We start from the raw sequence: 55001 nt of genomic DNA, 5'->3' as shown, positions 1-55001 counted from the left end.
TTCTTCCACCCGGAGAGTTTCGTGCTGCACCGGGCGGGCCGGGACCCCGAGGAGTTCACGGCCGGTCGGGGCGGGGGCGCTCTGCACGGTATGCAGTACGAGGCAGCCGAGGTCATGCGCTGTCTGCGGGCCGGCGAGACCGAGTCCCCGCTGGTACCTCTCGACGGCACTCTCGCGGTGATGCGGACGCTCGACGCGGTACGGGAGCGTATCGGCGTGCGCTACCCGGTGGACGTCTCGCCGGCCTGAGGCTGCCGTAACCTGCGGGCCCATGAACACACATCTCAGGACAGCGGTGGTCACGGGCGCGGGTTCGGGGATCGGCCGAAGCGTCGCCCTCACCCTCGCGGAGGCGGGCTGGTCGGTGGCGCTGGCCGGCCGGCGGGCGGAGAAACTGGAGGAGACGGCGTCGCTGGCGCAGGGCCGCACCTTCTGTGTCAGGACCGATGTCACGTCCCCCGACGAGGTGACGGCGCTCTTCGAGGCGGTCCGGGACCGGTGGGGCCGGCTCGACCTGCTCTTCAACAACGCGGGCATCTCGGGTCCCGGCGGGATTCCGGTGGAGGACCTCTCCCACTCCGCCTGGAGCAAGGTCGTCGACACCAACCTGACCGGATCGTTCCTCTGTGCGCAGGGGGCGTTCCGGCTGATGAAGGGCCAGGATCCGCAGGGCGGCCGGATCATCAACAACGGCTCCATCTCCGCGCACGCACCGCGCCCGGACTCGATCGCCTACACCGCGACGAAACACGCGCTGACGGGTCTGACGAAGTCGCTCTCCCTGGACGGCCGCCCGTACCGGATCGCCTGCGGGCAGATCGACATCGGCAACGCGGCGACCGAGATGACCGAGCGGATGCAGCGCGGTGTTCCGCAGGCGAACGGCGAGCTGGTGGCGGAGCCGGTGATGGCGGCGGCGGACGTGGCGAGGACGGTGCTGCACATGGCGGAACTGCCCCTGGAGGCGAACGTGCAGTTCGCGACGGTACTGGCGACCACGATGCCGTACGTGGGACGCGGGTAGCCGGGCGGGCCAGGTGCGCCTCGTCGCGGCATGACACGCTCCTGCCATGGACGATCCACCTGGACCACCATCGGCCGGCTGCACACCTGGCTCGGCGAAGCCACCGCATGCCCGCCCGGTGAAGCAACGCTGTTCCGCATCCTCAAACTCTCCGAGGAGGTCGGCGAGGTCGCCCAGGCGGTCATCGGCGCCACCGGGCAGAACCCCCGCAAGGGTGTCACCCACACCTGGCAGGAGGTAGAGGGGGAACTCTGCGACGTGATCGTGTCCGCGATGGTCGCGCTGCGCACGCTCACCCCGGACGCGTCCGATGTCTTCGCCGCCCACCTGCGGCGGGTCGAGGAGCGCTCCCTCCAGGTGTCCGCGAAGGCGGCGGGGCAGCCGTACGAAGCGGTGAAGGAACCCCGGGAATGACCGCGGGGGCACGCCGGTTGTCGATCGTCATGACGCCGAAACCCCGCCCCGAGATCCTTCGCTACACCGCCTTCACCACCGACCCCGCCGGGGGCAACCCCGCCGGGGTCGTCCTGGACGCGGCCGGGCTCGACGACCCTGCGCAGCTGGCGATCGCCGCCGAACTCGGATACAGCGAGACCGCGTTCCTCAGCGCGCCGCCCGCGGGCCTCGGCGGGGCCGCGGGACGGGCGTTCACCGTCCGATACTTCAGTCCACTGGCCGAGGTGTTGTTCTGCGGGCACGCCACCGTCGCCACGGCCATCGCGTTCGCCGAACGGCACGGCCCCGGTGAACTGCTGCTCGCCACGCGGGCCGGTACGGTGCCGGTGACCGTTGCCGAGGAGAACGGAGTGCTGCGGGCCACACTCACCAGTGTCGAGCCCGCTGTCCTCGACGTCACGGAGCGGGATGTGACCCGGGCGCTGGACATCCTCGGCTGGTCCGCCGCCGATCTCGACCCGGCGTTCCCCGCCCGCATCGGGTACGCGGGTGCCCGCCATCTGATCCTGGCGGCCGCGACACGGGCCCGGCTGGCCGACCTCAGCTACGACTTCGACGCACTCGCCGCCTTCATGCGGGACCTGGACCTCACCACGCTGCAGTTGGTGTGGCGGGAGTCGGAGCAGGTGTTCCATGTCCGCGATCCGTTCCCGGTCGGCGGTGTCGTCGAGGACCCGGCGACGGGGGCCGCGGCTGCGGCGCTGGGTGCGTACACCCGTGAACTCGGCCTGGTTCCACCGGATGCCGTCCTCACCCTGCACCAGGGCGCGGACATGGGCCGCCCGGGAGAGCTGACGGTCGAACTGCGCGCGGGCGACCCCCGGGTGCGGGTGAGCGGCACCGGGACGCGTATCGCGCAGACCGTGGCAGGCAGGTGAACCGGCCGCCGGGAGCCCGCGCCGTGCGGCGCGGGCTCCCGGCGCGGGGGTCCGTACGGTCAGTGCTTACGGACGCGGCGCGGACGGCGGTTGCGCAGGGCCACCGTGCCCCCGGCGAGCAGCGCAGCCAGGCCACCGCCGGCACTCAGCAGCGGCCAGGAGCTGCTGCTCGCGGCACCGTCCGACTCGGCGGTTCCGCCCCTGACCGGCTTGGCCGCAGCGGAGCCCTTCGGCCCGCCGCCCTCGCTGAGGGGCTCGACGAGCGTGCCGACGGGCCCGACCTTGCCGACCGCGCCGAAGCCCCAGTCGAGGAGCGCGGCGGTCTCCGTGTAGATCTTGTCGTAGCCGATCGCCGGATGCATCACCGTCACCAGCAGGGTGCGGCCGTTACGGGTGGCCGCGCCCGTGAAGGTGTTGCCGGCGTGCGTGGTGTAGCCGTTCTTGACCCCGATCATGCCCTGGTACGTGCCGAGCAGCCGGTCCGTGTTCTGGATCTGGAAGGACTTGCCGCCCCTGGCCGGGAATTCGGCGATCCGGGTGCCGCAATAGGCCCGGAAGCCGGGGTTCTTCAGCCCGTGGCGGGCGAACAGCGTCAGGTCGTACGCCGATGACGTCTGTCCGGCGTGGTCGTATCCGTCCGGACTGATGACATGGGTGTCCAGGGCCTGGAGGTCGACGGCCTTCGCCGCCATCTCCCGCACCGTCCGCGGCACCCCGCCGTTCATCGAACTCAGCACATGTACCGCGTCGTTCCCCGACCGCAGAAAGACCCCCTGCCACAACTGGTCCACGGTGTACGTCGTTCCGGCCTCCACGCCGACCAGGCTGCTGCCCTCCGGGATCCCGGCCAGGTCGGCCACGGTCACCCGGTGCTGCCGGGTCCTGTCGAACTTCGGCAGCACGGTGTCGGCGAACAGCATCTTCAGAGTGGAGGCGGGCGCGAGCCTGCGATGCGCACGGTAGGCGGCCAGCACCTGGCCGGTGTCGTGGTCCGCGACGAGCCAGGACTGCGCCTCGGCCTGCGGCAGCTCCGGCGCACCGCCCAGGCGTCTCACCTGAACCCCGTCCTGACCGAGCCGGACACCTCCCACGGCGGTGGCGGCCGAGGCCGGGGCGGCCCCGGAGGCTAGGAGCGCGGCGGGCACGGCAGCTGCGGCAAGGCCGAGCACTGCGCGCCGGGAGGGCGAAGCGTCGCTGGTCACCCGGCCGATCGTACGGAAACGGGCACGGGTACGGAAACGCCGGGGACCGCTGCCGAGTGAACGCCCTTTACTGGCAGAGGAGTTGACCTCTCGGACGAGCCAGGCGGCGGGGTGCGCGCAGTGGACCCGGCGAAGGGCTTGACGCATCTGCGCCCGAGCGGTCTGATACGTGCGACACACCGGACCTTGTTCGATACTTCGAACCTGAAGGGCGGTCCGCACCTTGCCGTACGAGCGGGAACATCGCCGCCAGGACCCCTGCGCACGCCTGCCCTCCAGCGGGCGACGCGACGAAAGCCCGACACGGCATCCGTGCCGAACCGAGCCGCGGCCGGCTCCCGAGTGCCGGTCCCCGACACCCGGGCCCCAATCGGGTGTTTGGCACCGAACCCCCACAACACCATGGAAAGAGGCCCCATGATCGCCCGAACACCGTTACGGCACATCCGCAGAGCGCTGCTGTCCGCGGGTGCGACCGTCGCTCTCGTCATCGGCATCCTGGCCGGCAGCCCGAGTGTGTCGCAGGCCGCCGGAACACTCCCCTGCGACATCTATGCTTCCGCCGGTACACCCTGTGTCGCCGCCCACAGCACCACACGCGCGCTGTACACGTCGTACAACGGCCCGCTCTACCAGGTGAAGCGCGCCTCGGACGGTGCTCTCAGGGACGTGGGAGTGCTCTCTGCCGGCGGCTACGCCGACGCCGCTGCTCAGGACACCTTCTGCGCGGGCACGACCTGCACCATCAACGTCATCTACGACCAGTCGCCCCGCCACAACGACTTGCCCATCGAGCCGGCCGGCACGGCGGGTCCTGCCAACTCCGGGGTACCGGCGGACGCGCTGCCCGTGACCGCCGGGGGCCGCACGGTCTACGGCGCCTCGTTCTCGGGCCGTATGGGGTACCGGCACACGGCGGCAAGCGGAGTCGCGGTCAACGGCCAGGCCGAGGGCATGTACATGGTGACGTCCGGCACTCATGTGAACGACCGGTGCTGCTTCGACTACGGCAATGCCGAGGTACGGGTCGCCGACACCGGCAACGGTCACATGGACGCCATCAACTTCGGCACGGAGTGCTGGTTCGCGCCGTGTCACGGATCCGGACCGTGGGTGCAGGCAGACCTGGAGAAGGGCCTGTTCCAGTCGAGCACGGGCCCCGGCACCAGCTCCTCGTACACGGGCAGCGCCGCACCCTTCGTGACGGCCCTGCTGAAGAACAACGGCCAGAACTACTTCGCGACGAAGGACGGCGACGCCCGGTCGGGGAGTCTCACCACGCGATACGCCGGACCGGAACCCACGGCCGGGGGGTACTCACCGATGCGGCAGGAAGGGTCCATCGTCCTGGGAACCGGTGGCGACAACAGCAACGGATCCATCGGCTCCTTCTTCGAAGGTGTCATGACCAGTGGCCTTCCGACCGACGCTGCGGACAACGCGGTGCAGTCCGACATCGTCTCGGTCGGCTACGGTGCGGCCGGCCGGACAGCGGGCGGAACGCTGAGCGACGGCTCGGCGATCTCACTGCGGGCGACGACCGCAGGCTCCGCCACCCGCTACATCCGCCACCAGCAGGGCAATGCCGTCACATCGGTCGTCTCCGGGAGCAGTCCGGCCCTGGACAAGAACGACGCCTCCTGGATCGTCCGGCGCGGCCTTGCCAACTCCTCATGCGTGTCGTTCGAGTCGCGGAACTACCCCGGCGACTTTCTCCGGCACGACAACTACCGGTTGCTCCGCCGGCCGATGGACGGAACGGCCGCCTTCCGGTCCGACGCGACGTTCTGTCCGCAGCCCGGCAAGAACGGCCAGGGCACCTCGTTCGCCTCGTACAACTACCCGGACCGGTTCATCCGCCACTACAACAACACCGTCTACATAGCGAGCAACGGCGGCTCGAACGCGTGGGACAGCTCCGCCCTGTGGGCTGACGACGTGAGCTGGGCCGTGAGCACTCCCTGGGCACCGTAGGTGCCTGCCCGGCACACTCCGTCGCGGGGGGGCCGTCACCGGCCGACGCCGGGGACGGCCCCCGCGCCGGCTCATCCGGCCCGGACCCGCACCGGGCGGACCGGACAGCAAAGAACGGTGTACGGGCGGGTGCGTCGCAGAGGTCCTGCGCTCACCCGCCCGTACACCGTCCGGGATTCTTCGGTTCGATTGCCTCAGAGGCGGCCGTGCGTGAGCCGGGACAGCGGCCCGGCCTGTGGCTTCGCCGTATGGCGGCCCAGGGCGAACGCCGCGCCGAAAACACCGGCGACGCCCGCCGCGGCGCCCGTGGCGATGGCCTTGCGGTTCTTGATGACACCCCAGGTCGCGATGGCCGCGGTGGAGGCCTTGGCCGCCGAGGCGACAACTGCCTTCTGACCCGTCTCCAGTCCCTGCGCCGCTGCCTTGCCGGCACGGGTGGTCGCCTCGCCGGCGGACCGGACACTTGCCTCCGCGGATTTCCCGGCTTCCTGTGTGGACGACTTCGTCCTCGAAGCGGCGGCGGACGAACTCTGCTTGGCCCGGTTACCGGCTTCCTGCGTCCGCTTCCTGGCCGCGCTGGTCGTGTGGTTGGCGGAATTCTCGCTCTCTTGAGTCATGTCGTACGTGTTACCTGCCAACCGGTCCTGAAACGCCTTCGATCGGCTCAGGAATCGCCGCGCGGAAGCAATGACCCCAGCGGTCCGAGATCCAGATTGAGATCGTCCATGGTGAGCCCGTACCTGTCGCACAGTTCGGTCATACGGTCCTGAAGAATCATCAGAGTGAGTCCGATCCGCTCTTCCTGATCATCACTCAGATCACCCTGGTCCACGCGGTGAAGTGCGGTGCGTTCCATGAGCTGGCGGAGCAGCTCCACAATGGTGAGCACCAATTTGATGAGATCTCGCTCCACCGTCTCCGGATCCGTTGTGAGCCGCTGTGCCGTGTCACCGGCCGGGCGGCTCTCCTCCGGTCCCGCCGGGAGAACCCCGAAAGCCCGTACCGCGGCCTGTGCCACTTCGCCGAACGCCGCCCCGTCCGAGGGCGGCCGGTCATTCTCGGCCGTCATTGTGCCCTCCTCACCAAGGAGCCGGTTCATCGGAAGTGATGGAGCGGATAACCGCCCGGAGATTGATGTGCACCAGATCCACATCGGCGACGGAAAGCACCAGATCTCCGGTGAGAACGGCACCGCCGTTGAGCAGCCGGTCCAGCAGGTCGATCAGGGCGACCTGCCGGCCCGCCAGGGACTCGGTTCCGGACCCGATGGACGTGACGTCACCGCTCACTGCGTCCGCCCCCCGCCTCCGCGGGCGGGGTGGCGAAGGAGTACGGCGCCCAGGGACCGGTGATCTCGATCCGTACGCCGGGGACATCCTCGGCCAGGCCGTCCAGCGCGGCACGGAATTCCCCGGCTCGGGCCGCCGGGACCAGATAGGCGTCATTGGCGATGTTCTCGCCCTCGGCAGTGGCCAGTTCACCCTGCTGCGGCCGGTGAGCGACCCTGTCACGGGCCAGTGCGGCCACCCGGCCCGGCACCTCGGCCGCCAGGGCGCCCGCGGCCCGGTACACGTCCTGCGTGCTGCGCCGCTGCGCCCTGCGCTTCTGCAGATAGGCACGCCCGGGGCTGACCGGCGCGGGGGTGCTCACCGCGTCCGCCGTCTCTGCTTCCGCCGGCTGCCGCAGGTCCGCGTACACCTTGACGCCGAGTTCGACATGGTCCTCCAGCCGCGCGAGCAACCCGCAGAAGTCCGCCCCGCGTTGGTGCAGCATCTCCGTCACCCTGGTGTCGTCCAGGTAGACCGTCGCCAGGCGCATGGGGAGGACGGTGGAGCAGGCATACGCCGCTTCCACCACCAGGTGATGTGTACGGGCGATCTCCTCCAGCCGCTTCAGATCCTCCATCTGCGCCTTCATGCCCTCGGTGCTGAAGGTCCGAGCCGACACGGACGACACCAGCGCGTCGAGGCCGGCGGCACGCACCGTTCGCAGGACGCCTCCGTCCAGGCCGGGCACCGGGCCGGACATCGTGTCCAGCCCGGTGCCGGCGCGACCGACGGCATAGACGTAGGAGATGCCGGCTGCGGCTGCCGGGGCCTCGGTGCTCACTGCTTCTTCTCCCCGCTGCCGGTGTCGTCGGCCGTCTCCGCTGTCTCCCGGGCGGCGGGAAGGCCCGCCGCCGCGCGCAGTTCGGCCAGTTCCGCCTTGAGACGGGCGTTCTCCTGCGCCAGCGGATCAGCGTCCGCGGTGTCCCGGCCGGTGGTGACCTGCTGGGGTGAACGGGCGCGGGAGGAGAGGGAGGGGTCGTGCTCCCACCAGTCGATGCCCATCTCCTTGGCCTTGTCCACGGAAGCGACCAGAAGCCTGAGCTTGATCGTCAGCAGCTCGATGTCCAGCAGGTTGATCTGGATGTCACCCGCTATGACGATGCCCTTGTCCAGGACCCGCTCAAGGATGTCGGCGAGGTTGGCGGAGGACCCTTGCTGGCCGTACGGGGACGCCCCGGAGGAGGTCCCCATACGGCCGGCCAGTGAATCGGACACGTCTTCAGCCTTGTCTGTGCTGTCGGCTCACGTCAGCGACGGGCCGAGGCGGTACGGCGCCGGGAACGGCGAACCGGCTGGTCTTCTTCCTCTTCCTCTTCACCCTCGTCCTCTTCGGTGCCCCGGGGCTCGTCCCCGGCCTCGGCGTCCTCGTCCTGCGGGTCGCCCTCGGCCTCGTCCTCAGCGGGGATGTCCTCCTCGTCGCGGTACTCGGCGTCCTGCTCGTCGCTGAGTTCGTCGTCCTCCGGCTCGTCCTCTTCGGGCTCGTCCTCGGGCTCGTCCTCCTCGGGGATCTGCTCCTCGTCCTCGTACTCCTCGTCGAGTTCGCCGTCCGCATCGGAGAACCCCTCGTCAGGCTCCTCTTCGTCCCCTGCGTCCTCGGCCTCCCCGGAGGCGTCGGCGCCTTCCCGCTCCTCCTCCTCGGCGCGGGCCTCTTCTTCTTCCACGGCTTCGTCGTGCTCCACGACGACCTCGCCGTCCCGGATCTCGCCGCGCCAGCCGTCGGTGGCCTCGCCGCGCATCATGATGAACTTCCGGTAGAGCTTGAGGTCCAGCCGGGCGCGGCGGCCCTGGGCCCGCCAGATGTTGCCGGTCTTCTCGAAAAGGCCCTTGGGGAAGTACTCGAGAACGAGCAGGACCCGCGTCAGGTTGTCGGTGATGCGGTGGAAGGTCACCACACCCTTGACGGTGCCCTTCGCGCCTTCGGTGGTCCAGGTGATCCGCTCGTCCGGCACCTGCTCGGTGACGTTCGCCTTCCAGCTGCGGGTGGACTTGGCGACCTTCACCTTCCAGTTGGTGCTGGTGTCGTCCGCCTTGTCGACACTCACGACGCCCTTGGCGAAGGTGCTGAACTCCTGGAACTGCGTCCACTGGTCGTACGCCTCACGCACGGGGACACCCACATCGATGTCCTCGACGATCGTCACGCTCTTGGACTTGCCCCCGCCGCCCTTTCGGCCCTTGCCGAACATGCCCTTGACCTTTTCCTTGAGGGTGTCCTTGAGGTGGGCGCCGCCTGCGGACAGGGCGGCCTGCGCCGGGGACTTGCCCTCACTGAGCGCCTTGCCGCCCTTGGCCAGGCTGCCCGCGAGTCCGCCCACACCCGCTCCCGGGTCGGCAAGCTTGCTGACGCTCTCGCCGAGCTTGTGTCCGAGCGTGGTGACGGCGTGCTCGGCCCGGGCCCGCGCATAGTTCTGCAGTTCGTCCTTGAGCCGGTCGGTGGCGGGGTTCTGCGCCACCTCGCTCTTCAGCCTGCTGAAAGCGGAGTCACTCACTTCGCACCACCGCTCTTGGCGGTGCGCGTCCGCGAGGCGGACTTGCCGGCGCCCGACGCGCTCTGACGTGCGCTCGAGGCCGCCTTACGGCTACCGCCCGATGCGGCGCGGCGCGCCCCGGACGACGCCTTGCCCGAAGCCGACTTGGCAGCCGAACCGGCAGCCCGCTTACGGGGCGCCGGCTTCTTCTCCGGCTCCTGGTCGTCCTCGGCGGCGTGTTCCGTGTCCCGGTCGTCCTCGGGCTCCTCTTCGCGGTCCTCCTGGCCGGCGGCTCCGCCAAGACCCAGGGTCCGTTCGTGGAGCGAGTCGGCCAGACCGCTCGCCCGCTTGGTGAGGGCCGATGTCGCCGCCGACTTGGTGGCCTCGACCAGTTCCGTGCGGACCTGGTTGTTGAGGCTGCCGAGTACCGGCGAGTTGGCCACGAGCTTGCCCAGCTGGGCCGGGTCGAGACTGAGTTTCTTGCCGGCCAGGAACATGCCCAGGCCGATGGCCATCTTGGCCTTCTTGGTGCGTCCCAGCAGATAGCCACCCACCAGGGCCACGCCTATCTTGACGTTGCCTGTCATCTCTCGTACACCTCGTTCTCCCCGTTGTCAGGAATTGGTCCGCAGGCGCCGCTGGTTGGCTTCGAGCCATTCCAGCCTGTCCAGCAACTCGTCCTCACGGCGGTCGAACTCGTCCTCTCCGATGCGGCCGCTCAGCAGGTCCTTCTCGAGCGCCGCCAGTTCACCGCGTACGGGTTCCGGGTCGTAGTACTCCCGCTCCGCGGTCACCAGCACCTGGTCGATGACCCAGGCGGTGCCGCGCAACGGAGCCAGCGGCAAGGTCAGGATGTTCGTGATGAGTCCCATCGCGGTCCTCCGCTCAGCGGTTGCGGTCGTTCACGGGATCGGTCGGGAATTCGGTTCGGGACCGGCCGGTTCGTGGGGCTGGTTCGCCTGCTCGGTTCGCCGCGCTCCGCTCGCCGGCTCAGACGAAGCTGTAGGGCGGCAGTGGTCCGTTCAGTGAGAGCGTCCACGCGTCGCCCCGCGACTCCGCCTCTTCGTGGACGGCCTGGGAGAAAGCGGCCCCCTCGTCACGCTTGATGAGGAAGGACACGTTCAGGAAGTGCGTCCTGGTCGGCTCACCGACCGCGACACTCACCGAAGCGGGCGTCAGCCGCGCCACGATCTCCTCGGAGGCCCGTTCCTGACGGACCTGGACTTCGTGCGAGATCAACTCGCCCAGGGCCACCATCTCGTCGCGGGCCCCCGGGTTGTTGCGGGTGCGCTCGCTCAGCTCACGCACCTCGTCACGCTCGTTGGCGATCTCCAGCAGCAGGTCCTGCTCGTCGCGGGCGACCTTCAGGTTGTACTCGAGGCACCCGTCGACCTCCTTCAGCCGGCCCAGGTAGGCGTCACGCTGCTGCTCCAGGACGGCGATCACCTGATCGTCGTCGGGTCCCACCAGACCGAAGCGCATCGGCAGCGCGGGGCCGTCGGTCAGCAACCCGTCCAGCACGGTCTGGTGCGCCACGAGATCACGCCGCTTGGCGCGCAGATCCGGGGGTGCGTCGCTCACGACCGCGCTGAGATCCTTCGTCCGCACGACGCGCAGCGCCGACGGCGGTTCTCCGATGCCTGCGATGTCACTGAGACGCAACGGGTGATCGGCCGTGGTGACGGCGTATATGTAGGTGGACACAGAACTACTCCTCTCGGCGGCTCGAGCTGCGGCGGCTGCTCGAAGTGGTCTTGCGCGCGGGGCGCTCCTCCTTCTCCTCGGAGTCGTCCCGGCCCTTCTGCAGGGACTCGCTGAACGCCTCGACAGCGCCGGTCAGCGCGCCCTTGGACTTGCCCTTCGCGCCGTTCTCGGTCATGTCGCCGACGAGATCGGTGAGCTGGCTCGGCGCCTTGCGCCCGGACTCCAGGTCGAGCCGGTTGCACGCCTCGGCGAACCGCAGGTAGGTGTCGACACTGGCGACCACCACACGGACGTCGATCTTGAGTATCTCGATACCGACGAGAGAGACCCGGACGAAGGCATCGATGACGAGACCTCGGTCGAGAATGAGCTCCAGGACATCGTAGAGATTTCCCGAGCCCCCACCTGTGTTGTTCGACGAGTTCGACTGCTGGACAATACTCATGGTTCAACTCCCTTCCTGCTTAACGGGGAAGCGCTGGTTCCGGCGCGATAACAGCCGGTTCCCGATCCGACCTCAGCGGTCGATCTGCCCCTTCGCGTAACGGCGAATTCGCTCGTATCCCACGAGTTGGCCTTCCAGATCGAGGGAAACCCGATAGGTGGCCATTACGCTTGCGGTGTCGGGGACCTTCTCGAGCTCCACGACTTCGACGTCGGCCGACCAGCCGTCGTCCGTCGCTTTCAGCGCAGAGACGGAACTGGGCTCACATTGCAGCATTTGCGCAAGCTGGCCGGCAGCGCGCCGCATGGCCGTGGGAACATCAAGGCGCTCGCGGCTGCTCTTGCCGTCTTTACTGTCGGTCGTTGCCATCATCCCGCCTCGCGCCTTTAAGACTTCGTGCCTCTGTGAAGAGGCCGACGTGCCGCTCTTGCGGCTGTGAAACGCGTGCCCTTGGGATTCGAACCTATGCATCTCGTTCACATCCGCTGCCTTTGTGCAGGTCACACCGTGATCACATCCACCACAGGTCCCGGACGGCGCGGATCACTGTTCGCCGGATGTCCCGGAAAGGGGCGCTGTCCTTCCGCCGCACCTGTGCCAGGGACCGAACAGGCCGGGTGCCCTCAGTGAGCGGACGTCACGTTGTGTCGGGGCCGACTGGCGCACGGACCCCAACGAGCGGAGCCTTGACCGTGAAGACATGACCCGCGATTCAGACGGTGCGGGCGTTCTGGAGGTGCCTCATGTCAACGACCGTGCCGATGCTGACCGGTCCCCCGCGCATCAGAACCCTGCCCGGCGTCTACATCCCGCAGCACGACACACATCTGCTGCTCGGCGCTCTCCGCCGGGAGGAGAGCGTCTTCGGTACCGATCTGCTCGACATCGGCACGGGCAGCGGCGTGCTGGCGGTGCAGGCGGCGCGCATGGGGGCCCGTGTGACGGCCGTGGACGTGGCCCTGCGGGCCGTGCTGACCACCCGCCTCAACGCCGCGCTCGCCCGGCAGCGCATAGCCGTCCACCGGAGCGATCTGACTGCTTCGGCCCCGGACCGGTCCTACGACGTGGTGGTCAGCAACCCGCCGTACGTACCCGCACCCCACACCCGGCCGCACGGACAGGGCGCGGCACGCGCCTGGGACGCCGGGCCCGACGGCCGGGCGGTTGTGGACCGCATCTGCGACGCGGCGCCCGCGCTGCTGCGGTCCGGCGGTGTGCTGCTCATGGTTCATTCCGGTCTGTGCGGCGCAGGAGCGACGGTGCGCCGCCTGGAAGAGGCCGGCCTGCGGGCGAACGTGAGCGACCGGGCACTCGTTCCCTTCGGACCGGTGCTGCTCTCACGGCTGCCGTGGCTGCGCCGGCAGTCACTTCTGGAGGACGGCGCCGACAAGGAGGAGTTGGTGGTCATCCGTGCCGAACAGCCCTGACCGCGCCCGCCGCGTCACGATCGACGGCAGCGGCCCGCTTCTGGTGGAGGGCCCGGTGGAGGTGGTCGGCGATGACGGGTCCGTCTCCGTCTCGACCCGCTTCGTCGTCGCCATCTGCGTCTGCCGCAGGAGCCGTACCTACCCGTGGTGCGACACCAGCCACCGCCGGCGCGTACCACGCGGATCGCAGAAAGCGCCGGACATCGCTCCCCGCGGAAGGAACGAGGAGACGACGAACGAGGAGAAGGGGACCGGCTGATGGCCCCCTGCCACGATTCACGGTGCACCGCGGCGCGGCTTCCGGACCCGCGGGGCGAGCTGTCGGCCGCCGTCGTCTCGGCGCTGCGCTCCGGGGGCCCGCACCGGTTGCCGGATCCGGCAACCGCTCCCGAGGACCCCTTCGGCGACGACCTCCAGCTCGCCCTGTATGTCCTGTACGAGCTGCACTATCAGGGCTTCGAAGGTGTGGACGGCGAATGCGAGTGGGACCCCGGACTGCTGGGACTGCGAGGCGTTCTGGAGGAACGGTTCCTGAGTGCTCTGCGCACCGGGGTCCCCGGCGCGCCCACCGTGGACGAAGCCATGTCGGGCCTGCTGGTCGAGCCCGCCGGGGACGACGGAACGAGTGTCAGCCACTACCTGGCGAGCGAGGGGACCCTCCGGCAGCTGAGGGAGTACGCGGCGCTGCGCTCCCTCTACCACCTCAAGGAGGCCGACCCGCACGCCTGGGTCATTCCCCGTCTGCACGGCCGGGCGAAGGCCGCCATGGTGGCTGTCGAGTTCGATGAATTCGGTGCCGGAAGGGCGGAATCGGTCCACGCCCGGCTCTTCGGCGAGCTCATGGACGACCTGGAACTGGACACGTCCTACGGGCACTATCTCGACGCCTCGCCCGCCGAACTGCTCGCCACGGTCAATCTGATGTCGCTGTTCGGTCTGCACCGGGCGCTCCGGGGGGCGCTCGTCGGTCACTTCGCGGCCGTCGAGGTGACCTCGTCACCGGGCTCCCGCCGGCTTGCCTCCGCTCTTCGCCGTACCGGCGCGGGGCCTGCCGCCGCGAGGTTCTACGACGAACACGTCGAAGCCGACGCGGTGCACGAGCAGGTGGTCCGCCGCGACGTCATCGGCGGCCTGCTCAGCTGCGAGCCGCACCTGGAACCCGACGTCGCGTTCGGTGTCGAAGCCACCGGACTGCTGGAGGACCGGCTCGCCGGGAAGTTGCTGCCCGCCTGGCGGACGAACGGCAGCGCCCTGCGCGGACCGCCGGCCACCGGCTGAGACCGGTCAAGGCGCGGGGACCGGCGCTCCGGGGCGGGCCAACCGGCGGCAGGCCGTGGTCGGTTGATCTCCCGGGTGTCCGGAGAGCCGGACACCCACCGTCCCGGCGGCCCGGTGCGCGGTGCCACGGCTCCCGGTGGGCTAGCGTCGCATTCCGGGGTGTGCCGACACCGGGTGGAGGCTGCGGTGGAGATCATTACAGGACGGCTCATCCGTCTGCGTCCCGCCGTGCGGGCGGACCTCCGGCGCTTCCGGGAGATCCTGGCGGCTCCCGAGGTCGCCCGCTGGTGGGGCGACCCGGACGAGCAGGCCGAGGAGGCCTGCGCGCCGCCCGACGACATCCGCAGCTACGCCATCGAGTACGCGGGGGTCTGCGTCGGCATCATCCAGTCCTGCGAGGAGAACACACCCGGATACCGGCACGCCGGGATCGACATCGCCGTCCACCCAGGCCGGCAGCGGCAGGGCATCGGCGCCGACGCCGTTCACACCCTGGCCCGCCATCTGCTGGACGTGCGGGGCCACCACCGCCTCACCATCGACCCGGCGACCGACAACGAGGCCGCGATCAGCCTCTACCGGAGTCTCGGTTTCCGTCCGGTCGGCGTCATGCGCCAGTACGAGCGGCGCCGGGACGGCAGCTTCCACGACGGGCTGCTGATGGACCTGCTGCGCGACGAACTCCGGTCCCCCGAGCCACGCTGACCGTACGACGGCCGCCCCGCTTCGAGGCGGGTGAGGGCCCCGAGGACTCACCGGGCCATGGATCTCCCCGGATTTTCCCCGTATCCGGTTCGAACGCGAAAACCCCCGACCCTTTGCAGGTCAGGGGCTTACGGGCGGACGAGCCGGCCTGTACGCCGGGTTCTGTCGCCCGGTCGCCTCGCGGCGGCCGGGGAGACGGCCATCCATCTACGACCGGCATTGCTGCCGGCCTCCTGCGGTCTACCCGCGAACTCGGGCGGGCAGCCCTCGAACGTCCGCGCAGGGCCGTCTCGCGACGGCCCATCCTGACCTTGCTCCAGGTGGGGTTTACCTAGCCGCCTGAGTCACCTCAGGCGCTGGTGGTCTCTTACACCACCGTTTCACCCTTACCGGGAGCCGAAGCCCCCGGCGGTCTGTTTTCTGTGGCACTGTCCCGCGGGTCACCCCGGGTGGCCGTTAGCCACCACCTTGCCCTGTGGAGCCCGGACGTTCCTCGGGGAGATCCCGGAGGATCTCCACGCGGCCGTCCGGCCGACTCGTCCGCCGTGCCGCCCATGGTACCCGGCGCGACAGGACGCCCGGACGACGGCCGCCGGGCGCCCCAGAGGCTGCGCAGGGGGCGAACCGCGCCTTCGCGGCCGCCGGTCCCGGTGCGGAAGCCGGCGTGGCACGGGCCGCGCCGTCGGCGGGTGGGGCGGGGCAGCACCGCCGGGGGGACCGGCCATACGCTGGCGGTTGCTGTTGTACGTACGAAGGAGACCCGCCGTGCTCGTGCTCTTGCCGCCGTCCGAGGGAAAGGCCGCGAGCGGCTCAGGTGCCCCGCTGAAGCCGGAGTCGCTGTCCCTGCCGGGGCTGGCCGCCGCACGGGCCGCGGTGCTCGACGAGCTGATCGAACTGTGCGCGGCGGACGGGGAGAAGGCCCGGATCGTCCTGGGACTGAGCGAGGGCCTGCGCGGCGAGGTCGCCAAGAACACCGGGCTGCGCACGGCCGGCGCCCGTCCTGCCGGGCAGATCTACACCGGTGTGCTGTACGACGCGCTGGATCTCCCCTCGCTGGACCCGGCCGCGCGGCGCAGGGCAGGGAAGGCGCTGCTGGTCTTCTCCGGGCTGTGGGGCGCGGTGCGGATCGGTGACCGTATCCCCTCCTACCGCTGCTCGATGGGGGTCAAGCTGCCGGGTCTCGGTGCGCTGGGGGCACACTGGCGCGGCCCGATGGCCACCGTGCTCCCGGAGGCGGCGGGCTCCGGCCTGGTCCTCGATCTGCGGTCGTCGGCGTATGCGGCGGCCTGGAAGCCCCGGGGTGAAGTAGCGGACCGTACGGCGTCGGTGCGGGTTCTGCATGCGCCGACCCGGAAGGTGGTCAGCCACTTCAACAAGGCGACCAAGGGACGGATGGTCCGGGACCTGCTGCTGGCGGGCGCCGCTCCGGCCGGTCCGGCCGAGCTCGTCGTGGCGTTGCGGGACCTCGGCTACCAGGTGGAGGCATCCGCCCCGGGCAAGGCCGGGAAACCGTGGGAGCTGGATGTGCTGGTGACGGAGATCCACTGACCACCACCCCGCGTTGCACCCTGCGCAACGCGCGTTGCGCAGGGCGTGTGCACCAGGGCAGGATGACGCCATGACTTCCGTGCTTGACCTCGCCCCCGTCGTTCCTGTTGTCGTCATCGACGATGCCGCCGATGCCGTACCGCTGGCGCGGGCGCTGGTCTCGGGCGGGCTGCCGGCGATCGAGGTGACGCTGCGGACCCCCGCGGCGCTCGACGCGATCCGGGCGATCTCGGCCGAGGTGCCGGACGCGGTGGTCGGCGCGGGCACGGTACTCACGCCCGACGCGGTGACCGGCTCCGTCGCCGCGGGGTCACGGTTCCTGGTCAGCCCCGGATGGTCGGAGCGACTGATCGGCTCGATGCGGGACTCCGGAGTGCCGTTCCTGCCGGGCGTCTCCACCACATCGGAGGTCGTGACGCTCCTGGAGCGCGGGATCACCGAGCTGAAGTTCTTCCCCGCCGAGGCGGCGGGCGGCACGGCCTATCTGAAGTCCCTCGGCGGACCGCTGCCGCAGGCCCGGTTCTGCCCCACGGGCGGAATCTCCGCGGCATCGGCGCCGTCGTATCTCGCGCTGCCGAACGTCGGGTGCGTCGGCGGTAGCTGGATGCTGCCGCCCGACGCCATCGCCGCCCGCGACTGGGACCGGGTCGAGGAGCTCGCACGGGTCGCCGCCGGGCTCCGGGCCGTGTGAGGCACCCTCAGCGCAGATGCGATGTGTCGTTCAGCAGCCGTACCGACGCGTTGCCGTCCGCGAAGTAGGCAACCGTCGAGACGGACGCGGCCGACAGCTCCATCCGGAAGAGCGATTCGGGCGGCGCCCCGAGCGCCAGCCGGACCAGCGTCTTGATCGGCGTGACATGGGTGACCAGCAGAACCGTCCGCCCCGCGTACCTGGCGGTCAGCCGGTCGCGGGCGCCGGCGACCCGGCGGGCGACCGTGGTGAAGCTCTCGCCGCCACCCGTCGGCGCGGTCCGCGGGGAGGCCAGCCAGGCGTTCAGGTCGTCGGTGTACCGCTCGCGGACCTCACCGAACGTCAGCCCCTCCCAGGCGCCGAAATCCGTCTCGCGGAGCCCGTCCTCGATCCGGACGTCCAGACCCAGGCGGGCGGCTACCGCGCCGGCCGTCTCACGGCAGCGGCGCAGCGGCGACGAGACCACCGCCTGGATGGTGCCGCGTTCGGCGAAAGCCGCGGCGGCCCGCTCGGCCTGCTCCAGGCCCGTGGCCGAGAGTTCGGGGTCCGTGCCACCGCTTCCTGAGAAGCGTTTCTCCGGAGTGAGGGCGGTCTCGCCGTGGCGCAGCAGGACGAATGTCGCAGGGTTGCCGAGGTCGGCGGGGGCTGACCACCCCACGGTCGGTGAGGCAGCGTCGGGCCGGGCGGCAACCGGCGCCGCGGGCTCCGGCACGGAGCCCGGAGGCGCCCACTGCCTGCCCTGCTTGCCCGCGTCCATCGCCTCGTTCGCGAGCCGGTCCGCGTGCTTGTTCTGCGCACGCGGTATCCACTCATAGCTGACCCGGTCCCGCGGCAGCACCGAGGCCGCCTCCGCCGCGAGCGGCTTCATGTCCGGGTGCTTGATCTGCCAGCGCCCGGACATCTGCTCGACAACGAGCTTGGAGTCCATCCGGACCCGGACGGCGGCCGAGGGGTCCAGCGCCCGGGCGGCACGCAGCCCCGCGATCAGCCCCCGGTACTCGGCAACGTTGTTCGTGGCGACACCGAGATACTCAGCGGCCTCGGCCAGCGTCTCCCCGGTGACCGGGTCGAGCACGACCGCGCCGTAGCCGGCAGGCCCCGGGTTGCCCCGGGATCCGCCGTCGGCCTCGACGACGAACCTGCGCATCAGATGCCCGAGTCGGCCGTACGCACCAGAATGCGGCGGCAGTTCTCGCACCGCAGCACCGTGTCCGGGGAGGCGGCCTTGACCTCGTTGACCTCGGTGATGTTGAGCTCGAGACGGCATCCCTCGCAGCGCCGCTGGTAGAGCCGGGCAGCGCCCACGCCGCCCTGCTGCTCGCGCAGCTTCTCGTAGAGCTTCAGCAGGTCGGCGGGGACGGATCCGGCCACGACCTCTCGCTCCTTGGTGAGGGTGGCGGTCTCCCGGTCGATCTCCCCGGCCGCGGTGTCACGACGGGCGGTCGCGTCCTCGGCCTTGCCCTCCACCGACGCGACCCGCTCGGTGAGTTCGGCGGCCCGCTCCTGCGCGGACTCGCGGCGCTCCATGACTTCGAGGACGACGTCCTCCAGGTCACCCTGGCGCTTGGCGAGCGAGGCGATCTCGCGCTGCAGGTTCTCCAGATCCTTGGGCGAGCTGACCGCACCGGAGTCCAGCCGCTGCTGGTCCCGGACGGAGCGCTGGCGGACCTGGTCGACGTCCTGCTCGGCCTTGGTCTGCTCGCGGGCGGTGTCGCTCTCCTCCGTCTGCACGGCCACGCGCAGGTCCCGCAGCTGGGTGAGGTCCTTGGTCAGGGAGTCGATCTCGGCGTGCTCGGGAAGCGACTTGCGCTTGTGGGCGAGCTGCGACAGCCGTACGTCGAGGGACTGGACGTCGAGAAGTCGGATCTGGTCGGCGTGCGCGGCGTTCAGTTGGGGGCTCCAGAATGATCGGTTCGGGTGGACGCCGCGTGGGCGGTCCAGGGGTCTGTGACCGTACGGGAAACGTGGGTGCGCAGACCCCATCCGTTCCGTTCGGAAATCTCGTCGAGCTGAGCGGCGGCCTGGGTGCACCAGGGCCACTCGGTGGCCCAGTGCGCCGCGTCGACCAGGCCGAGAGCCGAGTGGTGCACCGCGTCGGACACCGGGTGGTGGCGCAGGTCGGCGGTGAGGAAGACATCGACCCCGGACGCGCGTACCTGGTCGAAGAGGCTGTCGCCCGATCCTCCGCTGACCGCGATCCGGCGGACCAGGGCATCCGGGTCGCCGGCGACCCGGATGCCCTGCGCGGTCGCCGGCAGCCGCGCCGCCGCCCGTGCGGCGAATTCACGCAGCGGTACGGGGTGGTCGAGCTCACACACCCGGCCGAGACCGCGGCGCCCGTGCGGGTCGGCCGGGTCGGGGACGAGCGGCCCCACGATCCGGAGGTCAAGTGCTCCGGCGAGCGCGTCTGAGACACCGGGGTCCGCGGTGTCCGCGTTGGTGTGAGCGACATGCAGGGCGATGTCCTGCTTGATCAGTGTGTGCACGACCCGGCCCCTGAAGGTGGACGCCGCGACCGTCGTCGTACCGCGCAGATAGAGCGGGTGGTGGGTGACGATCAGCTGGGCACCCAGCTTCACCGCCTCGTCGGCGATCTCCTGCACGGGGTCGACGGCGAAGAGCACCCTGGTGATGTCCGCGTCCGGATCACCGCAGACCGTGCCCACGGCGTCCCAGGATTCGGCCCGCTCGGGGGGCCAGAGGGCGTCGAGTGCGGCGATGACTTCAGACAGACGGGGCACACCTACAGGTTACCCGCGCCGTGCACCCCCGCTGCCGGTCGGCCCTGGCAGGACCGGCAGGCGAAGCGCCGCCCGGCCCGGCGGCGGTCCGGGGGCCGAGCGCCCCGCGCCGCCGCCCGGTCCGCGTCCGCCGCACCTGCCGTCGTGCGGGCGGCCTCGCGGGCACCTCGCACGGTGCGGCGAGCACACCCGCCCGCCGCTTCTCAGGCGAATCCATCGACGGCCACCCGTATGTGTGAAGTGGCACGTGGCGACTGGTTCGGCAGGACGTACGAAAACTAGCTTCGGTGTCCGGAGGTGACCGAACGATGACGGCCCCGGCTACGAAGACCGCCGTAGAGAACGGTGCACGGCAGATGGACTTCACCATTGCCAACGACGGGTCCTACGCCGCCCGGCTGGCCCGCCGCGACGCGGATGCCTGGTTCCCCGAGCGCTGGACACTGGACGGACCGGAGCCCTATGCCGTGGAGCTGCCGGGCAACCAGCCCGAGGAGCCGGACTCCGACGTACTGCCGATGGCCGATGGGCGGGTGCTCATCCGGCGCTTCACGGCGGGCCGGCACGCCTTCTCGCTGCTGTACCCGACCGGGCCGGGCACCGGCGAACTGCCTTTGGGCGCCGTCGAGTGCGAACAGCTGACCCTGCTGCCGCCCGCGCCCGGCGGGACCCGCGCCTACGCCATCACCGCGGGTGAGCACACGACAGCGGTGTGGCTCGTCGCGGGCGGGGCCTTCGGGCCCGAGTACGTCGGCGAGGTGCCGGGGCGCTGCACCGGCGGGGTGTGGCTGGACCGCTCGGGCCGGATGCTGGCACTGGACCGTGAGTCGGGCGGGGTCATCAAGGCGGTGGCGGTCGATCTCGAACGGGGCGGGGAGACGACTCCGCTGCTCCAGATCACCGGGTCGAGCAACGACCGGCTGCTGCTGGCCGATCCGGACAGCGGTCTGCTGCTCGTACGGTCGGATGCGCCGGGCTGCGACCGGCTCGGCTGGGGGGTGCTGGGCAGCCGCCGGCCGATACGGTTTCCGGAATGCCTGCATCCGGACGACGCCGTACTCTCACCTTTCGCCGTGCAGCCGGGGCAGGTACTGATGCCGGAGAGCTGTGGCGTCGCAATGCGGATCGACTCGGTGGCGGGGAGCTGGCTGGGGGTGTGGCGGCCCGCGGAGCGCCGGATGCTCCAACTGGCAGGACCCGAGGGGTGGTTGGCCGGGTCCGGGCTGTGGAGCAGCGACGGCGTCCTCCGACTGCCGTACACGACAGGCTCGGTGCCGTGCGGAGTGATGAATATCGAGCCGTTCGCCGGCGTCCCGGTGGACACCCCGTTCTACCGGGCGCACGACGCCTCCTATGACCATCCGATGGACGCGATCACACAACCTGCACAAGCGGATCCCGCAGGTCAGGAACCTTTCGGGCTCCTGGACACTCCTGGTGTGTGCAGGCCCGTGCCTTTGCAGCAAGCCCCTCTGACGAGCCGTCCGGCGGCTGGTTAGAATCTCGGACCTGCACATATAAATAACGATCACTACGGGGTGATTTCCCATCATGTCTGAAGCCCGAACCGACACGGCCCAGACGCGTCCGCAGCCTGCGGACGCCGACCGGGGCGAAGCCGGAGGCTCCGGAAAGCATCGAGGGGGTGCGGCTTCCACAGACGCATCCGCGGCGGAGACGTTCGGCCGCCACCGCCGCTCGGCGGAGCTGCACTTCAACGCGGCCTGACTGACCGCGCGTTCGACTCGGCGAGGGCCGGCCACCCGACGGGGGCCGGCCCTCGCTCTTGCCCTGACCTGCGCGCGAGAGGGCGGTCAGTGGTGTTCGACGATGGTGTCGGTGAGGACCGGCGCGTCGTCCCGCTCGACGGCCGAGACCGCGAGACGGACCCGGCCGGGCGACTGCCACATCCGCATTCTGAGCGTCTCACCGGGAAAGACCACCCCGGCGAAACGGGTGCGGAACGAGTCGACCCGGGCGGCATCACCACCGAGGACCGTGTCCACAACGGCCTTGAGCGTGATGCCGTACGAGCAGAGGCCGTGCAGGATCGGCCGGTCGAAGCCGGCGCGCCGGGCGAACTCCGGGTCGGCGTGCAGCGGGTTCCAGTCGCCGGAGAGGCGGTAGAGCAATGCCTGGTCCTGGCGGATCCGGCGCTCCTCGGTCCGGTCGGGCGCACCGCCGGGGGCAGCGGGCCGCATCGAGGGGCCGCGTTCCCCGCCGAAGCCGCCCTCACCGCGCACGAAGATCTGGGAGTCGCTCGTCCACAGCGGCCCCCGGCCATCTGCGACCTCGGTGCGCTGCACGATGACCGCGGCTTTCCCCTTGTCGTACACCGCGAGAACCCTGGTGGTGGCGACCGCGCTGCCTCTGACGGGGATGGGCCGGTGCGTCACCACGGTCTGCCCCCCGTGCAGAACGGCGGCGAGGTCCACATCGACGCCGGGCGCGGAGAGCCCGGCGTCGAGCGCCATCACTCCGCCGGCGACGGTCGCGAAGCTCGGCAGCACCTGCAGTCCGGATTCGAAGGTGTAGCGAAGCTCGTGGGGGTCGGTGGCGGGCAGGCCTGCGCCGACACCGAGGTGGTAGAGCTGGATGTCCTTGTGGTCCCAGGAGATCTCGCCGGAACGGGGCTCGGCCGCGACGGCCCTTTCGGCATCAATGGGCATGGTGCAGGCGCTCCTCGACGGCGGAGGGACCTGGGGGTCTGCCGGATCATCCCGGGGCCGCGGCCGTACGGCACCGGGCTCCCGCGCCGGACGGAACGACCGGCAGACGGCCGCCCCAGGTGGGGCGCACCAGCATCGCACGCGTGAAGGTTCCCTGACGAGTCATCAGATGGGGTCGCGGGCCACACACCCGTGACATTTGTCCTTGCCGAGTCCGTACATGCGCATCTGCCGCTGTCACCTGGCGCTCCCTAGCGTGGGAGCCATGACACAGACATCAGACACCGGCTCCGCGGTGAGCTTCGCCGGGGCGGTCAAGGCCTTCGGCGCGATCAGGGCCGTGGACGGCGCCGATCTGGAGATCCGCCGCGGCGAGACGGTCGCGCTCCTGGGGCGCAACGGGGCCGGCAAGTCCACCACCATCAGCCTGCTGCTCGGTCTGGACGAGCCCGACTCCGGACGGGTACGGCTCTTCGGCCGTTCCCCCGAAGAGGCGGTACGGGCCGGGCTGGTGGGCGCGATGCTCCAGGAGGGGCAGCCCATCCCCCGGGTGACGGTCCGGGAACTGATCGCCTTCGTCGCGAGCACCTACCCCGATCCGCTGCCGGTGGACGAGGCGCTGGACATGGCGGGGCTCGGCGAGCTCGGCGAGCGCCGGGTCGACAAGCTCTCCGGCGGCCAGGCGCAGCGGGTCCGCTTCGCTGTCGCGCTGGCCGGGAATCCGGAGCTGATCGTGCTGGACGAACCGACAGCGGCGCTCGATGTGGAGGCCAGGCGGGCGTTCTGGGACTCGATGCGGGCCTATGCGCGCCGCGGGAACACCGTGCTCTTCTCCACCCACTATCTGGAGGAGGCCGACGACAACGCCGACCGCATCGTGGTGATCGACAAGGGCCGGATCGTCGCCGACGGCAGTTCCGAACTGATCAAGCGCTCGGGCGGCGGCAGCCTGGTCTCCTTCGATCTGGCGGGCCGCAGCAGCGAGGGTCTCTCACTGCTGCCGGGTGTCACCTCGACCGAGATCCGCGGCGACCGGGCCTTCCTTCGCACCGACGACCCGGATGCGACGGTCGTCGCCCTTGCGGAGCTCAACGCGATCCGCGGCCTCTCGGTCGCACCGGCGACCCTCGAGGACGCCTTCCTGACCCTCACCTCGCACGAACCCGTTCCCGAGAAGGCGGCAGTCTGATGCTGGAATACATCACGCTCGAAGTACGGCGGACACTGCGCGACACCGGGTTCGTCATCTTCGGCATCGGTATGCCGGTGATGATGTACCTGCTGTTCACCAATATCGGCTCCACCAGCGACGCCGACTCGGACGCCTGGAAGATCACCTCGATGGTCGGCATGGCCGCGTACGGTGCGCTGGGCGCCGCGCTGGGTGTCGGCACCGGGGTCGCGTCGGACAAGGCGATCGGCTGGCTGCGCCAGCTGCGGGTGAATCCGCTGGCTCCCTCCAGAGTGGTGCTGGGGCGGGCCATCTCCGGTTCCGTGACGGTGCTTCCCGGCATCCTGGCGGTACTGGCCGCCGGTGCACTGATCAACGGAGTACGGCTGGACGTGTGGCAGTGGGTGGTGCTCACACTGCTGCTGTGGACCGGTGCGCTGCCCTTCACCCTGCTCGGCATCGGCAACGGTTACCGGCTGACCGCCCAGACCACCGGTGTGGTGAACGTGGCCGGCCTGATGGGGCTGGCCATCGTGGGCGGCCTGTGGTTCCCGCTCGCCGCCTTCCCCGGCTGGCTGCAGTCCGTCGCCCGTTACACCCCGGCCAACCGGTTCGCCGAACTGGGCTGGGCCACGGCCAAGGGCAACGCGCCGGGTCTCACCACCGTGACCGTACTGGCCGTCTGGCTGCTGGCGTTCGGTTCCTACGCGGTCATCTCGTACCGTCGGTCCGCAAGGACCGTGTGACAGGAGTGATGATGTTCGGAAAGCTCGCCGAGCTGAGGCGGCGGCGCCGCAAGCGGGTGCAGGAGATCCGGGAGCACAGACGCCCGGGGCCGCCGAACGCCTTCACCCTCCTGCCGTGGCTGCTGCTCGGTCTCGGCAGCTTCTCGAATCTGATCAAGGGCGAGGCCGCGAATCCATGGATCGGCGGTCTGGGGCTGCTCGCCTTCAACTCGATCTACATCTCCGTGACGTTCCGCGCCTTCGACAAGGAGAAGCGGCAGAGCCGGACGACCCTCTGCCTCCTCGGCGTCCTGATCGTCATCACCTACGCGCTCGCCATCGGCTACGCCGGCAACTGGCTGCTGTTCTTCCCGCTGCTCGCACTGGCCGTCGGTACCACGCTGCGCAACAGGCAGCTCGCCCTCGTCCTGCTCGTCATCGGTGGGTCGGCCGGCTTCATCTCGGGGCACGAGGGGAAGAACCCCTGGGACCCATGGACCCTGGGCTACGGCACCTTCATCTCCGGAGCCGTGACCGCCGCGATCCTGACGCTGTCCGAGACCGTCATGGAGCTGCGCTCCACCCGTCAGGAGCTGGCCCGCACCGCGGTCGAGAAGGAGCGGCTGCGGTTCTCCCGCGATCTGCACGATCTGCTCGGCCACACGCTCTCGGTGATCGTCGTGAAGTCCGAGGCGGCCCGCAGGATCGCCCCTCGCGACATGGACGCGGCGCTGGGCCAGATCGCCGACATCGAAACGGTCGGCCGGCAGGCACTCACGGAGATCCGCGAGGCGGTCACCGGCTACCGTGACGCCAGCCTCGCCGACGAACTCGACCGCGCCCGCTCGGCGCTGACCGCGGCGGGGATCGAGCCCGTCGTACGGCAGTCGGGTCCGCCGCTGGAGCCCCAGAGCGCCGCGCTGCTCGGCTGGGTCGTCCGGGAGGCCGTCACCAACGCCGTCCGGCACAGCAAGGCGAGCCGCTGCGAGATCACCGTGGACGGCACCCACTGCGAGCGAGTGCGTCTGGTGATCAAGGACAACGGCCGCGGCGTAGGCTCGACGTCACCCGGCAGCGGACTGAAGGGCCTGACCGAACGCCTGGCGGCGGCGGGGGGCTCGCTGGACGCCGGGCCCGGCCAGCGGAGCGGTTTCCGGCTGGTGGCCGAACTGCCGGTGGAGACAGCCCAGGACCCCTGCACAACAGCAGAGTTGGAGCCCAGAGAATGATCCGAGTCCTCCTCGCCGAAGACCAGGGAATGATGCGCGGCGCGCTCGCCATGCTGCTCGGACTCGAGGAGGACATCGAAGTGGTCGCCCAGGTGGCCACCGGCGACCGGATCGTGGACGCGGTTCTCGACGCTTCGCCCGACGTGGCGCTCCTGGACATCGAACTGCCGGGCCGCAGCGGGCTGGACGCCGCCGCCGACCTCCGCACCCGGGCACCCGGCTGCCGGGTGCTGATCCTCACCACCTTCGGCAGGCCCGGCTATCTGCGCCGGGCGATGGAGGCGGGGGCCGCGGGCTTCCTGGTCAAGGACGGCCCGGTGGAGGAACTGGCGGCGGCCATCCGCCGGGTGCTGGCCGGTGAGACGGTCATCGACCCCGCCCTGGCCGCGGCCGCACTGAGCGCGGGCCCGAGCCCGCTGACCGGGCGCGAGTGCGACGTGCTGAACGCGTCGGTGGACGGGGCCACCGTCGCCGACATAGCGGCGAAGCTGCACCTGTCGGAGTCCACGGTCCGCAACTACCTGTCATCCGCGATCGGGAAGACGGGGACCCGTAACCGCATGGAGGCAGTGCGATCCGCCAGGCGCCAGGGGTGGTTGTAGAGGAGCCCGGCCGGCGGGCCGGTCCCCCGGCAGAGCGGTCCGCGGCTGCCGGCCCGGCCTCACCCACCGGGTCGGACCCGGCCGGCCCCGGCGCCGGCGCGTGGCATCCACAGCAGCATCAGCGCCACCCCGCCCAGCAGGATGAACCCGCCCCACCGGAACGCCAGCGCGTATCCGGCGGTCAGCGCCTCCACCCCGGCGCCACCCCCGGTACGGGACGCCGCGACCGTCGAGAGCACCGCGAGCCCCAGCGCACCGCCCAGCGTGCGCGAGGTGTTGACCAGGCCGGAGACCAGGCCCGCTTCACCGGGTTCCGCACCCGATGTGGCGAGCGAGGCGAGCGGCGTCATCGCGAGCCCGGCACCGGCCATCATCGCCATCCCCGGCAGCATGATCGAGGTGACATAGGCGCCGTGCGCAGTCATCGTCGACTGCCAGCCGAATCCGGCCGCCGTGATCAGGATGCCGATGACGGCCACGTTCCTGGCGCCGATGACCCGCATCACCCGCGGCGCGAGTTTGGAACCGATGACCACGCTGAGCGAGCTGGGGATGAGCGCCAGGCCGGCGCCGAGGGGGGTGTATCCCAGCACGTTCTGCGCGTACAGGGTCATGAAGAACCACATGCCGAAGCTGCCCGCGCCGCAGACGAACATCGCCGCGTTGGCAGCCGCGACCGACCGCACCCGGAACAGCTTCAGCGGCATCAGGGGCACCCTGGTGCGTGCCTCGACGGCCAGGAACACGGTCAGCACCGCCAGACCGGCGAGCAGCGGCACCAGGGTGGCGGCCGCCGTCCAGCCCTCCGCCTCGGTCTGCACGATTCCGTAGGCGAGGACAGCCGTGCCCACGGTCACCAGCACCGCGCCCGGCAGGTCCAGCCGGCGTGAACCGCCCGCTCTGCTCTCCGGGACCCAGCGGGCCGCGCCCGCCAGCACGAGAGCCCCGACCGGCACATTGATCAGCAGGACCCATCGCCAGGACAGGCCGTCGGTCAGCGCCCCGCCGACGAGTCCGCCCGCCGCGCCGCCGCCCGCGCCGACCGCGGTCCAGGTGGCGATGGCCCGTGCGCGCGCCGCCCCTTCCGGCACGGCCGAGGTCAGAATGGTGAGTGTGGAAGGGGCGAGCACCGCTGCCCCGAGCCCCTGCACGGCGCGCGCCGCGAGCAACTGCCAGCCCTCCTGGGCGAGTCCGCCGCCGAGCGAGGCGAACGTGAAGACCCCGAGGCCCACCAGGAACATCCGCTTGCGCCCGAAGAGGTCCCCGGCCCGGCCCCCCAGCAGCATGAATCCGGCAAACGCGATGGCGTACGCGTTGACCACCCACTGGAGTCCGGTGGCGCTGAGGCCCAGGCTGCTGCGCATGGAGGGCAGCGCGACGTTCACGACGGAAACATCGAGAACGACGAGGAACTGGCCCGCGCAGGCCGCGAGGACGACCAGCCAGGTACCGGCACGGACGGCGGACGGATCTGCTGTGCGGGTGTCCGATGAGGTGTGCAGCATGGCCGTCATGCTGTCAGGCGGCCGGCGGCCGGTGCATCCGCATATCGGCCCAACGGCGCTCCGCCCTGCGGACCAGGACCTCGCCTCCCCCGGCCACTCCCCTGACGGACGCGGGCATGATCTGACGCCCCGTCACACGACGGCACGCACGGGCGGGTGACGCATATCACGTACCACTTATCCGGCGTTTACCGGAATACCACAGGGCCCGGGAAGGTTTCACCCTGCATCCACTTACCCCCGGAGGCTTCACGCATGGCACTGGCCGCTCCACGTCTGCCCGAGATCACTGCAGAGGAAAAGCGCACCCGCGGCGGAGCCGGCATCGTGCCGGTGCTCGCCTTCGCAGGCATCGTCGTCGCTGTCATGCAAACGCTGCTCGTCCCGGTCATCAAGGACCTGCCGACCCTGCTCGGCACGGCCCCCTCCAACGCCACCTGGGTCATGACGGCCACACTGCTGGCGGGCGCGGTCTCCACCCCCATCATGGGGCGGCTCGGTGACCTCAACGGCAAGCGGCGGATGCTGCTCGCCAGTCTCGCCGTCATGGTTGTCGGCTCGCTGATCTGCGGGTTCACCGACAACCTGCTGATCATGATCGTCGGTCGTGCACTGCAGGGTGTCGCCATGGGCGCCATTCCGCTGGGTATCGGCATCATGCGTGACGAGCTGCCCCGGGAGAAGCTCGGCTCGGCCATGGCGCTGATGAGCTCCTCGATCGGGGTGGGCGGCGGGCTCGCCCTGCCGGCCGCGGCCCTGGTGGCCCAGCACGCCGACTGGCACACGCTGTTCTTCGGCGCCGCCGGGCTCGGCGTCGTCTCGATGGTTCTCACGGTGATCTTCGTCCCGGAGTCCTCGGCCCGGGCCCGCGGCAGCTTCGACACCCTCGGCGCGATCGGCCTCTCGGCCGGCCTCGTCTGCCTGCTGCTCCCCATCACCAAGGGATCCGACTGGGGATGGGGCTCCGGCACCACGCTCGGGCTGTTCGCCGGCGCGCTCGCCATCCTGCTGCTGTGGGGTGTGATGGAACTGCGGACAGCCGCCCCGCTGGTGGACCTGCGCACCACCGCCCGCCGTGAGGTGCTGCTCACCAACCTGGCGTCGATCATGGTCGGCGTCGCCTTCTACGCCATCTCCCTGGTCCTCCCGCAACTGCTCCAGCTGCCCGAGGCGACCGGCTACGGTCTCGGCCAGTCGATGGTGGTGGCGGGCCTCTGCGTGGCGCCGCTCGGCCTCACCATGATGTTCACCGCGCCGGTCTACGCCAGGATCGCCGCGAAGTACGGCCCCAAGGTCTCTCTGATGATCGGCATGCTGATCATCGCGATCGGATACGGTGCCGGGCTCGGCCTGATGAGCGCCCCCTGGCAGACCATCATCATCTCGGTCGTGGTCGGCGCCGGGATCGGCCTCGCCTACTCCTCCCTCCCCGCGCTGATCATCGGCGCGGTCGACCCGTCGGAGACCGGCGCCGCCAACGGCCTGAACACCCTGATGCGTTCCATCGGCACCTCGGTGTCGAGTGCGGTGATCGGCATGGTTCTCGCGCACTCCTCCACGGCGCTCGGCCCGGTGTCCGTGCCGAGCATGAGCGGCTTCCGTACGTCGTTCATGATCGCCACAGGAGCGGTGCTCGTCGGTCTGGTCTTCGCGGTCTTCCTGCCGTCGCGCAAGCGGACCGCCGCCGGTGCGGCCGTGCTGTCCAAGCCGGTCGCCACCGGCACGGACCCCGGCGGGACCACCGGCCCCTTCACCGGTTTCCGCGGCAAGGTCCTCGACGCCGACGGCCTCCCGGTGCCGCGCGCCACGGTCACCCTGATCGACCGCCGCGGCCGGCAGGCCGGCATCACGGTGGCCGCCGACGACGGCGGCTACGCCCTCGGCGTACGGGTGGCGGGTCCCTACATCCTGGCCGTCACGGCAGCCGGACGGCAGCCGGTGGCGACGCCGGTCTCGTACACGAGCCTGGACGAACTGGTGGCGGTCGACCTGCGGCTGACACCCGTCGCGGAGGGCGCCTCCCAGCGGTGACGCACACCGCCGGGCCGGGCGCCCTGCCCGCCCGGCGGCCGCCGGACCGCCGTACATGTGACACAGCGGGAGGGGCCGGGCCCGGGGAGGGGTGCAGGGACCCAGGTCGTGCGGGGGAAGCAGCCCCGTCCACCCGGGGGCTGGGCAGGCGGGACCTCTCGGACACGGCCTAGCATGGGCCGCCGCACCCGCCACCCTCAGGAGGACCCGATGGCCGCCCCCAAGCCGGAGACACTGGCCGCATTCGAGGCCGCCAAGGGGTTCATGCCCGTACACGAGGGTCTCGCCCTGTACGAGGCGGCGGCCGAGGCCGCCGCCCTCGGTCTTCCGCTGCTCGAGGTCGGCACCTACTGCGGACGCTCCACACTTCTCATCGCGGACGCCGCCCGCGAAGCGGGGGTCACCGCGATCACCGTCGACCACCACCGGGGCAGCGAGGAACAGCAGCCGGGCTGGGAGTACCACGACCCGACGGTGGTGGACCCCGAGGTCGGCAGGATGGACACGCTCCCCACCTTCCGGCGCACCCTGCACAAGGCCGGGCTCGAGGACCATGTGATCGCCGTCGTCGGCCGCTCCCCGCAGGTCGCACGTGCCTGGGGCGGGCCGCTCGGCCTGGTCTTCATCGACGGCGGCCACACCGACGAGCACGCGAGCGGCGACTACGAGGGCTGGGCCCCGCACGTCGCCGAAGCCGGGCTGCTGGTGGTCCATGACGTGTTCCCCGACCCCGCCGACGGCGGTCAGGCCCCCTACCGTGTCTATCTCAGGGCCATCGCATCGGGCGCCTTCACCGAGATCTCGGTGACCGACTCGCTCCGGGTTCTGCGGCGCACCGGAACTGGGATCTGAACGCCCCGGATAGGCTCGCCCCGTGCCGTACGACGATGACGATCACCAGCCCTCCGCCCCGCGCCTCCTCCGCCGCTCGACCCTGATGATCACGGTCGCCGCGCTGGTGACGCTCTGTCTTGCCGGCTGGGCCGTCCGGCAGATGACGGGCGGGTCCCACGACACGGCGACCGCGCGGAGCACCGCCGGCGCGTCGCCCTCGCGGACCGGGCCCACGTCATCCGCCGCACCGGACACCCCGGGAAGCGGCAAGGGCGGCGGGGCCTCCGGGGCTTCGAAGCCCCCGCATTCCACAGCCGGGGACGGCAAACCCGCGAACACCGGACCGCTGGCCGGCAAGGTGGTAGTGATCGACCCCGGCCATAACCCGACGAATTACCGCCATCCTCGCGAAATCAATCGCATGGTGAATATCGGCAGCAAATCCAAGGAATGCGACACCACGGGTACATCGACCAACAGCGGTTACGCCGAGGCCCGGTTCACCCTCGATGTCTCGCACCGGCTTCGCGCCCTCCTCGAAAAGGAGGGCGCCACCGTCACGTTGACCCAGGACAACAACCGTCCGTTCGGCCCGTGCGTGACGGAACGCGCCGATATCGGCAACAAGGCTGCGGCCGATGCCGCGATCTCGGTGCACGCCGACGGCTCGGCAGCCGGCCATCGCGGGTTCCATGTGATCCTTCCCGCCCTGGTGAAATCCGGTTCCGCGGACACATCGAAAATCGTCGGCCCCTCGCGTGACCTGGGGACCCGTATCGCCGGCACCTTCGTCCGGGACACCGGAAGTGCCCCTTCCAACTACATCGGCGGCGGTACCGGGTTGGACACCCGAGGCGATCTCGGTGGACTTAATCTCTCGACCGTGCCGAAAGTGTTCATCGAATGCGGCAATATGCGCGATCCTGATGATGCCGCTCTGCTGACGAGCGGCAGCTGGCGCCAGAAGGCCGCGCGGGGGATCGCGGACGGCATCAGCAGCTTTCTCCACGGGGCGTGACGAGACCCGACACATGACCCGCTGGGGCAGGCGATAGATTCATCCCTGCGATGGGGAGCCGCCCCCGAGCTCCACGCCGCCCCGACGAGCCGACCTACGAAGGATTCTTACGTGAACATCCGCTCCCTCACTCGAGGCGACGGCGTGGTGATCGGAGCAGCGGTGGTGCTGTTCATCGCCTCGTTCTTCGATCTCACCTCATACGGCCGCCAGTGCAGCGGCGGTTACTGCTCCAGCCTCGACGACGCATCCGCCTGGGATGCGCTCGGCACGCTGATGAGCATGTTCCTGGCCGGTGTCATCGGGGCAGTCCTGATCGTCGTGACCCGCACGCTGGCCCAGCCGCGCAAGGTCGCCGGTCTGGACATGGAACAGTTCGGCGTCGCGTTCACGATCTTCGCCGCGTGGACCGGTTTCTGGACTCTGATCGACGCCGGAAGCCGTGGCCCGGGGCTCATCCTCGGCTTCATCGCCGCGCTGGTGCTGGCCGGGGGCGCGGTGGCCGGAGCGCTGCTGCCCGCACTCAAGGCACCGCTGATGAGCGCGCCGAAGCCCGCCGTCGCCGGTGCGCCGTACGGCGCCCAGCCCGGCCAGCCGAATCCGGCCTACGGCTACCCGGGCGGCGCCCAGGGGCAGCAGCCCTACGGCACTCAGCCGCAGCAGGCGCAGTCGTTCGGCGGTCAGCCGGGCCAGCAGCAGGCCCAGCCCGCCGCCCAGCAGGGTCAGGCACAGCCCGACGCCGCCGGCGCGCCGGCGGGAGACTTCGCACCGTTCTGGTTCGCGGTTCCGGTCGCCCGTCCGCTGTACGGGGAGGACGGGTCACCGGCTCCCATCGCCGAACTGGCGCCCGGCACCTGGTACCTCGCGGTCGAGCAGCGCGGTCCCGGCCTCATCGCGCAGACGCAGGACGGCCGGCGCGGTGTGCTGCAGGACACCACGGGCATCCAGCGCGGCTGACCGGTGACGAACGGCCGGTAGCCCCGGCCCCTCGCGCAACGCGCTCGACGGCCCCCGCCCCTCCGGGCGGGGGCCGTTGTCGCTGCCGCTACTGACGGGTCGTCAGAATTGCTCGGTGTCACCGCAGTCGACGGGCCACCCCGGTCCGGGCTTCCCTCCGGCGGGAGTCACGGCCACGCACTCGACCGAACGACGCGTGCTCACCCGAAGGCCGCGCGCTCCAGCCAGAAGTCCAGCAGCTCCGGCTCCCCCTTCACCTCGACCCGCTCGCTGCTCGCCGGCAGCCGCCGGTAGAACAGCAGAAGCACGTCGGCCAGCGCCCCCCGGACCTCCACCGTGCCCGCCGTCCGCCCGTCGCCATCCGAAGCCGTCCGGCCCCAGCTCGATCAGCCACCGCGCCGCGGCCACGTCGTTCGCGCTCAGCAGGATCGACCGTCCCGGTCCCCGAAGTTCCGCCGCCTCCGGGTCACCCGAGGCGGCGGCGAAGGCCACGATCTCCAGCCACTCGTCGATGGTGTCGGCGGCGACCTCTCCTTCCACATCGAACGGCACCCCTGCGGCCAGCGCCGCGTCCGCGCGGTGGACCACCGTCTCGTGGACCATCCGTCTGGCCCAGAAAGCCGCGCTCCGGTCCCATCCCCAGGTCCACACCTCGGCATCGGGTCCCGCCGCCCGCAGCGTCTCCGCCAGCATGGACGCGCCCTCGGCCAACCACGAGTCCAGGGCGGCCGGTTCGCTGTCGGCGGGACCGGGCGTGCCGGGTACCTCGTCGTCGGGTATCCCCTCCGATGCCTGGGTCCGTACGATCGCCTCGGCCCAGCGGTGCGCCCCGCCCACATGGCGGGCCAGGTCTCCCAGACTCCAGTCCGGGCAGGTCGGTACCGTCACCGCCAGATCGGCGTCGACCAGCGTCGCCCTCAGGAGATCGGTCTGCTGAACAAGTTCGCCGCAGAAGCGGTCATATGCCGTTGGCGTCATGGCCACACGATAGACAGCGCACACGGCTTGGGCCCAAGGGGTTTCACGCAGTCACAAGCGGCAACACGCTCGAACATGTCTCGGTATTCGAACACAAGCAACCCGGCGGCGAACGTCATCATCGTGATCGCCGATGTCATGGCCTTCATCCTGGGCCTGTGGATTCTGATGTACCTCCTGGACGCGAACCGGGCCAATGACCTGGTGACCTTCATCCACCACGCGGCCGACTGGCTGGCCGGCTGGTCGCGCGACCTCTTCACCTTCGACGACGCCTGGGCACGCGTCGTCGCCGGCTACGGCCTGGCGGCAGTCGTGTACCTCTTCATCGGGCATGTACTCGCCGGCCGGGTGCGCCGCTTCTGATCAGGGCGCACCACGGCCGGGCCGCGATCAGCGGCAGCAGTCCGGCTCCAGTCCGGCCGGCAGCCGTTCTCCGCTGAAGACAGCGGTGGTCGCCTCGTCCCCGCCGAGGGCGGCCACCGCGAGCAGCAGTGAGCCTGCCGTCCAGCTGGTGCGCTCCTCAGGCCAGAAGGCCCGGTCGTCGAAGACGTAGCCCGTCCAGTACATGCCGTCGCCGGCGCGCAGGTGTCCGATCGACTGCAGGATCTCCAGGGCACGGTCCGACTCCCCCATCACCCAGAGCGCCAGGGCGAGTTCACAGCTCTCGCCGCCGGTGACCCAGTTGTTGGGCAGGACACAGCGCACCCCGAGGTCCGGCACGACGAAACGGTCCCAGTACTCCTCGATCCGTTCCTTGGCGGCCGGCCCGGTCACCGCACCGCCGAGAACCGGGTAGTACCAGTCCATCGAGTAGCGGCTCTTGTCCAGAAAGCGCTCGGGGTGGCTGCGGATCGCGTGGCCCAGTGCGCCGGTCGCCAGCTCCCAGTCCGGCTGAGGTTCCTCGCGGGCCTCGGCGAGCGCCAGGGCGCACCGCAGGGCCTGGTGCACGGATGAGGACCCGGTCAGCAGCGCGTCGGTGACGGCCGCGCCTCCCTCCTCCGCGGGTTCCCGCTTCCACCCGATCTCGCCGCCCGGCTGCTGCAGTTCGAGGACGAACTCGATCGCGCGCTGCACGACGGGCCACATCCGGTCGGCGAACGCCTCGTCACCGGTTGCCAGGTAGTGGTGCCAGACGCCGACGGCGACATAGGCACAGAAGTTGGTCTCCCGGCTCCGGTCGGTGACCTGCGCGGCGTCTCCGTCCTGGTAGGCCGCGTACCAGGAGCCGTCGTCGTTCTGGTGTCCGGCGAGCCAGTCGTAGGCCCGCTCGGCGTCACCGTGCTGACCCGCCGCGTCCAGCGCCATGGCCGCCTCGGTGTGGTCCCACGGATCCAGGTGATGCCCGCGGAACCAGGGGATGGCGCCGTCCGGACGCTGCATGGCGAGGATCCCGGCGACCGTCAGATCGGCCTGCTCGGCGGTGAGGACTCCGGGCAGCACCAGGTGCTCGGTCCGCCCCGGTGAGGTCACGCGCCCACCCCGGGGGTGTGCGGCTTGGTCGCGTACGCCACGAAGCTCTTGCCGACGACCGGGTTCAGCGCGCGCTCGGCGACCCGGGTGGCCAGCGGCTTCTTCATGATGTCCCAGACCAGCAGCTTGTGGTAGGCGCGCACCGGCAGCGCCTTGTCGTTGTCCACTCCGAAGGCGCACTTGAGCCACCAGTACGGGGAGTGCAGTGCGTGCGCGTGGTGGCTGCCGTACGGCTTCAGGCCCGCTTCGCGGATCTTGCCGAGCAGTTCGTCGGCCTTGTAGATCCTGATGTGGCCGCCCTCGACCTCGTGGTACGCGTCCGACAGCGCCCAGCAGATCTTCTCCGGCCCGTACCGGGGCACGGTGATCGCGATGCGCCCGCCCGGCTTCAGCACCCGCACCATCTCGGCGAGCACGCCCTTGTCGTCCGGGATGTGTTCCATCACCTCGGAGATGATCACGACGTCGAACGAGGCGTCGGGGAACGGCAGGTTGAGCGCGTCGCCCTCCATGGCGGTGGCCGTGGCACCGGCCGGCGCCTCGCCCTCCTCCTTCATGGCGGCGAACCACTTGGCGACCTCGCGGATCTCCTCGCCGTTCTGATCGAGGGCCACGACCTGCGCGCCGCGCCGGTAACACTCGAAGGCGTGCCGGCCTGCGCCGCAGCCGAGGTCGAGCACACGGTCGCCCGGGGCGAGCGGGAAGCGGGAGAAGTCCACGGTGAGCACGGGGTCTGCCTTCTTCGCTGGGAGGTTTTCGCTGGGAGGTTGCGCTGGGGACGTGAAAACGGACTAGGCGCTCCGGCGGGCGGCGATCGCCTCGCGGTAGCGCTCCGCTGTGCCGATCGCGGCCTGCTTCCAGGTGAAGCGGGCCAGCACGCGATTTCGGCCTGCCGCACCCAGCCGGGTACGGAGCCCTGGGTCGGCCAGCAGCCGCGACAGGGCCGCGGCCAGCGCGCCGGCATCGCCCGGGGGCACCGCCAGACAGCTCTCGCCGTCGGGGCCGCTGACCTCGGGGATCGCCCCGCCGGTGGTCGCGACCAGCGGCGTGCCGGTGGCCATGGCCTCCGCCGCCGGGAGCGAGAACCCCTCGTACAGCGAGGGCACACAGGCGATCTGGGCTCCGCGCACCAGGTCCACGAGTTCCTCGTCGGTGATGCCCTTGACGAACTGGACGGCGTCGTCGAGGCCGTACCGCTCGATGGCCTGCGCGACCGGCCCGTCCTCGGCGCGCCTGCCGACGACGACCAGATGCGCGGCCGGGTTCTCGGTGCGCAGCTTGGCCAGCGCCTCGACCAGGTGGATGAGTCCCTTCAGCGGGACGTCGGCGCTGGACGTCGTGACGATCCGGCCGGGGATCTCGGCGACGGACGGATCAGGTGACCACAGATCGGTGTCGGCGCCGATGTGCACCACATGGATGCGGTCCTTGCGCACCTTGAGATCCTCGATGATCTCCTGTTCGGACGAGCCGGAGACGGTGAGCACCGAGGGGAGCCGGCGGGCGACCCGCTTCTGCATCCGGGTGAAGCCGTACCAGCGCCGCACGGAGGCTCTCCGCCGCCAGCCGCCCGCGGCCTCCAGATCGAGTCTGCGATCGACGGTGATCGGGTGGTGGATGGTGGTCACCAGGGGGGCGCCGAGGTCGCCGAGCAGTCCGTAGCCCAGCGTCTGGTTGTCGTGGATCACATCGAACTCGCCGCGTCTGGCGATGAGGTGGCGCCTGGCCCGAAGCGAGAAGGTCAGCGGTTCCGGGAAGCCGCCGGTCCACATGGTGGCCACCTCGACGGCGTCGATCCAGTCGCGGTACTCGTCGCGTCCCGGGGTGCGGAAGGGATCGGGGCTGCGGTAGAGGTCGAGGCTGGGCAGCTCGGTGAGCGGTACCCCCTCGTCCAGCACCGGGAAGGGCTGGGCACCGATCACTTCGACGCTGTGTCCGAGCCTGGCGAGCTCCCGCGAGAGATGCCTGGCGTAGACGCCCTGCCCCCCGCAGAAGGGGTTGCCCTTGTAGGTAAGGAACGCGATGCGCAGCGGGCCGTCCGCTCCGGTGCCGGGGCCACCGGCAAGGGGGCCCGCTTCTATGGCCTCAGCGGTCACGCTCGGCCCCCTTCTCACTGCAGTCCCGGCGGAGCGTAGCCGCTCACGCTAATCTAGAACAAGTTCTTGCAGGCCTGGGGTCCGAGGGCGCACCCCTGGAGAACACAGCCAGACTTGATCGTTCAATGAGCCTCGAATCTACCGGCAGGTAGCACCGTCGTCCCAGCCGGATCGGGTGATTCGCGCCACGGCGGGAGTGGATGGGACACATGACAGTGGAAGCCGGGACGACGTCGCCGCCCCTGACGGAACGCCAGCAGGCCCGGCGCCGCCGCATCCTCCACGCCAGCGCCCAGCTGGCCGGCCGGGGCGGCTTCGAAGCGGTGCAGATGCGGGAGGTCGCCGAGTCCTCGTCCGTGGCACTGGGTACCCTCTATCGCTACTTTCCCTCCAAGATCCATCTGCTGGTCGCGACGATGCAGGACCAGCTGCAGCACCTGCACACAACCCTTCGCAAGCACCCTCCCGCAGGTGACACGCCCGCCGAGCGCGTGGCATCGACCCTGATGGGCGCCTTCCGGTCGCTGCAGCGCGAGCCGCAGCTGGCGGACGCGATGGTGCGGGCACTGACCTTCGCCGACCGCAGCGTCAGTCCCGAGGTGGACGCCGTCTCGCGGCTCACCACGGCGATCATCCTGGATGCGATGGAGCTGGAGGATCCGACACCCGAGCAGCTCTCGGCGGTCCGGGTCATCGAGCACACCTGGCACTCGGCTCTGATCACCTGGCTGTCGGGGCGGGCCTCAATCGCCCAGGTGAAGATCGACATCGAGACTGTCTGCCGGCTGATCGATCCGGCCGATCCGGCCGGGCACCTGCGGACACGGACCTGACCCCGGCACCCGGTCGTGGCCGACTGCCGCCAGGCGAAGACTTCCTGACGCCCCATCAGAACTGTTACCGGTTGCACTCGGGCCGGGCGCTCCCCTGGAGGCCGGCCGGCGCCGCTCCGATTCACCGGGCCCGGCCACCCGGCGTCCGGAGGACGGCGCGGTACCGGAGGACGGCGCACACCGGTGCCGGAGGACGGCGCACACCGGTGCCGGAGGACGGCGCACACCGGTGCCGGCTGCCGGGGCCGGGCGGCGCGCAAACCCCTCCCGGGGCACCGGTCCCGTGACGTATGTCCCGGTCCGGCTACGGCCGGCAACTCATCACAGGCTGAGGATAGTCCGCAGGTCGGAGTAGCGTTAAGGTCTGGATCCAGTACCGCAATCACGAGGGGAGCGGCCGCCGATGGCGCCGGACGAGGCTGTGATCGGCTGCACGGGGAAGCTGGTTCTGGCCACGCGCGGATCCGCCGGCCCCGGTGAGGTTCTGGTGCAGGTGAGAGGTGGCTGGGAAGCCTTTCTCGCCTGGTCCGAAGAACCCCTTGCGTACGGGGTGACCGTGCTCGTGATCCATTCGCGCGGTACTCGCCAGGTCGACGTCATCGATTGGACCGATCCAGTGGATCCGCTCGATGCGCTGACCCTTGACCCCGGCGACGCTGACTAAGGAGACCAAAAATGTTCGGTTACCGCGTGCCCGCGCCAGACGAGGCGATGCTGATCTCGGGCGGCAGGCGTGGGCTGGGGGGCGCACCGTTCAGGGTGGTGACCGGCCACGGCAAGTTCGTACTCCCGGTCTTCCGCAAGACCCGCTTCCTGACGCTCGCGATGTGCGAGGCGGAGGTTGCCGAGACGTGTGTGACCCGGCAGGGCATTGTGCTGACCGTCAAGGCCGTGATCGCGTTCAAGGTCGGCAACGACACCGAGAGCATCGTCAACGCGGGCCAGCGGTTCCTCTCCGACCAGGACCAGATGTCGGTGCTGACCGGGCGGATCTTCGCCGGTCATCTGCGCTCGATCATCGGCTCGATGACCGTCGAGGAGATCGTCACCGAGCGCCAGAAACTGGCCACCGAGGTGCTGGAGACCTCGAAGACCGAGATGGCGAAGATCGGCCTGATCGTGGACTCGCTCCAGATCCAGTCGATCGACGACGGCGCGACGGGTTACATCGCCGCGATGTCGGCCCCGCACACGGCGGCCATCCAGCGACAGGCCCAGATCGCCCAGGCTCAGGCGAACCAGGCATCCGTCGAGGCGCAGCAGGAAGCCACCCGTAACCAGGCCGAGTACCAGAGGCAGACCGCCGTCGTTCAGGCGCAGTACTCGGCCGAGGTGGACCGCGCGCAGGCGGAGGCCGCTCAGGCGGGCCCGCTCGCGCAGGCACACGCGCAGCAGGAAGTGCTCAAGGCGCAGACCGAGCTCGCGGAGCGCGCCGCCCAGCTGCGCCAGCAGCAGCTGGTCGCCGAGATCGTGAAGCCGGCGGAGGCCGATGCCGAGCGCATCAGGGTGCTGGCGGTGGCGGAGGCCGAGCGGATGAAGATCCAGGCGGCAGCGGCCGCCTCGTACGACCGGGTGGCTCTCGACCGGATGCTGATCGACCAGCTGCCGCAGATCGTGAAGGAGGCCGCAAGCGGTCTCGCGGGCGCCAATGTCAACGTTCTCAACGGCGCGGACGGCCTCGGCGAGATCGCCGCCGGTCTGGTGGGGCAGGGCCTGACCATCCTCGACTCGGTCCGCAAGAACCTCGGCGGCTCCGAGGAGCACCAGGGTGACCGCGGGGCCGAGATCCAGCGCTACCTGAGGCCGTCCAAGCCCGGCGACGACAGCGACAACGGGCCCATCGACATCAAGTAACCAGCGTGGAGCGGGGAAGACACCCACAGGCGACCGCCCTCGGGGGGGCCGGTTGTGGGCCGGTAGAGTGAATCCGTCGTCATCACACCCGCACAGGGGGAAGCCGGTGCCATTACGGCGCCGGCCCTTCCCCGGCTCTCGGCCATGTCCGAGCAGGGGAGACCGTATTCCGTGAGTGCCACCGCCCAGCGGTGGCCCGCCGGAATGCCCTGACCCGCGGACGTGACCGGCTCGTGTCACCGGAAACCTCCGGTGACCGGCACCGCCGAGGTAAGCGGAGCCGGAGCCCAGGTGCCCCGGTGCGCCGTGCCCGGCTCCCCGCAGGAGAGGCCCCGCCCGCCATGACCCTTCGCCGCAGCGCAGCAACCGCGCTCGCCGCTTCTGCCGTTCTCTGCGGGGCCGCTGCTCCGATGGCACACGCCGACGCCTCGCCCTCGGCTTCCGCTTCACCGTCCGTGGTGATCCCCTCGGGGCTCTACGGCAGGACGGATCCGAAGTACGACGGTGTGTGGCGGCAGTCGCTCGCGTTGCTCGCCCAGGACACGGTCGGGGTGAAGCCGGCGGCCGAGGCCATCAGCTGGCTCACCGGACAGCAGTGTGCCGACGGCGGCTTCGCTTCCTTCCGTGCCGACCCCGCCAAGCCCTGCGACGACAAGACGCTGCTGGACACCAACGCCACGGCTGCCGCCGTACAGGCGCTCGACGCGCTCGGCGGTCACGACGACGCCGTCCGCAAGGGCGCCGGCTGGTTGAAGTCGGTGGCCAACAAGGACGGCGGCTGGAGCTACAACCCGGGCGGTGCGTCGGACGCCAACTCCACTTCCGTGGTGATCGGTGCGCTCGCCGCGGCGGGTGAGCCGACCGGAGATGCCAGGAAGGTGCTGGTCGCGCTGTCCATCCCGTGTGATGCCGGGACGGGCGCCGGGGCCTTCGCGTACCAGCCGGAGAAGAAGTCCGGAAAGCTGTACGCCAACGCCGACGCGACCGGCGCCGCGGTCCTGGGCACTCTGGGCGCGGGGCTGGCTCCGGACGCCGGGAACAAGGACGCCGGAGGCACCGGCTGCCTCAACGCGTCGACCCCCGCGCAGGCCGCGCACAACGGCGCGACGTATCTGGCAGGGGCGACCGCCGGGAAGTCGTATCTGAAGTCCGCGATGCCCGGCGCGGAGGATCAGCCCGACTTCGGCAACACCGCGGACGCGGTCACCGCGCTCGGCGCCGACGGTCTCAGCGCCCAGGCCAGGCAGCCGCTCGCCTGGCTCGAGCAGAACTCCGCGGCCTGGGCCAAGGGCGCCGGGCCGGCCGCCTACGCCCAGCTGATCTTCGCCGCGCACGCCAACAAGGCCGATCCGCGCGCCTTCGGCGGCGCCGACCTCGTCGCGAAGCTCGACGCGACCGGTCCTGCCCCCACGTCCGAGCGGGCGACCGGCGGCATGCAGAAGAAGCAGAGCGACAGCAGCGGCATCAACGTCTGGTGGATCGTCGGTATCGGTCTGGTCGCCGGTGTCGGCATCGGGTTCCTGATGAGCGTGCGCGGCAGGAAGCGGCAGCGCTGATGCGCACCCGCCTGCCGGCCCTGGCCCTCGCACCGGCCGTCGCACTCGCGGTGCTCGGCGGAACGGGGACCGCGCAGGCCGCCGGCTACCGCTACTGGTCGTTCTGGGACCGCGGCGGCGACACCTGGAAGTACGCCACCCAGGGCCCCTCGTCCGCCCGGCCCGCCGACGGCGATGTGCAGGGTTTCCGCTTCGCCGTGAGCGCGGACTCGCAGGACGCGAACAAACCGCGCGGCGCCGCCGGTTTCGGTGCCATCTGCGGGAGGACACCCGCCGTCGACGGCACCAAGCGGATCGCGCTGGTGATCGACTTCGGTACGGCAGGCGACGCCCCCGGCGGTGAGAACCCGCCCGCCGGGCGCACCGCGTGCGCCCGGGTCGGCGAGGACGCGACGAGCGCGGAGGCACTGGCCGCGGTGGCGAAACCGCTGCGCTACAACAGCGATGCGCTGCTCTGCTCGATCGCCGGATACCCGAGGACCGGCTGCGGTGAGCAGGTGTCGGCATCCCGCCCCGGCAAGAACGCCGGCAAGGACGCGGAGAGCACGGGGAGCGACGACGGCGGTCCTTCGACGGGCCTCCTCGGCGGGATCGCCGCGGTACTGGTGCTCGGCGCCGCCGGAGTGTGGCAGGCACGGCGGCGGCGCGACCAGGGATGACCATGTCGCTCCGCGCCCCCGCGGTCGGCCGAAGCAACGCCCTGCACGCCGGTGCATGGTGGCTGTGGGCGCTCGGGCTGGCCACCGCCGCGTCCCGCACGACGAACCCGCTGCTGCTCGGACTGCTGGTCGGGGTCGCCGGCTATGTGGTGGCGGCCCGGCGGACCGATGCGCCGTGGGCCCGCTCGTACCTCACCTTCGTCAGGCTGGGGCTGCTCGTCATCGGTATCCGGCTGGTCTTCTCGGTCGCGCTCGGTTCACCGGTCCCCGGCTCGCATCTGCTGGTCACGCTGCCCGAAGTGCCGCTGCCGCACTGGGCGCAGGGCATCCGGATCGGTGGCCGTGTCACCGCCGAACAGCTGGTGTTCGCGCTGTACGACGGGGCCAGGCTCGCCACCCTGCTGATCTGTGTGGGCGCGGCGAACTCTCTGGCCAATCCTGCCCGGCTGCTCAAGTCGCTGCCCGGCGCGCTCTACGAGGTGGGCGTGGCCGTTGTCGTCGCGATGACCTTCGCACCGAACATGGTGGCCGATGTGGCACGGCTGCGCACCGCGCGCCGGCTTCGCGGGAGACCCACCGGCGGTATCGGTGCCGTGCTCCAGATCGGGCTTCCGGTCCTGGAAGGGGCCCTGGAGCGCTCGGTCGCCGTGGCCGCTTCGATGGACTCGCGGGGTTACGGCCGTACGGCCCGGGTCTCGCCGGCCGTTCGGCACACCACGACCGCGCTCGCCCTCGGCGGGCTGCTCGGCGTCTGCGCCGGTACCTACGCACTGCTGGCGGCCGAGGGCGCCTCCTACGGTCTTCCGGTGCTGGCCGTCGGACTGCTGGCGGCCCTCGCGGGGCTGCGCCTCGGCGGCCGCCGCTCGGTGCGCACCCGCTACCGCCCGGACCGGTGGGGCGCCCGTGCCTGGCTGGTCTCCGGTTCGGGGGTCACCGTTGCCGTGCTGCTGATCCTGGCGGGCCACTACGACCCGGCAGCGCTGCAGCCGGGCGTCGTTCCACTGGTCGCGCCGGATCTGCCGCTGTGGCCCGCGGCCGCCGTGCTGACCGGCCTGCTGCCCGCCTTTGTGGCCCCCCTACCGAAGGAGACGAGGTAAGTGATCCGCTTCGAGCAGGTGACGGTCACCTACGCCGACGCGCCGGGGCCCGCCGTCCAGGGCGTCGACCTGACAGTGCCCGAGGGCGAGCTGGTGCTGCTCGTCGGCCCTTCGGGTGCGGGGAAGTCGACGCTGCTCGGCGCGGTGTCCGGACTGGTGCCGCACTTCTCCGGGGGCGTACTGCGCGGCCGTGTCACGGTGGACGGCCGCGACACCCGTACCCACAAACCCCGTGAACTCGCCGATCTGGTCGGCACGGTGGGCCAGGATCCGCTCGCTCATTTCGTGACGGACACCGTCGAGGACGAGCTGGCCTACGGCATGGAATCGCTCGGCATCGCACCCGACGTGATGCGCCGCCGGGTCGAGGAGACCCTCGACCTGCTGGGCCTGAGCGAGCTGCGCGATCGGCCGATCGCCTCCCTCTCCGGCGGCCAGCAGCAGCGCGTCGCCATCGGTTCGGTTCTGACGCCGCATCCCCGGGTGCTGGTTCTGGACGAGCCGACGTCCGCACTGGATCCGGCGGCGGCCGAGGAGGTGCTCGCGGTACTCCAGCGGCTCGTCCATGACCTCGGCACGACGGTGCTGATGGCGGAGCACCGGCTGGAACGGGTCGTTCAGTACGCCGACCAGGTCATCCTGCTTCCGGGTGCCGGACGGGAACCGGTGATGGGACCGCCGGCGGACGTGATGGCGCTCTCCCCGGTGTTCCCGCCGGTGGTGGCTCTGGGACGGCTGGCCGGCTGGGACCCGCTGCCGCTGTCCGTGCGCGACGCCCGCCGCAGGGCCGGGGGGCTGCGCGGACAGCTGGCGCTCGCAGAGCCCCGCGCGGCGGCCGCTCCCCCGCCCGCCGGACCTGTCGCCGTCACCGTGAAGCTCGGACTGCGGCGCGGCCGGGTGGAGGCGCTGCGGGACGTATCGCTGTCGGTGCGCCCCGGCGAGACGGTGGCGCTGATGGGGCGCAACGGCGCCGGCAAGTCCAGCCTGCTGGGCTGCCTGGTCGGGGTTCACCAGCCCACATCGGGTTCGGTCGAGGTGGCCGGGAAGACCCCGCACCGGACCCATCCGCGCGAGATGATCCGCCGGGTCGGGCTGGTGCCGCAGGAGCCGCGCGACCTCCTCTACGCGGACACGGTGGCCGCCGAGTGCGCGGCGGCCGACGCGGACGCCGGCGCCGAGCCGGGTGCCTGCGGCGCGCTGGTCGGCGAGCTGCTGCCAGGTGTCGCGGGCACCACGCATCCGCGCGACCTCTCCGAGGGGCAGCGGCTCGCGCTGGCACTGGCGATCATACTGACCGGACGGCCTCCGCTGCTGCTGCTCGACGAGCCGACGCGCGGCCTCGACTACGCGGCGAAGGGCCGGCTCGTCCGGATCCTGCGGGAGCTCGCGGCGGACGGGCACGCCATCGTCCTCGCCACCCATGACGTCGAACTCGCCGCCGACCTCGCTCACCGCGTGGTCGTTCTCGCCGACGGGGAGATCGTCGCCGACGGTCCGACAGCCGATGTCGTCGTCTCATCGCCCTCCTTCGCCCCCCAGGTGTCCAAGATCCTCGCGCCCCAGCAGTGGCTGACGGTCACCCAGGTACGGGAGGCGCTGTGAGAGCCGTCGGGCTCGGCCCGCGTTCGGTCGTCGCGCTGGTCCTGATCACCGTGATCGGCGTGTTCGCCTTCGGCTGGCCGCTGCTCGCGGACTCCGCCTCCGGTCTTGCCCACTCCCGGGACGCCCCCTGGCTCTTCGCCGCGCTGCTCCCGCTGCTGGTCGCGGTGGTGGTGGCGACGATCGCGGACACCGGGCTGGACGCCAAGGCGGTGGCGATGCTCGGTGTGCTGGCCGCGGTCGGCGCCGCGCTGCGCCCGCTCGGTGCGGGCACCGCGGGGCTCGAGCCGATGTTCTTCCTCATGGTGCTGAGCGGCCGGGTGCTCGGACCTGGCTTCGGCTTTGTGCTCGGCTCGGTGACGATGTTCGCCTCCGCGCTGCTGACCGGCGGGGTCGGGCCCTGGATGCCGTTCCAGATGCTGGCCATGGGCTGGTTCACCATGGGCGCCGGACTGCTGCCGGGTGCCGGGTGGCTGCGCGGCCGGGCCGAACTGCTGATGCTCGCCGGGTACGGATGCGTGGCGGCCTTCGCGTACGGCACGGTGATGAACCTGCAGGGCTGGACCTACATCGGCGGTCTCGCCACCGGCGTCTCCTTCCACCCGGGGGACCCGGTCGGCGCGAACCTGGCCCGCTTCCTCGCGTACTGCGCGGCCACCTCGCTCGGCTGGGACCTGGGACGGGCCGTCGTCACGGTGGTACTGACGCTGGCCATCGGCTCGACGGTCCTCAAGGCGCTCCGCCGGGCCACCCGCCGGGCGGCCTTCGACGCGCCGGTCACTTTTGCCGCGCCGGTGCCCGGTGAGCCGCCACCCGGTCGAACCAGCTGACGACCTGCGGCCCCGACTTCAGGTAGGTGCCGTTGTGGTCCTCGTTCCCCTGGTCGGTCAGTACGGCCCTGGTGCCGTGCGCCGCCAGTCGCCGTCGAAGAGGCCTTCGACCGTTCCCGCGTACGGCGCACGGAAGACCTCCGCAGGGTCCTTGTACAGCGGGTGGAGCCTGTTCTGCGCGGTGAGAAAGTACGACATGTGGATGGCGGCCGGGCCCCTCGCCGAGCCCCAGGCAGTCGGGGGCCGCGACCGCCCGGCCGCCGGATGCCTGGAGATACGGCGAAAGCCGCCCCGGATCCTCGCTCGCCGAGGGTGCGTACACCCGGTTGGCCATCGTGCCGTGGGTGTCGGAGACCAGCGGCAGCCGGTGCGCACCGCCCTTGGGCAGTACGAAGAGACCGGTGGCCACGGTCGGCCCGCCCTGCGGCGTGACGGTCCGGTACGTGAGGCGGTACGCGGTGATGGGTACCCGGCCCCCGCCCCGCACCTACACCCGCTGGATGATCGTGCCGGTGGCGAGCGCTCCCTCCGCGCACATCACGATCAGCGCGAACTCCTGGCCCCGCCGCTCCAGTTCGTGCAGCGCCGTGGTGATCAGCCGGGCTCCGGCCGCCCCCACCGGATGGCCCAGCGCGATCGCCCCGCCGTTCACGTTGACCTTCTCCAGGTCCTGCCCGAAGACCTGTGCCCAGCTGAGGACCACCGACGCGAACGCCTCGTCGATCTCGACCAGGTCGATGTCGTCGAGCGACATCCCGGCCTTCCCGAGCACCGCCCGTGTCGCGTCGATCGGCCCGTCCAGGTGGAAGTGCGGGTCCGCGCCGACGAGCGCCTGCGCGACGATCCTGGCGCGGGGGGTGAGTCCGAGCGCCCGGGCCGTCCGCCTGGACGCCCACATGATCGCGCAGGCGCCGTCGGACATCTGCGCGGAGTTGCCCTCGGTGTGCATGGCGAGCGGCATGACCGGCCCGAGCCCGGCGAGGCTCTCCATCGTGGTGTCGCGCAGCCCCTCGTCACGCTCGACGAGCCGCCACATGCCCTGGCCGGCGTCCTGTTCGTCCTCGGTGGTGGGTACCCGCACGGCGAAGGTCTCCCGCTTGAAGCGCTCCTGCGCCCAGGCGGCGGCCGCCCGCTCCTGCGAGATGAGACCGAGTGAATCGAGGTTCTCCCGGGTCAGCCCGCGGTTGCGGGCGATGCGCTCGGCGGCCTCGACCCGGTCCGGCAGGTCGACGCTCCAGTCGTCGGGAAACGGCTTGCCCGGCCCGCGCCCGGTTCCGCTGCCCGGCGGTACCCGTGACATCACCTCGACACCGCAGCTGATGCCGATGTCCACGACCCCGGCGGAGATCATGTTGGCCACCATGTGACCGGCCTGCTGCGAGGAGCCGCCCTGGCAGTCGACGGTGGTCGCCGCGGTCTCGTGGGGAAGCCCCATGGCCAGCCAGGCGTTGCGTGCCGGGTTCATGGACTGCTCACCGGCGTGGGTGACCGTACCGCCGACGACCTGCTCCACGCAGTCGGCAGGGATACCGGTGCGGCCGAGTATCTCCCGGTAGGTCTCCCCCAGCAGACGGACGGGGTGAAGACCGGCGAGCGCACCTCCGCGCCTGCCGGCAGGGGTGCGTACGGCTTCCACGATGACGGGTTCCGCGGCCATCAACTCGTCCTCTCCTCCACGCCCGTTCGGACGCCCCGGCGCCCGCACGGCAGACTGATACGCGTTCTAGTTCGCTGCAGTCTTATGAGTGCTACCCCCGGTACGCAAGGGCGTCGCACGCTCCCGCCGGACAAAGGCGCGCCCACCGCCGGGTTCGCCGCGGTTCACCCGGCTCTGTGACACCGGGGCATCCCTGGCCGACCCGGCGGGTGCCCCGGCGGTACGAGGAGCGCAGCAGCGGTCAGACCGCCCCGGACGCCTCCGGCTGTACGGCGGGCGGGGCGGGCCGGGGGCCGGGCAGAACCCTGGGAGGCAGCAGGGTGCGCCGTCCGGCCAGCAGATGGGTCAGCCCGAAACCGAGCACGACGACCGTCGCACCGCCGATCGCATCCAGCACCCAATGGTTGGCGGTCGCGACGATCGCGCTGACCGTGAGGAGCGGATGCAGCATCGCGATCACCTTCAGCGTCCGCTTCGGGACCAGCAGGGCGACGACGACGCCGCACCACAGAGCCCAGCCGAAGTGCAGTGAGGGCATGGCCGCGTACTGGTTGGTCATCGCGGTCATCGCACCGTAGTCGGGGTGCGCGAGGTCCTGCACCCCGTGGACGGTGTCGATGAATCCCAGGCCCGGCATCAGCCGGGGCGGGGCCAGCGGGAAGAAGAAGAACCCGACGAGGCCGAGCAGCGTGGCGAAGGAGAGCGAGGTCCGCGCCCAGCGGTAGTCCGCCGGCCGGCGGACGTAGAGCGCGCCGAGAATCGCCAGCGGCACGATGAAGTGGAACGTCTCGTAGTAGAAGCTGAGGAACGAGTCCAGCCACTGGATCTTCGCCACCGCGTGGTTGGCCCAGTGCTCGATGTCGATGTGCAGGGTCTGCTCGATGGAGACGACCGTGCGGCCGTGTGATTCCGCGGTGGCCCGGCCACCGGTGGCCGCGGCCCGGATGTGCGAGTACACGGAGTATCCGACGCGGATCGCCAGGAGTTCCAGCAGCAGATTGGGACGGGTGGTCACCCGGCGCCAGAACCGCAGCAGCGGGACCGCCCTCCAGCGAGCCGGGGCCGGCTCGGCGTACACCGTCGGGACCGCGGCCCCCCAGTGCGGCGATGCGCGTTCCAGGAAGGGCACCGCGCAGGCCGCGGCGAGCGCGGTCAGCAGCACGGCGTTGTCCCGCACCGGGTACACCGCCGCGATGTTCGGCAGCAGCATGGTGCCCGGCAGGGTCATCACCAGAACAACCACGGCGGGCCACACCATCCGGTCGGCCGCGCGTCTGCCCACCCGTCCCACGACCGCGAGCAGCACCCACAGCAGTTGGTGCTGCCAGGTGGCCGGTGAGACGGCGACGGTGACGCAGCCGGTCACCGCGACCGCCAGCAGCAGCTGCCCGTCCCTGGCGTAGCGGACCGCGCGGAGCAGCCCGAGCACGGTGACCAGGACGGCGAGCACGAGGAAGACCGCGATCTCCAGCGGCCCGGCCAGCCCGAAGCGCAACAGAGCGCCGTGCAGGGACTGGTCGGCGAGTCCCTCGGGGTGCGCGCCGAGGCCGGTGCCCGCCACGTGGTGGGCCCAGTACGTCCAGGAGTCCCGCGCCATCACCGCCCACGCCAGCGCCGTGCACACGGCGAAGGTCGCCGCCGTGGAGACTGCCGCGCGCCTGCGGCCGGTCAGCCAGAGCAGCGGCACGAAGAGCAGCACTATCGGCTGCAGCGCCGCACCGAAACCGATGAGCAGACCCGAACCGCGCTCTTCGCCGGCGACGAAGAATCCGAGAAGGACCAGCAGCACCGGGATGATGCTCGTCTGGCCGAGGTGAAGTGTGTTGCGGACCGGCAGCGACAGCATCAGCAGGCTGATCGCGCAGGGAGCGCCCAGCTGGCGCGTACGCCGGGACAGCGGCCCCGGCAGCGCCCGCGCCACGACCGTCCCGAGAGCGACGACGAGCAGCAGGGTGCCGAAGGTCCAGGCGACTCCGAGGCTCGCCTCGGCGGAGCGGGTGAGCGGTTTCAGCACGAGTCCGGCGAACGGGGTGTCGGTGAACATGCCTGTGGCGTAGAGCGGATCCCCGAGGTGCAGAACCCCGTCGGCACCGGTCCAGGTCTCCAGATCGGTCAGCCGCCGGCTGGGTGGCAACCGCAGCACCGCTGCCACCTGACGAACGGCCAGTGCGGTGACGACCAGCCACAGCACCGCGCGCGCCCGCTCGGATCCCGCCCCGTCGCCGACGGCATTACGCACTCCGCTGTGCCCGTCATTCGCCACGCCCTGCCGGACCTCCACCCTTTTCCACACCGGCCCCTCCGACCGGAGCCTCGCACTGTTCCGGGGGCGTATGCACACAACCCACGGTTCATCCGACGCAACCGGTACGTTTCCCGCCATTCAAGCACTGTCCCGCAGCTATCGGCCGGTCAACCGCTGTCCGTTGACGTCCGCCGGCCCGCCGCGGGGGGAACCGGCCCCGGCCGCACTCCGTCTGTGCTCGTGTCGGACGGCGGGAGGTACGGGGGATGCGGAACAGAACGTTGCTGGTGGTACTCACGTTCTTGGTGGTCCAGTTGGGTTCACTGATGGCACCGGCGTACGCCTGCGGCTGCGGCGCTCTGGTGCACGACCCGTCATCGCGGCTCAATGTCGACCGGGAGACCTCGGCGGTGCGCTGGGACGGCCGCAGTGAACAGATCGTCATGAGCCTGACCGTCGACGGGGACGCAGAACAGGCGGCCTGGATCATGCCGGTGCCGCACCGGGCTTCGGTCGCGCTGGGGGACAGCACGCTCTTCGACGCACTCGAGTCGGTCACCGCGCCTGTGCACCGGACCCGCGATCACTTCTGGCCGCACAGCGGTGACTGGCCCTTCGGCGGGCACGCGGACCCGGGCGACTCGGCTGCCGCTCCCCCGGCGGCGGGCGCACGTCCGGTCGGTGTCGTCGGCCGTGAACGCCTCGGGCCGTTCGATGTCGCCGAACTGACCGCCACCGACCCGAAGGCGCTGGGCGGCTGGCTCGGACGTAACGGCTTCCATCTGCCCGAAGGTCTGTCGGGCGACCTGCAGCCGTATGTCGACCGGAAGTGGGAGTACGTCGCGATACGGCTGGCCCCGGAGAGCACCGGCAAGCCCCTGGCCGGCACGCTGGACCCACTCCGGCTGACGTTCGCGAGCGACCGGCTGGTGTACCCGATGCGGCTGTCGCGGCGGGCGAAGACCCCGCAGTCGCTCGGGCTCTATGTACTGGCAGCCCACCGGATGGAGCCAACCGGCGCGATCGGTGGCCTGCCGCCCGTGGTGACGTACGCCGGAAAGGTGGCAGCCACCGGTGAGTTGGGGCGTTTCGCGGACGGGCAGCGGTATCTGACCGCCGTTGAGCAGAGCTTCCCCGTGCCGTCGCGGATCGACGGGGACCACCGGATGGCACGGACCGCTTCCGACACACCGTTCCAACGGGTGGTCTACCGGGACCGCCTGCTCACGGCGGGCGGCATACCGGCCTGGCTGCTGACGGCGGCCGTAGCCCTGCTGACCCTCGCGGCCGGCGCACTCCGGCTGGTGCGCGCCGGGCGCCGGCGCCCGGTGGTACCTCCGCCGCCGGTGCACGCACCGCCACCGATCTCCTGAACCAGCTTTCACAGCGGCGTGGATGCGAGTAAGTTCCCAAGAGGAACTTACCGCGCACCACCCACAGCGCCGCACGTACCGGTGAGAGGAATCGCATGTCACAGGAACAGTGGACCGAGGTCGACCGCTACTTCACCGATCATCTGGTTCCGTCGGACGGCGCACTGGACGCGGCGCTGGCGGCCAGCGACGCGGCGGGGCTGAGCCCGATCAACGTCGCCCCCAACCAGGGCAAACTGCTGCATCTGCTGGCCCGGATCCAGGGCGCGCGCAGTGTCCTGGAGTTCGGCACGCTGGGCGGCTACAGCACCATCTGGCTGGCCCGGGCGCTGCCCGCCGACGGCCGGCTCGTCTCCCTCGAGGCGGACCCGCAAGCGGCGGACGTGGCCCGCGCAAATCTCGCCCGGGCAGGTCTCGACAAGATCGCCGAAGTGCGGACCGGCGCCGCCCTGGACACCCTGCCGCTGCTCGAAGCGGAGCGGGTCGGCCCCTTCGACCTGGTCTTCATCGATGCCGACAAGCCGAACAACCCGCACTACCTCGAGTGGGCCCTGAAGCTCACCCGTCCGGGCAGCGTGATCATCGTCGACAACGTGGTGCGCAACGGGGAGGTCGTCGATCCGGACAGCCAGGACCCCCGGGTTCAGGGCACCCGCGCGCTCTTCGAACTGATCGCCGAGAGGCCCCAACTGAGCGCGACCGCACTCCAGACGGTCGGCAGCAAGGGATACGACGGCTTTGTCATCGCGCACGTCCTGGGCTGACCGGCCGGTGCGCACGGCGGCGGCACAGCGGGACGGCCGGTACGGCACGGCGGCGGTACCGCGGATACCTCATGGTGGCGGTACGGCAGTATGGCCGGTATGAGCATCGTGAAGATCAACGTTCTGACCGTGCCCGCCGAACAGCGGGAGGTCCTGGAAAAGCGGTTCGCCGCCCGCGCCGGGTCGGTGGAGAGCTCCGACGGCTTCGAGTGGTTCGAGCTGCTGCGCCCGGTGGAGGGCACCGACCAGTATCTGGTCTACACCCGCTGGGCGTCCGAGGCGGACTTCGAGAAGTGGATGGCCACGTCCATGCGCGGTGCACACGGAGGCGGCGGCGCCGAAGGCGGGGACCGTCCCCGGCCCGCCGCCTCCGGCTCCACCCTGTGGTCCTTCGAGGTCGTCCAGCAGACGGCCCCGAAGAACGGCTGATCACAGTTTCAGCAATCGCTCCGTCACCTCACGGTAGGTACGGAGCGCGAGACGCAGTTCCTCCGTCGCCGACTCCTGGTCGCTGCCGTGGTTCCAGGCCGTACGGAGGCTGCCGCCCCGCTCGTTGAGGGTTTCGGTCACCCGGGCCGCCGTCTCCTCGAAGATCCGGTCGGCCTGCTCGACCGCGCTCCGGGGAGCGTCGACGAACCCGTTGACGGCCTGCTGGAGCCGCAGACCCAGCTTGTCGCGTTCGGCGGACGGTATGAGCCGGCCGCCGTCCGCCGGGTCCCGCTCCGCGACGTGCCCTGCCGGGTCCCGACGCTCGTGCCCGGCCGGGTCCTGCCGCTCGTGCCCGGCCGGGTCCTGCGGTCTCACCGACGTGTCCGCCGGATCCAGGTCCCGCACGGTCCCGTCCGCCGGGTCCTGCTGCTTCACGGGCCCGCCCGCCGGTCCACGCAGCTTCGGGATCCGCTCCGTCGGCGCCGGTTCCCTGCGGTCCGCACGGCCGGCGCTCCCGCCGCGCGCGGGCCGCTCAGCACGGGCCGGGTGCCCGGTGAGCCCCTCCCGCCGCGGCTGCTCCGTCTCCTGGCGCTCCACCGCCGCGTCCCGCTCCGGCTGTCCGGGTTCGTACGCCATCACACACCACTTCCCTTCACGTGCCGCCGCACCGGCAGCACCTTCGAGCGGCCCCGCTCCCCGGCCTTCTCTTCGCCGGTCCGCGCCCGCTCCGGATCGTGTGACTTCGTGGACACTAGTTCCCCGAAGAGTCCCCGGGCCTCGAGCATCGCGGTCCGCAGCTCCTCCGTACCGCCCTCACCCTTCACCGAACCGTGCAGCGCCCGGTAGCCGTTGACGTGAGCGGCGTGGTGCACGGAGAGCGCGGATACCTGCTCCTCGTAGTCTTCGGCTGCCGGAAATCCCCGCTCGCGGGCGAGCGCGCCCAGCAGTTGTTCGGCCTCGGCGACCGCCTGCTGCGGCGAGTCGACGAACTGTTCCTGGAGCCCGGCCCAGCGGGCGACATAGCGCTCGCGCGCCTCCACGGAGAGCGGGCGCTTCTCCAGCGAGCCGTGCCGCTTCACCCGTTCACCCAGCTCGGCCTCGGCCGCCTTGGTGTCACCGTTGTGCCGGGCGACGACCCGGTCGTACTCGGGGCCGAAGCGGCGCTTCAGGCCACCGCGCCCGGCACCCTTGCCGGGCCCGATGGCCAGGACGGCGGCGACCACGACGAGGAACACCGCGATCATGACGACGATCACGACTGTGGACATGAGTGCCTTCCCTGTTCTCGGACGTTCTCGGACCCGGTCGCGCGTTCTCGACCGTGTTGTGGTTCGTGCACTCTCCGCGTTGCCCGTAACTCGCGTGCGAAACAGCGGTGTCCCGGCCACACTGTCCGGCGTGAACTGGATCGTGGCCGCTGAGCCTTTCCACACCGCCGATGCCACCGCGCTCCGCCGCGACTACTACGACGAGGTGGCGAGCCGCTACTGGCGGCGTCCCGCGACCGCGCAGGAGATCGACGCGGGACTCGCCGGCGACGGGGTGGAGCAACTCGCGCACCCCACCGGGGAGTTCGTCGTAGGTCGGCACCGGGGAGAGGCCGCGTCGTGCGGCGGGATACTGCTCCGCGATCCGGCGACCGCCGAGCTCACCCGGGTCTTCGTGCGTCAGGCCCGCCGGGGCACCGGCGGGGGCGGCGCACTGCTGAGCGCCCTGGAGGACGCGGCGCGGCAGCTGGGTGCCCGGCGCATGGTGCTGGACACCCGGCTCGATCTGGTGGAGGCGCGGGCGCTGTACACCCGGCACGGGTACGGCGAGATTCCCGCGTACAAGACAGGTCCGTACATGGAGATCTGGTACGGCAAGGAGCTCTGAAGCCCCGAGTCTCCGGAGTCCTGAAGCCCTGGAGCTCTGACCGGGGCGGAGGGAGAGGGGCGGCGGGCCAGGCCGCGCCGGCCTGCTCGCTCCGTGCCCCGCGCGGCCGCTCCGCGTCGGAACCGCACAGCTCGGCGTTCAGCTCTTCGACCAGTACGACCAGATCGGTCGGCCGCTCGGGCCCCCACCAGTCGCCCAGCAACTCGGCGAGGGAGTCCTCGCGCGCCTTGGCGAGCCGCGCCGACGCGTTCACCCCGGAGTCGGTGAGTGTCAGATCGACACCTTCGCGCGCGGCCAGGCCCCGCTCCTCGAGCTGCCGGGCCGCTTCGGTGATGGCCCGCAGCGAGACCGGGGATGTCTCGGCGAGCCGGCCCGGTTCGACCACTCCGTGCCGTTTGATCCGCAGCAGCAGCCAACTGGCCGCGGGGAGCAGGTCGTAGCCCGCCTTCGCGGTGATCTTCTGGTAGATCTCGTGGCGCCCCTCGCGGCTGCCCAGCACCGAGAGGGCCCGCACCACCTCGTCGTACGAAGACCGCTCGACCGGGTTGGACGCCAGGGTCTCGGAGACCTCGGGAGTGGTCACCGATGCGCGCAGCTTGTCCTCCTTGAGGAACCAGGAGATGACGAAGGCCAGCAGCACCACGGGGACCGCGTAGAGGAAGACATCGGTGATGGAGCTGGCGTACGCGTGCAGCACCGGTGCACGCAACTGGGGCGCAAGATCACCGATGGCGCGTGGGTCGGCCTCCAGGCGCCGGGCGCTCACGCCGGGCGGCAGCTGCTTCCCGGCGAGCGCGTCATCGAGTTTGCCGCCGAGCCGGTTGGTGAAGATGGTGCCGAACACCGCGACACCGAACGAGGCACCGATGGACCTGAAGAAGGTCGCCCCCGAGGTGGCGACGCCCAGATCCCGGTAGCTCACCGCGTTCTGGACCACGAGCACGAGCACCTGCATCACCAGTCCGAGCCCCAGCCCGAAGACGAAGAAGCACAGGCTCATCGACCAGGTGGAGCTGTGTTCCGTCAGCCGGTGCAGCAGCAGCAGTCCCACCGCGGTGATGCCGGTGCCGGCG

The 55001-nt window shown here is 70.8% G+C and carries 57 protein-coding genes, 1 other RNA gene and 3 pseudogenes (2 of these 61 running past the window's edge); 33 read left to right on the top strand and 28 right to left on the bottom strand.

What is annotated here, in order from left to right; genetic code table 11:
• The 4 genes in view from OHS16_RS22715 to OHS16_RS22700 are tightly spaced (at most 30 nt apart) and all read left to right on the top strand, a layout consistent with a single transcriptional unit that may run on beyond the window.
• Positions 1-249 carry the 3' end of a Gfo/Idh/MocA family protein gene (locus OHS16_RS22715; protein ID WP_328539075.1) on the top strand. 756 nt of this gene lie to the left of the window's left edge, so only the last 249 of its 1005 coding nucleotides appear in the window; its start codon lies beyond the left edge, outside the window; the stop codon is at positions 247-249.
• A 22-nt stretch (positions 250-271) separates the two neighbouring features.
• Positions 272-1024 carry an SDR family oxidoreductase gene (locus OHS16_RS22710; protein ID WP_328539074.1) on the top strand — a complete coding sequence of 251 codons (753 nt, stop codon included), beginning with the start codon at positions 272-274 and terminating at the stop codon, positions 1022-1024.
• Between the two features lie 30 nt (positions 1025-1054).
• The gene (locus OHS16_RS22705) at positions 1055-1438 is read left to right on the top strand and encodes a MazG-like family protein (protein ID WP_328539073.1); all 384 of its coding nucleotides are present in this window, start codon (positions 1055-1057) and stop codon (positions 1436-1438) included.
• Between the two features lie 29 nt (positions 1439-1467).
• Positions 1468-2358, top strand: a complete 891-nt coding sequence (locus OHS16_RS22700) for a PhzF family phenazine biosynthesis isomerase (RefSeq protein ID WP_328540947.1) — start codon at positions 1468-1470, stop codon at positions 2356-2358.
• A gap of 59 nt (positions 2359-2417) precedes the next feature.
• Here OHS16_RS22700 and OHS16_RS22695 read toward each other — a convergent pair whose 3' ends face one another.
• Entirely contained in the window at positions 2418-3560 is a 1143-nt protein-coding gene (locus OHS16_RS22695; protein WP_328539072.1) for a D-alanyl-D-alanine carboxypeptidase family protein, read from the bottom strand.
• 417 nt (positions 3561-3977) lie between these two features.
• On the opposite strand from OHS16_RS22695, the gene OHS16_RS22690 reads away from it, so the two are divergent.
• Positions 3978-5534 (top strand): alpha-L-arabinofuranosidase B, encoded by a 1557-nt coding sequence (locus tag OHS16_RS22690; protein ID WP_328539071.1) that lies wholly within the window; start codon positions 3978-3980, stop codon positions 5532-5534.
• A 194-nt stretch (positions 5535-5728) separates the two neighbouring features.
• Here the strand turns inward: OHS16_RS22690 and OHS16_RS22685 are convergent, their stop codons facing one another.
• The 11 genes from OHS16_RS22685 to OHS16_RS22635 all read right to left on the bottom strand — a co-directional run bounded on the left by OHS16_RS22685 (position 5729) and on the right by OHS16_RS22635 (position 11851).
• Positions 5729-6151 carry a hypothetical protein gene (locus OHS16_RS22685; protein WP_328539070.1) on the bottom strand — a complete coding sequence of 141 codons (423 nt, stop codon included), beginning with the start codon at positions 6149-6151 and terminating at the stop codon, positions 5729-5731.
• A gap of 47 nt (positions 6152-6198) precedes the next feature.
• Positions 6199-6603, bottom strand: coding sequence for a gas vesicle protein K (locus OHS16_RS22680; RefSeq protein ID WP_328539069.1), 405 nt, complete (start codon positions 6601-6603; stop codon positions 6199-6201).
• Between the two features lie 10 nt (positions 6604-6613).
• Positions 6614-6823, bottom strand: a complete 210-nt coding sequence (locus OHS16_RS22675) for a gas vesicle protein (RefSeq protein WP_328539068.1) — start codon at positions 6821-6823, stop codon at positions 6614-6616.
• The gene (locus OHS16_RS22670; RefSeq protein WP_328539067.1) at positions 6813-7643 is read right to left on the bottom strand and encodes a GvpL/GvpF family gas vesicle protein; all 831 of its coding nucleotides are present in this window, start codon (positions 7641-7643) and stop codon (positions 6813-6815) included. The genes OHS16_RS22675 and OHS16_RS22670 overlap by 11 nt, the downstream gene beginning before the upstream one ends.
• Positions 7640-8077 (bottom strand): gas vesicle protein, encoded by a 438-nt coding sequence (locus tag OHS16_RS22665; protein ID WP_443042674.1) that lies wholly within the window; start codon positions 8075-8077, stop codon positions 7640-7642. The genes OHS16_RS22670 and OHS16_RS22665 overlap by 4 nt, the downstream gene beginning before the upstream one ends.
• A gap of 32 nt (positions 8078-8109) precedes the next feature.
• Positions 8110-9351, bottom strand: a complete 1242-nt coding sequence (locus OHS16_RS22660) for an SRPBCC family protein (protein ID WP_328539066.1) — start codon at positions 9349-9351, stop codon at positions 8110-8112.
• Positions 9348-9917, bottom strand: a complete 570-nt coding sequence (locus OHS16_RS22655) for a hypothetical protein (RefSeq protein ID WP_328539065.1) — start codon at positions 9915-9917, stop codon at positions 9348-9350. Before OHS16_RS22655 ends, OHS16_RS22660 begins: the two co-directional genes overlap by 4 nt.
• A 27-nt stretch (positions 9918-9944) precedes the next feature.
• On the bottom strand, positions 9945-10202 hold the full coding sequence (locus OHS16_RS22650) for a gas vesicle protein GvpG (protein WP_328539064.1): 258 nt from the start codon (positions 10200-10202) through the stop codon (positions 9945-9947).
• Between the two features lie 118 nt (positions 10203-10320).
• Positions 10321-11034 (bottom strand): GvpL/GvpF family gas vesicle protein, encoded by a 714-nt coding sequence (locus tag OHS16_RS22645; RefSeq protein ID WP_328539063.1) that lies wholly within the window; start codon positions 11032-11034, stop codon positions 10321-10323.
• A gap of 4 nt (positions 11035-11038) precedes the next feature.
• Positions 11039-11479: a gas vesicle structural protein GvpA gene (locus OHS16_RS22640; protein ID WP_328539062.1), complete on the bottom strand. Its 441-nt coding sequence runs from the start codon at positions 11477-11479 to the stop codon at positions 11039-11041.
• 72 nt (positions 11480-11551) lie between these two features.
• Positions 11552-11851: a gas vesicle protein GvpO gene (locus OHS16_RS22635; protein ID WP_443042673.1), complete on the bottom strand. Its 300-nt coding sequence runs from the start codon at positions 11849-11851 to the stop codon at positions 11552-11554.
• Positions 11852-12222: 371 nt separating this feature from the next.
• Between OHS16_RS22635 and OHS16_RS22630 the strand changes: the two genes are divergently transcribed.
• The 4 genes from OHS16_RS22630 (at position 12223) to OHS16_RS22615 (ending at position 14889) form a co-directional block, all read left to right on the top strand.
• Complete coding sequence (locus OHS16_RS22630) at positions 12223-12906, top strand: HemK2/MTQ2 family protein methyltransferase (RefSeq protein ID WP_328539061.1); 684 nt, start codon at positions 12223-12225, stop codon at positions 12904-12906.
• Positions 12890-13165, top strand: a complete 276-nt coding sequence (locus tag OHS16_RS22625) for a CDGSH iron-sulfur domain-containing protein (RefSeq protein WP_328539060.1) — start codon at positions 12890-12892, stop codon at positions 13163-13165. The genes OHS16_RS22630 and OHS16_RS22625 overlap by 17 nt, the downstream gene beginning before the upstream one ends.
• Positions 13165-14184 (top strand): iron-containing redox enzyme family protein, encoded by a 1020-nt coding sequence (locus OHS16_RS22620; RefSeq protein WP_328539059.1) that lies wholly within the window; start codon positions 13165-13167, stop codon positions 14182-14184. The genes OHS16_RS22625 and OHS16_RS22620 overlap by 1 nt, the downstream gene beginning before the upstream one ends.
• Before the next feature lie 192 nt (positions 14185-14376).
• Positions 14377-14889, top strand: coding sequence for a GNAT family N-acetyltransferase (locus tag OHS16_RS22615; RefSeq protein WP_443042785.1), 513 nt, complete (start codon positions 14377-14379; stop codon positions 14887-14889).
• 135 nt (positions 14890-15024) lie between these two features.
• On the opposite strand, the gene rnpB is transcribed toward OHS16_RS22615, so the two are convergent.
• Positions 15025-15428, bottom strand: an RNA gene (gene rnpB, locus OHS16_RS22610) — RNase P RNA component class A.
• A gap of 226 nt (positions 15429-15654) precedes the next feature.
• On the opposite strand from rnpB, the gene yaaA reads away from it, so the two are divergent.
• A complete protein-coding gene (gene yaaA / locus OHS16_RS22605; RefSeq protein ID WP_328539057.1) occupies positions 15655-16437 on the top strand; it encodes a peroxide stress protein YaaA in 783 nt (260 codons plus the stop codon).
• Positions 16438-16507: 70 nt separating this feature from the next.
• Positions 16508-17128, top strand: a complete 621-nt coding sequence (gene eda, locus OHS16_RS22600) for a bifunctional 4-hydroxy-2-oxoglutarate aldolase/2-dehydro-3-deoxy-phosphogluconate aldolase (protein ID WP_328539056.1) — start codon at positions 16508-16510, stop codon at positions 17126-17128.
• 7 nt (positions 17129-17135) lie between these two features.
• Here the strand turns inward: eda and OHS16_RS22595 are convergent, their stop codons facing one another.
• From OHS16_RS22595 to OHS16_RS22585, 3 genes are read right to left on the bottom strand one after another with little or no spacing between them, the layout of a single operon-like run.
• On the bottom strand, positions 17136-18275 hold the full coding sequence (locus OHS16_RS22595; protein ID WP_328540944.1) for a bifunctional RNase H/acid phosphatase: 1140 nt from the start codon (positions 18273-18275) through the stop codon (positions 17136-17138).
• Positions 18275-19018: a zinc ribbon domain-containing protein gene (locus OHS16_RS22590; RefSeq protein WP_328540943.1), complete on the bottom strand. Its 744-nt coding sequence runs from the start codon at positions 19016-19018 to the stop codon at positions 18275-18277. Before OHS16_RS22590 ends, OHS16_RS22595 begins: the two co-directional genes overlap by 1 nt.
• Positions 19015-19869: a Nif3-like dinuclear metal center hexameric protein gene (locus OHS16_RS22585; protein WP_328539055.1), complete on the bottom strand. Its 855-nt coding sequence runs from the start codon at positions 19867-19869 to the stop codon at positions 19015-19017. Before OHS16_RS22585 ends, OHS16_RS22590 begins: the two co-directional genes overlap by 4 nt.
• Positions 19870-20177: 308 nt before the next feature.
• Between OHS16_RS22585 and OHS16_RS22580 the strand changes: the two genes are divergently transcribed.
• A complete protein-coding gene (locus OHS16_RS22580) occupies positions 20178-21368 on the top strand; it encodes a hypothetical protein (RefSeq protein ID WP_328539054.1) in 1191 nt (396 codons plus the stop codon).
• A gap of 315 nt (positions 21369-21683) precedes the next feature.
• On the opposite strand, the gene OHS16_RS22575 is transcribed toward OHS16_RS22580, so the two are convergent.
• Positions 21684-22538 (bottom strand): MaoC/PaaZ C-terminal domain-containing protein, encoded by an 855-nt coding sequence (locus OHS16_RS22575; RefSeq protein ID WP_328539053.1) that lies wholly within the window; start codon positions 22536-22538, stop codon positions 21684-21686.
• Between the two features lie 265 nt (positions 22539-22803).
• On the opposite strand from OHS16_RS22575, the gene OHS16_RS22570 reads away from it, so the two are divergent.
• Genes OHS16_RS22570 through OHS16_RS22555 form a run of 4 tightly spaced genes read left to right on the top strand, consistent with a single transcriptional unit; the run spans position 22804 to position 26265 of the window.
• Complete coding sequence (locus tag OHS16_RS22570) at positions 22804-23727, top strand: ABC transporter ATP-binding protein (RefSeq protein WP_328539052.1); 924 nt, start codon at positions 22804-22806, stop codon at positions 23725-23727.
• Positions 23727-24455, top strand: a complete 729-nt coding sequence (locus tag OHS16_RS22565) for an ABC transporter permease (protein WP_328539051.1) — start codon at positions 23727-23729, stop codon at positions 24453-24455. The genes OHS16_RS22570 and OHS16_RS22565 overlap by 1 nt, the downstream gene beginning before the upstream one ends.
• Before the next feature lie 11 nt (positions 24456-24466).
• Entirely contained in the window at positions 24467-25663 is a 1197-nt protein-coding gene (locus tag OHS16_RS22560) for a sensor histidine kinase (protein WP_328540942.1), read from the top strand.
• Positions 25660-26265 carry a response regulator transcription factor gene (locus OHS16_RS22555; RefSeq protein WP_328539050.1) on the top strand — a complete coding sequence of 202 codons (606 nt, stop codon included), beginning with the start codon at positions 25660-25662 and terminating at the stop codon, positions 26263-26265. The genes OHS16_RS22560 and OHS16_RS22555 overlap by 4 nt, the downstream gene beginning before the upstream one ends.
• Before the next feature lie 59 nt (positions 26266-26324).
• On the opposite strand, the gene OHS16_RS22550 is transcribed toward OHS16_RS22555, so the two are convergent.
• The gene (locus OHS16_RS22550) at positions 26325-27779 is read right to left on the bottom strand and encodes a DHA2 family efflux MFS transporter permease subunit (protein WP_443042672.1); all 1455 of its coding nucleotides are present in this window, start codon (positions 27777-27779) and stop codon (positions 26325-26327) included.
• Positions 27780-28025: 246 nt separating this feature from the next.
• On the opposite strand from OHS16_RS22550, the gene OHS16_RS22545 reads away from it, so the two are divergent.
• From OHS16_RS22545 to OHS16_RS22530, 4 genes are all read left to right on the top strand, one after another.
• Entirely contained in the window at positions 28026-29801 is a 1776-nt protein-coding gene (locus OHS16_RS22545) for an MFS transporter (protein WP_328539048.1), read from the top strand.
• Positions 29802-30011: 210 nt separating this feature from the next.
• Complete coding sequence (locus OHS16_RS22540) at positions 30012-30653, top strand: class I SAM-dependent methyltransferase (protein WP_328539047.1); 642 nt, start codon at positions 30012-30014, stop codon at positions 30651-30653.
• Positions 30654-30675: 22 nt separating this feature from the next.
• Complete coding sequence (locus OHS16_RS22535) at positions 30676-31653, top strand: N-acetylmuramoyl-L-alanine amidase (protein WP_443042671.1); 978 nt, start codon at positions 30676-30678, stop codon at positions 31651-31653.
• Between the two features lie 111 nt (positions 31654-31764).
• Complete coding sequence (locus tag OHS16_RS22530) at positions 31765-32610, top strand: hypothetical protein (RefSeq protein WP_328539046.1); 846 nt, start codon at positions 31765-31767, stop codon at positions 32608-32610.
• A gap of 200 nt (positions 32611-32810) precedes the next feature.
• Here OHS16_RS22530 and OHS16_RS22525 read toward each other — a convergent pair.
• Positions 32811-33588: pseudogene (locus tag OHS16_RS22525) on the bottom strand (maleylpyruvate isomerase family mycothiol-dependent enzyme).
• Positions 33589-33663: 75 nt separating this feature from the next.
• On the opposite strand from OHS16_RS22525, the gene OHS16_RS22520 reads away from it, so the two are divergent.
• Positions 33664-33954 (top strand): hypothetical protein, encoded by a 291-nt coding sequence (locus OHS16_RS22520; RefSeq protein ID WP_328539045.1) that lies wholly within the window; start codon positions 33664-33666, stop codon positions 33952-33954.
• A 27-nt stretch (positions 33955-33981) separates the two neighbouring features.
• On the opposite strand, the gene OHS16_RS22515 is transcribed toward OHS16_RS22520, so the two are convergent.
• The 3 genes from OHS16_RS22515 to OHS16_RS22505 all read right to left on the bottom strand — a co-directional run bounded on the left by OHS16_RS22515 (position 33982) and on the right by OHS16_RS22505 (position 37157).
• Positions 33982-35061, bottom strand: a complete 1080-nt coding sequence (locus OHS16_RS22515) for a prenyltransferase/squalene oxidase repeat-containing protein (RefSeq protein WP_328539044.1) — start codon at positions 35059-35061, stop codon at positions 33982-33984.
• A complete protein-coding gene (locus OHS16_RS22510) occupies positions 35058-35789 on the bottom strand; it encodes a class I SAM-dependent methyltransferase (RefSeq protein WP_328539043.1) in 732 nt (243 codons plus the stop codon). The genes OHS16_RS22515 and OHS16_RS22510 overlap by 4 nt, the downstream gene beginning before the upstream one ends.
• Before the next feature lie 63 nt (positions 35790-35852).
• Complete coding sequence (locus tag OHS16_RS22505) at positions 35853-37157, bottom strand: glycosyltransferase family 4 protein (RefSeq protein ID WP_328539042.1); 1305 nt, start codon at positions 37155-37157, stop codon at positions 35853-35855.
• A 209-nt stretch (positions 37158-37366) separates the two neighbouring features.
• On the opposite strand from OHS16_RS22505, the gene OHS16_RS22500 reads away from it, so the two are divergent.
• The 8 genes from OHS16_RS22500 (at position 37367) to OHS16_RS22465 (ending at position 45585) form a co-directional block, all read left to right on the top strand.
• Positions 37367-37990 (top strand): TetR family transcriptional regulator, encoded by a 624-nt coding sequence (locus OHS16_RS22500; RefSeq protein WP_328539041.1) that lies wholly within the window; start codon positions 37367-37369, stop codon positions 37988-37990.
• A gap of 403 nt (positions 37991-38393) precedes the next feature.
• Positions 38394-38654 (top strand): hypothetical protein, encoded by a 261-nt coding sequence (locus tag OHS16_RS22495; RefSeq protein ID WP_328539040.1) that lies wholly within the window; start codon positions 38394-38396, stop codon positions 38652-38654.
• Positions 38655-38665: 11 nt separating this feature from the next.
• Positions 38666-39844 (top strand): flotillin family protein, encoded by a 1179-nt coding sequence (locus tag OHS16_RS22490; protein ID WP_328539039.1) that lies wholly within the window; start codon positions 38666-38668, stop codon positions 39842-39844.
• 341 nt (positions 39845-40185) lie between these two features.
• Positions 40186-41400, top strand: a complete 1215-nt coding sequence (locus tag OHS16_RS22485) for a prenyltransferase/squalene oxidase repeat-containing protein (protein WP_328539038.1) — start codon at positions 40186-40188, stop codon at positions 41398-41400.
• Positions 41400-42059, top strand: coding sequence for an SCO2322 family protein (locus tag OHS16_RS22480; protein WP_328539037.1), 660 nt, complete (start codon positions 41400-41402; stop codon positions 42057-42059). Before OHS16_RS22485 ends, OHS16_RS22480 begins: the two co-directional genes overlap by 1 nt.
• Positions 42056-43156, top strand: a complete 1101-nt coding sequence (locus OHS16_RS22475) for an energy-coupling factor transporter transmembrane protein EcfT (RefSeq protein ID WP_443042670.1) — start codon at positions 42056-42058, stop codon at positions 43154-43156. The genes OHS16_RS22480 and OHS16_RS22475 overlap by 4 nt, the downstream gene beginning before the upstream one ends.
• Positions 43157-44758 carry an ABC transporter ATP-binding protein gene (locus OHS16_RS22470; RefSeq protein ID WP_328539035.1) on the top strand — a complete coding sequence of 534 codons (1602 nt, stop codon included), beginning with the start codon at positions 43157-43159 and terminating at the stop codon, positions 44756-44758.
• Positions 44722-45585 carry an ECF transporter S component gene (locus tag OHS16_RS22465; protein WP_443042669.1) on the top strand — a complete coding sequence of 288 codons (864 nt, stop codon included), beginning with the start codon at positions 44722-44724 and terminating at the stop codon, positions 45583-45585. The genes OHS16_RS22470 and OHS16_RS22465 overlap by 37 nt, the downstream gene beginning before the upstream one ends.
• Before the next feature lie 90 nt (positions 45586-45675).
• On the opposite strand, the pseudogene OHS16_RS22460 reads toward OHS16_RS22465, so the two are convergent.
• The 3 genes and pseudogenes from OHS16_RS22460 to OHS16_RS22450 form a co-directional block, all read right to left on the bottom strand.
• A pseudogene (locus OHS16_RS22460) lies at positions 45676-46057 on the bottom strand (alpha/beta hydrolase); the annotation flags it as partial.
• Between the two features lie 15 nt (positions 46058-46072).
• Entirely contained in the window at positions 46073-47242 is a 1170-nt protein-coding gene (locus OHS16_RS22455) for a steroid 3-ketoacyl-CoA thiolase (RefSeq protein ID WP_328539033.1), read from the bottom strand.
• Between the two features lie 241 nt (positions 47243-47483).
• Positions 47484-49505 (bottom strand): bifunctional glycosyltransferase 87/phosphatase PAP2 family protein, encoded by a 2022-nt coding sequence (locus tag OHS16_RS22450; RefSeq protein WP_443042668.1) that lies wholly within the window; start codon positions 49503-49505, stop codon positions 47484-47486.
• Positions 49506-49753: 248 nt separating this feature from the next.
• On the opposite strand from OHS16_RS22450, the gene OHS16_RS22445 reads away from it, so the two are divergent.
• From OHS16_RS22445 to OHS16_RS22435, 3 genes are all read left to right on the top strand, one after another.
• Complete coding sequence (locus tag OHS16_RS22445) at positions 49754-50860, top strand: DUF2330 domain-containing protein (RefSeq protein WP_328539032.1); 1107 nt, start codon at positions 49754-49756, stop codon at positions 50858-50860.
• Positions 50861-50955: 95 nt separating this feature from the next.
• Positions 50956-51624 (top strand): O-methyltransferase, encoded by a 669-nt coding sequence (locus OHS16_RS22440; protein ID WP_328539031.1) that lies wholly within the window; start codon positions 50956-50958, stop codon positions 51622-51624.
• 99 nt (positions 51625-51723) lie between these two features.
• On the top strand, positions 51724-52053 hold the full coding sequence (locus OHS16_RS22435; RefSeq protein WP_328539030.1) for an antibiotic biosynthesis monooxygenase family protein: 330 nt from the start codon (positions 51724-51726) through the stop codon (positions 52051-52053).
• On the opposite strand, the gene OHS16_RS22430 is transcribed toward OHS16_RS22435, so the two are convergent.
• Positions 52054-52689: a hypothetical protein gene (locus OHS16_RS22430; protein WP_328539029.1), complete on the bottom strand. Its 636-nt coding sequence runs from the start codon at positions 52687-52689 to the stop codon at positions 52054-52056.
• Positions 52689-53321: a hypothetical protein gene (locus OHS16_RS22425; protein WP_328539028.1), complete on the bottom strand. Its 633-nt coding sequence runs from the start codon at positions 53319-53321 to the stop codon at positions 52689-52691. Before OHS16_RS22425 ends, OHS16_RS22430 begins: the two co-directional genes overlap by 1 nt.
• Here OHS16_RS22425 and OHS16_RS22420 point away from each other — a divergent pair.
• Positions 53254-53805: pseudogene (locus tag OHS16_RS22420) on the top strand (GNAT family N-acetyltransferase); the annotation flags it as partial. The gene OHS16_RS22425 and the pseudogene OHS16_RS22420 sit on opposite strands and share 68 nt — an antisense overlap.
• On the opposite strand, the gene OHS16_RS22415 reads toward OHS16_RS22420, so the two are convergent.
• Positions 53702-55001: the 3' portion of an MDR family MFS transporter gene (locus OHS16_RS22415; protein WP_328539027.1), read on the bottom strand. Its footprint extends 1043 nt past the window's final position; only the last 1300 of its 2343 coding nucleotides appear in the window; its start codon lies off the right edge, out of view — the gene reads right to left on this strand; it ends in the stop codon at positions 53702-53704. The pseudogene OHS16_RS22420 and the gene OHS16_RS22415 overlap by 104 nt on opposite strands.

This window comes from Streptomyces sp. NBC_00344 (genome assembly GCF_036088315.1).
Classification (GTDB): Bacteria; Actinomycetota; Actinomycetes; order Streptomycetales; family Streptomycetaceae; genus Streptomyces.
The sequence above is the reverse complement of the archived record's forward strand: the minus strand, read 5'-3'. Positions and strand labels throughout refer to the sequence as shown.

Bases quoted from the DNA above. Each gene is read 5' to 3' on its own strand.
- OHS16_RS22710 (WP_328539074.1), top strand. From the start codon at position 272: ATGAACACACATCTCAGGACAGCGGTGGTCACGGGCGCGGGTTCGGGG.
- OHS16_RS22705 (WP_328539073.1), top strand. From the start codon at position 1,055: ATGACACGCTCCTGCCATGGACGATCCACCTGGACCACCATCGGCCGG.
- OHS16_RS22700 (WP_328540947.1), top strand. From the start codon at position 1,468: ATGACGCCGAAACCCCGCCCCGAGATCCTTCGCTACACCGCCTTCACC.
- OHS16_RS22690 (WP_328539071.1), top strand. From the start codon at position 3,978: ATGATCGCCCGAACACCGTTACGGCACATCCGCAGAGCGCTGCTGTCC.
- OHS16_RS22685 (WP_328539070.1), bottom strand. From the start codon at position 6,151: ATGACTCAAGAGAGCGAGAATTCCGCCAACCACACGACCAGCGCGGCC.
- OHS16_RS22680 (WP_328539069.1), bottom strand. From the start codon at position 6,603: ATGACGGCCGAGAATGACCGGCCGCCCTCGGACGGGGCGGCGTTCGGC.
- OHS16_RS22655 (WP_328539065.1), bottom strand. From the start codon at position 9,917: ATGACAGGCAACGTCAAGATAGGCGTGGCCCTGGTGGGTGGCTATCTG.
- OHS16_RS22650 (WP_328539064.1), bottom strand. From the start codon at position 10,202: ATGGGACTCATCACGAACATCCTGACCTTGCCGCTGGCTCCGTTGCGC.
- OHS16_RS22640 (WP_328539062.1), bottom strand. From the start codon at position 11,479: ATGAGTATTGTCCAGCAGTCGAACTCGTCGAACAACACAGGTGGGGGC.
- OHS16_RS22635 (WP_443042673.1), bottom strand. From the start codon at position 11,851: ATGATGGCAACGACCGACAGTAAAGACGGCAAGAGCAGCCGCGAGCGC.
- OHS16_RS22630 (WP_328539061.1), top strand. From the start codon at position 12,223: ATGTCAACGACCGTGCCGATGCTGACCGGTCCCCCGCGCATCAGAACC.
- OHS16_RS22620 (WP_328539059.1), top strand. From the start codon at position 13,165: ATGGCCCCCTGCCACGATTCACGGTGCACCGCGGCGCGGCTTCCGGAC.
- eda (WP_328539056.1), top strand. From the start codon at position 16,508: ATGACTTCCGTGCTTGACCTCGCCCCCGTCGTTCCTGTTGTCGTCATC.
- OHS16_RS22595 (WP_328540944.1), bottom strand. From the start codon at position 18,275: ATGCGCAGGTTCGTCGTCGAGGCCGACGGCGGATCCCGGGGCAACCCG.
- OHS16_RS22580 (WP_328539054.1), top strand. From the start codon at position 20,178: ATGACGGCCCCGGCTACGAAGACCGCCGTAGAGAACGGTGCACGGCAG.
- OHS16_RS22575 (WP_328539053.1), bottom strand. From the start codon at position 22,538: ATGCCCATTGATGCCGAAAGGGCCGTCGCGGCCGAGCCCCGTTCCGGC.
- OHS16_RS22570 (WP_328539052.1), top strand. From the start codon at position 22,804: ATGACACAGACATCAGACACCGGCTCCGCGGTGAGCTTCGCCGGGGCG.
- OHS16_RS22565 (WP_328539051.1), top strand. From the start codon at position 23,727: ATGCTGGAATACATCACGCTCGAAGTACGGCGGACACTGCGCGACACC.
- OHS16_RS22560 (WP_328540942.1), top strand. From the start codon at position 24,467: ATGTTCGGAAAGCTCGCCGAGCTGAGGCGGCGGCGCCGCAAGCGGGTG.
- OHS16_RS22555 (WP_328539050.1), top strand. From the start codon at position 25,660: ATGATCCGAGTCCTCCTCGCCGAAGACCAGGGAATGATGCGCGGCGCG.
- OHS16_RS22550 (WP_443042672.1), bottom strand. From the start codon at position 27,779: ATGACGGCCATGCTGCACACCTCATCGGACACCCGCACAGCAGATCCG.
- OHS16_RS22545 (WP_328539048.1), top strand. From the start codon at position 28,026: ATGGCACTGGCCGCTCCACGTCTGCCCGAGATCACTGCAGAGGAAAAG.
- OHS16_RS22540 (WP_328539047.1), top strand. From the start codon at position 30,012: ATGGCCGCCCCCAAGCCGGAGACACTGGCCGCATTCGAGGCCGCCAAG.
- OHS16_RS22520 (WP_328539045.1), top strand. From the start codon at position 33,664: ATGTCTCGGTATTCGAACACAAGCAACCCGGCGGCGAACGTCATCATC.
- OHS16_RS22500 (WP_328539041.1), top strand. From the start codon at position 37,367: ATGACAGTGGAAGCCGGGACGACGTCGCCGCCCCTGACGGAACGCCAG.
- OHS16_RS22495 (WP_328539040.1), top strand. From the start codon at position 38,394: ATGGCGCCGGACGAGGCTGTGATCGGCTGCACGGGGAAGCTGGTTCTG.
- OHS16_RS22490 (WP_328539039.1), top strand. From the start codon at position 38,666: ATGTTCGGTTACCGCGTGCCCGCGCCAGACGAGGCGATGCTGATCTCG.
- OHS16_RS22485 (WP_328539038.1), top strand. From the start codon at position 40,186: ATGACCCTTCGCCGCAGCGCAGCAACCGCGCTCGCCGCTTCTGCCGTT.
- OHS16_RS22480 (WP_328539037.1), top strand. From the start codon at position 41,400: ATGCGCACCCGCCTGCCGGCCCTGGCCCTCGCACCGGCCGTCGCACTC.
- OHS16_RS22475 (WP_443042670.1), top strand. From the start codon at position 42,056: ATGACCATGTCGCTCCGCGCCCCCGCGGTCGGCCGAAGCAACGCCCTG.
- OHS16_RS22455 (WP_328539033.1), bottom strand. From the start codon at position 47,242: ATGGCCGCGGAACCCGTCATCGTGGAAGCCGTACGCACCCCTGCCGGC.
- OHS16_RS22445 (WP_328539032.1), top strand. From the start codon at position 49,754: ATGCGGAACAGAACGTTGCTGGTGGTACTCACGTTCTTGGTGGTCCAG.
- OHS16_RS22440 (WP_328539031.1), top strand. From the start codon at position 50,956: ATGTCACAGGAACAGTGGACCGAGGTCGACCGCTACTTCACCGATCAT.
- OHS16_RS22435 (WP_328539030.1), top strand. From the start codon at position 51,724: ATGAGCATCGTGAAGATCAACGTTCTGACCGTGCCCGCCGAACAGCGG.
- OHS16_RS22430 (WP_328539029.1), bottom strand. From the start codon at position 52,689: ATGGCGTACGAACCCGGACAGCCGGAGCGGGACGCGGCGGTGGAGCGC.
- OHS16_RS22425 (WP_328539028.1), bottom strand. From the start codon at position 53,321: ATGTCCACAGTCGTGATCGTCGTCATGATCGCGGTGTTCCTCGTCGTG.